Origin of the sequence: Acinetobacter sp. SH20PTE14, assembly GCF_021391555.1 — a bacterium.
GTDB classification, from domain to species: domain Bacteria; phylum Pseudomonadota; class Gammaproteobacteria; order Pseudomonadales; family Moraxellaceae; genus Acinetobacter; species Acinetobacter amyesii.
On the sequence record NZ_CP090067.1, the window covers coordinates 1,152,705 to 1,210,375 of the forward strand.

The window sequence follows — 57,671 nt, forward strand, 5'->3', positions numbered from 1 at the left end:
GACAGCTTCAAACCAACGTAGATTACCAGCTTTCAAATCTTCAAAAACTTTATGTTGTAAGGTTGCAATGCGATAGCTTAAAGCAGCTTGACTGGCAACAGGGTTGAGCATCGCTTGCGTATCAGAAAGTAATGCATCATCTGTTTCCATAGGACCAATTGCAGCAGCACGTTTAGCCAACGTTTGCGCATCAGGTTTTTTACGACCCACTTTTTCCATTTTTGCAATATTTCCTGCATTCATTTTTTGAACACCTTGCATTTGCTTTTGGAAAAGCGCGAAGTCTTCTTCCTGCTCTTGTTCAACAGTCTTTGGCGTTGGCTCAGGCTGTTTAGCAATCGTTGAGGAATGTGGATTCGTAATTTGCTTTTTAAAAGATTTCAGTAGGTTGTACTGATCTTTTGAAAGCGAAGAATCGTGTTTGCTCATAATGAAAAAACGGGAAATATACAAAAATTTAGTGCAATTATAGCCTTAAATGGCACTGATTTGAACTGGAAAGACTTTATATAAAGAAGATCTCTTAATTCATTACAAGTCCTATTTGGGCTTCAAAGTTGAATTAATTAATTTAATAACTTTTTTATTTTTATATTGTTCTGCAAGAGCTAATGCTGATTGTTCTTCATTAAATTTAGAAATACACACGATTTCGGTTGAAGCGCCTTTTTCAAGTAAATAAGAAATTATCTGATATTGATTTAGGCGGATAGCTTTACCTAATGGGGAGCATCTAGTGAAATAATATGTTTGTGGTTCAACTTCATCTACTACAAGTTCATTTATTTTTCTCAGCTTCATTTTTTTGATGAAAGAAATATCTGTGTGCTCGATAGCCGCCATAATTAAGGTGGTATCATAAAATTCATTGTTTTCACCAAAATTTAAATATTCAAGATACAAATTTTTGGCTTTTTCATAATTATCAATATCATTTTTCTGTGTCAGGTTCTTTATCGCATTTTGGAAAAAATCATTCATATCATCAAAATCATTTATTGCTGCATGGAACATGAATATATTTATTAAATATGGCTCATCAGCTAAATTCTTTTTCAATAAATGAGGGGTATCTTTATAAAAAATCTGTTCAAAATGATTTAATTTTTCCATGGAAATAGGGTGAGATGTAATATTGATTGGTTTTGATAAAGAATTTTTATGTCCTTTAGAAATAGAAAAATAGTTTGAATTTTCAATATTCTTGTTTTTAGTATTGATTGAGAAATTAATGACTATTGGTAAGCCTTGATAACTAATGATTTCAATTTGATTCTTATTGAAATCATAAATTTTACCCTTTAGCACGTGAGTATTTATATTTGGAAAAATTTGATTTAGGTCAATCTGCGCAGCAATGATGCCTTCGGGCATATTGGAAATATTAAAGTAGAGGATATGATTTTGGTCAATATGATACGGTGAGCCAGTATAAAGAGTTATATTTTTTGTCCAACTTATCTGGTGTAGTGAAACCAAGATTAATGAAATGAATAGAAGAGTAGAAGAAATAATCGACTTCATTATTTTTAATTCTCAAATGAATAAAAATTATAAAAAGGATGTGTAATTTTTTTAATATGGATGCAAAAGAGAAAAAGGGTGAGCGAACTCACCCTACATATTTCATTTATATTTTATCTGGCACACCAAACAGCTCCTTAAACGCCTGATCAGGGCGTGGCTGCTTCATAAAACTTTCACCGACCAAGAATGCATGAATGTCATGTTCTTGCATCATCGCGACATCAGCAGGTGTTGCAATACCGCTTTCTGTCACAAGTAGGCGAGAAGGCTCAAGTAACTTCTTCAAACGTAATGATGTATTGAGGTCAACATCAAAGGTTTTTAAATTACGATTATTAACGCCTAGTAGACAATTGTCAGAAAGACGCATTGCACGCTCAAGTTCTTCTTCGTCATGTACTTCAACCAATACGTCGAGATTGTGCTCAAAAGCAGTTTTCGACATTTCTTCGAGTTGTTGATCAGACAAACAAGCCACGATTAATAAAATACAGTCCGCATGTAAAGCGCGTGCTTCAATTACGCCATAAGGATCAATTAAAAAATCTTTACGCAGCGCAGGTAAGTCACAGTTCTTACGTGCAATCTGAATGTTTTCATCGGCACCTTGGAAAAAATCCACATCGGTGAGAACAGACAAACATGCCGCACCAGCATCTTGATACTGCTGCGCAATTTCAGCAGGGTTAAAGTTTTCACGAATGATGCCTTTCGATGGTGATGCCTTTTTAATTTCAGCAATCACCCCCGGACGTTTAGAGCCGAGGTTTTGTGCAAAACCTCGAACAGGTGTAGCTGCTTGAGCTAGCTCTTCGACATCTTTATAGCTACGTTGTTTAAGACGGGCTGCAAATTCTTCTTTTTTACGGTCAACAATTTTACCTAAAATTGTATTGGCGATATCTACCATGATTTGAGTCCTAATCTTAAGCTTCGTATTCTTTTAAAGTTTTCGTAAATTCTGACAAAATGCCCATTTTCTCTAGAGCTTGACCGCCATAGATAATGTCATGTGCTAATGCAACACCTTGTTTATAGCTATTGGTTAAGCCTGAAACATAGATACCGGCACCTGCATTTAGGGCAATCATATTCGCGGCTTTATCACCGAGAGCAGATTTATTTTTACCTAAAGCATCTTTAATTAATTTCAGACTTTCCGCAGCACTATCTACAGATAGACCTGTTAAGGTTTGCGACTCGATATCTACAGCTTCAGGTTGAATTTCCCATTCAGTGACTTCGCCATCTTTGAGTTCAGCAACATAAGTACTTGATGCAAGGCTAATTTCATCTAAACCGTCTTTTGAATGCACCACCAAGACATGTTCTGCACCAAGCTGTTTTAAAACTTCAGCCATAGGACGACATAATTCTGTAGAGAAAACACCAATCACAAAACGTTTTACGCCGGCTGGATTTGTAAGCGGGCCAAGTAGGTTGAAAATACTACGGAAGCCCAATTCTTTACGTGGACCAGCAGCATATTTCATGGCTTTATGATGATTAGGTGCAAAGAGGAAACCCACGCCCATTTCACGAATACAGCGTTCAGTTTGCTGCATGTTCAGGTCAAGGTTAATTCCTGCCTGTTCTAAAAGATCAGAAGATCCTGATTTTGATGAAACACCACGACCGCCATGTTTGGCAATGGTTGCGCCTGCTGCTGCAATGACAAAACTAGACGCAGTAGAGACGTTAAATAAGTTTTGACCATCACCACCTGTACCAACGATATCCACCAAATGTGGCAGATCACTGACATCGATTTTGATCGCAAATTCACGCATTACACGTGCTGCGGCAGTGATTTCATCAATACTTTCACCTTTTTGGCGTAAGCCCATCATAAGTGCGCCAATTTGCGCATCGGTCGCTTCACCTTGCATGATGGTACGCATCACTTCTTCCATTTGAGGTTGAGTGAGTTCAATATTTTTCGTGATGTTATTTAAAGCTTGTTGAATATTCATAATATTTTTTGCACTCGATTAAGCGTAAATTTCTAAGAAGTTTTTAAAGATTTGATGGCCATGTTCACTAAGAATCGATTCAGGGTGAAACTGCACGCCTTCGACAGGCAATGTCTTATGTTTGACTCCCATGATTTCTTCCATCGTGCCATCTTCTTCATTGGTCCAGCAGGTCACTTCTAAACATTCTGGCAAAGTCGCTTGATTAATCACCAAAGAGTGATAGCGAGTAGCGGCAAATGGAGAAGGGAGGTTGCTGAAAATGCCTTGATCGCTGTGATACATGTCAGATAAACGACCGTGCATCACTTTTTTAGCGCGAATAATATCGCCGCCAAAAGCTTGTCCTATGGCTTGGTGGCCTAAACACACACCCAGTAAAGGAATTTTTCCCGCAAAGTGTTGAATCGCAGGAATTGAAATGCCTGCTTCACTTGGCGAACAAGGGCCAGGACCAATGACTAAATACTTCGGTTGCCATCGCTCGATATCTTCCAATGTCACGGCATCGTTACGTACAACTTTTACTTCCTGATTTAACTCGCCAAAATATTGGACGATGTTGTAGGTAAAAGAGTCATAATTGTCGATCATCAAAAGCATGAGCGTATTAACCTTTGAAATTTATGCACTTAAATGTGCTTTGAATAGTCCGAAATGATTCTAAATAGTTGTATATTGACCCAAATATCGTGTGGATATTTTAAATAGAAAAATAGTGAAATATTTAGAATGCAGCCAATCATAGCAAATATTATTCAATTTCTGCTGAACAATTTCGCCAAAGTTCATCGCAACTGAAATCATTTCAATAAATTTTCGACTTATAAATTTGGGATTTAATTTGAACAAGACATTAGGCTGAATTTAAGTGGGTAAAATATGTTCAATTGATATTTTAAAAAGATCTGCTTGATGTCGTTAAAAATAGCAATTCAGGCTCTAGATGGAAAAATATGAACCGTTTTGAAGCAAAATCACCAAAATGGAGCACAATTAATGTTAAGGTAAATTGATTAAAATTAAAACAAAATGGTTAAATTAACGTCAAAAAATGGATACTTTACGGGCTCAAAAAACCTAGATATCGATCATTAATTCAGTTATTACGCAGTATTTTTCCATTTATAACTAGCTAAGCCATTAGTTTCTATCGTATTTAAATTCGACCTTAAAGCTTTGATAAAATCTCAATGATTTTATCGTTGAAAGCGATTAATCATTTTGGTGCAAAACCAAGTTGCACTATTTTGATACACCTGCGAGAAGTTTTTAAACAAAAGTGATGAAGAGTGGCTGAATATGGTGCATTTACTGTTACACACAGTATAATAGTCGAAAAGCTAGGAGCTAAAATCTTCTATTCTGATAAGGAATTCAATATTTTAGCTTGGCTTTTAAAAGTTGGTACGGTAATTGCTTAATAACTACCAACTACTAACACGCACTTCAGTGTGCACAAAAAAATCATCGGAGCAAAATGAGCATGGCGAACAAGGTCCTTCAACTCATCCAAGAAAGTGGCGCAAAATGGGTCGATTTTCGCTTTACTGATACTAAGGGTAAAGAACAACACGTAACTTACCCAGCAGATTCAATCGACGAAGATACGTTTGAAGATGGCAAAATGTTTGATGGTTCTTCAATTGCTGGTTGGAAAGGCATTGAAGCATCTGACATGATCTTACGTCCAGATGCAGAAACTTGTTTTATCGACCCGTTCTTTGCAGAAGCTACAGTTGTTGTGACTTGTGATGTTATCGAACCTTCAACTGGTCAAGGTTATGAACGTGACCCACGCTCTATTGCTCGCCGTGCGGAAGAATACCTAAAATCAACTGGTATCGGTGATACTGCTTATTTTGGTCCAGAACCAGAATTCTTCGTATTTGACGAAGTAAAATGGGACATCGATATGTCTGGCGCGCGCCACACATTAATCGCTGAAGAAGCTGCTTGGTCTACTGGTAAAGATTACGAAGCGGGTAACTCTGGTCACCGTCCACGTGTGAAAGGTGGTTACTTCCCAGTTCCTCCTGTTGATTCTTCACAAGATATGCGTGCAGATATGTGTGCAAAAATCGAAGACATCATGGGCCCAGGTCGTGTAGAAGTACATCACCACGAAGTTGCATCTTGCCAGCTTGAAATCGGTGTAAGCTTCAACACTATGGTTCGTAAAGCGGACGAAGTTCAACAGTTCAAATATGCGGTTTGGAACGTTGCTCACCAATATGCTAAAACTGCTACGTTTATGCCTAAACCAATGGTTGGCGATAACGGTTCTGGTATGCACGTTCACATGTCGATCTCTAAAGACGGCAAGAACTTGTTTGCTGGTGATGAATACGCTGGTCTTTCAGAAATGGCGTTGTACTTCATTGGTGGTGTGATCAAACACGCTCGTTCATTGAACGCAATCACAAACCCATCAACTAACTCGTACAAACGTTTAGTTCCACATTTCGAAGCACCGATTATGCTTGCTTACTCAGCACGTAACCGTTCAGCTTCTATTCGTATTCCTTATGTTTCTAGCCCTAAAGGCAAACGTATCGAAGCACGTTTCCCTGATCCAATGATGAACCCGTACTTAGGTTTCGCTGCACTTCTTATGGCTGGTCTTGACGGTATCCAAAACAAGATCCACCCAGGTGAAGCTGCTGACAAGAACTTGTACGACCTTCCTCCTGAAGAAGAAGCTAAAATCCCTACAGTGGCTCATAGCTTAGATATGGCGCTTGAGGCTCTTGCAGCTGACCATGATTACCTTCTTAAAGGTGGCGTGTTCACTAAAGAAATGCTTGATGCCTACATCGAACTTAAAACTGAAGAAGTTCGTCGTCTTAACACGACAACTCACCCAGTTGAATTCGACATGTACTACAGCTTGTAATTCTGTACAGAATTGCACTGTAAAAAGACCCGCCTTGTGCGGGTTTTTTTATAGGATGGGTTAAGATAAAGCAAAGAGTTGAATGAATATCTAAACATGGCAAAACCACGTAAAAAACATACCGGTTTTTTCCCTTGGATTGATCCAGCGGATCAGGCAAAGGGATTTAAACTCAACTTCTCAGAAGTGACTTATTTGGAAGCAGGGCGGACCGTTGAAGGTTATAAGCAGGCTGAATTTGTCGAACTGAAAAACCCAGAGCTAGCATTGGAGTTTGAATACCCTGAAAGTTTTTATATTACGACCGAAGGGCTGGTTCTGATTAAAACGCCGCAAGGGAAGTTCGAAGCCATTGCCAAGACAGATAACTTTTAATTTAACACGAAAATATTGAATTGAAAAAAATGACTTTCAACGTTGCAGGTCATTTTTTATTGAATATCTCGTAATTTGCCAAACGTTATTGCAAACCATGCTGTTTTAAATTGTCGATTTCATAAGGCGCATCTTCGGCGGGGTAGCGTAAGTTTTCTAATCCTTTGGTTTTTGCAATAGACCAAATTACACTTTCACCCGCAGGGATGTTTTGGCTGTGCTGCGTATATAAGGGATCTTGCAGGGCGTCTGCTGCTGAAATAAAAGTCCAGCCATGCTGCTGAAAAGCAGTAATGACATCCTTTAAAAATGCGGCATTAATAGCATTCACATGTAAAAGTAAAACATGCTGTGGCGAACGATTTATGGTGAGCTGGGCAAGTTGGTCATAATAATCTGCTCGGTGAAGCAGGTGAGCAATATATGCTTGTTTTAGTCGGTCTAATTTGTCCTGATCTTGCAGTTTGGCATAGTCGAGATATTTTCGGTTATAAAACCAGTCACTGGCATCGATACTCACACCGCCAATGCGGTATTGATGCTGCTCTAACCATTGATAGACAGCATCACGCTTTTTAGTGCTATTACCTTCTTTTAAAAAAGGATACCGGTAAATACGTGTGTAATTTGGCAGCGTTTTTAGCACTGTATCCGCCTGTTCAATGCTATGCAGATAATCTTTTAATGTGACATTTTCTTTATTTAGATTTTGGTGCAGTGCACTATGATTGCCAATTAGATGGCCTGATTGTCCCCAGTCTTGAATCAGTTGCTTGCCTTGATAATCACCAATTTTAATCAGGCTAGGGAAGACAATAGTTTTGATTTGTTGATCATGCAGATGTTTTAAAATTTGGGCATTGATTTGTTCCGCTTGTGCGTTAAACACTGGATTTAATCCATCATCAAAACTGAGTGCAATAGATTTTGCTTGAACCGTGATATTGGCGCAAAGTAAAACGAAAAAAATAAAAACATGTAGCGGGTAAAATGGAAACATTATGCTTGTGTAATTTAGTGGTTATCCACGACATCATACTGTGTATGTGAGGTTTGTGTTGATTGCATATGTAATGAAGTGCTTAAGCTGTTTTGGTTTTGCTCATTTTACTGAAAACAAGCTATTGGTCATGAAAAACGATGTTGAGTTGGTTACACTAATGATTCGCTATACTCAGCAAATGGTTAAAGGGAAATGGAATATGCAGCGTCAAGCATGCGAAATGCGGGATAAAAGAATGTCTCCTGAATTAAGAACATGGTTGTATGCTTCGGGTTCATTAACCCAACAATTAACAGATTTTGCCCAAGGTGTATTTAAAGTTGAGCCGAGTATTGAGCAATTTCAACGTATGACGCTTCAAGATGCACGGTGGCTACAAATGCCAATACAGCACATAGCTTGGGTACGTGAAAGTTATTTATATGGCTGTGAAGCTGAGCCGTGGGTCAAGGCAAAAAGTATATTTCCAATCCTTAGCATACAAGGGCGTGCGCGGATTTTTCAGCATATTGGTAAAAAACCCATCGGACATTTTTTATTTCAGCGTACCAATCCGAAGTGTGAGCGGCGTGTATTGTGGCTAGACGATGGTTGGACACGTCAGAGCTGTTATACTTGGCATGGTTGTAAATTTATAGTTCAGGAAACTTTTTTAGCGAGTTTTGAGCAATATTTGCAGAAATAACATTACCAGATGAAGGACAGTCATGGCCGTGGTGCAACAGATTACTTGGCAGCAGCGTTTAGAAGCTTATTACTATTTATGTCGCTTCGATAAGCCAATTGGCACGGAACTGGTTTTTTGGCCAACCATGTGGGCACTGTGGATTGCCAATCAAGGAACACCGCAATTCAGTATTTTGATTCCCATGATTTTGGGCACGATATTTATGCGTGCAGCAGGTTGTGCGATTAATGACTTTGCTGACCGTAAAGTCGATGGTGCTGTGGAAAGAACCAAGCATCGTCCTTTAGCCACTGGAGTGATTAGTGCTAAAGAAGCCATATATGTGTTCTTGATCTTGGTGTTTGCTAGCGCATGTATGTTGTTCTTTTTACCGATAGAAACTTTTTATTGGTCCTTTGGGGCATTGTTTTTAGCGTTCATTTATCCCTTTATGAAACGCTACACGCATCTGCCACAAGTATTTTTAGGTGCGGCATTTTCATGGTCGATTCCTATGGCTTATACCGCTGTGGGGCAAACACCTGATTTGACTTGCTGGTTATTGTACTTTGGTAATTTGGCGTGGACCGTTGCGTATGACACACAATATGCCATTACTGACCGTGAATATGATTTGAAAATTGGCGTGAAATCGACTGCGATTTTATTTGGTAAATACGATATTGAAATCATTTCTTTATTACAGGCGCTAAGCATTGTATTGATTGGTTCTGCGTTGTATTTAGAAGATCTCTTGATGCCATTTGGTTTAGTTGCAATGTTGGCTGTGGCTGCCGATTTTATTTACCAATGGACTAAAACTAAAGACCGTGATCCGCAGTTATGTTTTTGGGCGTTTCGCCATAACCGTTGGGTAGGGTTTATGATTTTTATTGGAATTTTTATGGCATTGGCTCTTTAATGTCATTGATCTGAAACTGTTTAAATTGAACTAAAGCATCCTATTCGGGTGCTTTTTTTTATGCATTAATAAAAAGGCATGTAGTTTCATGTTTAAAGAATAATGATGAAAAAGGATATTTTATGAAACGTTCAAAAATAGCATTAGCTTTGACAGTTGCAGTTTCTATGCTGTCTTTAACCGCGTGTAATGACGATGATAATGACTCATCATCTTCGAATCAAAAATCAACATTTGTGTCTGAAGCAAATTATGCTATAGATACTGTAGACAATACATCGTCCATTAAAGTCATGACGTATAACATGACCAATGTGCAGGGGAAAGCAGCAACAGCAACAGCCTTAGTATTATTTCCAAAAGCTACACAACCTAAAGATGGGTATCGTGTTGTGGTATGGGAGCATGGGACAGTCGGGGCAGGAGATGAGTGTGCTCCAAGTAAAAATGTAATTCATCCACGTTTTAAAATTCTAGCTAACACGCTTATGGCGGCAGGTTATGTAATTGTGGCGCCAGATTATGAGGGTTTAGGAACCAAGGGGGGTCATCCATACCTTAATTTATCAAGTGCGGCAAATTCGGCGCTTACTGCAGTTAAAGCGGCAAAAGAACATTATGGTAAGCAACTCAATGGTCAGTGGATGTCGATTGGTCAATCGCAAGGTGGTCATGCATCCTTAGGGACGGCGGAATTTGCGAATACCGATACTAATTATAAAGGTGCAGTAGCAGCCGCACCTGCGTCGAGTTTAGGCACGATTATTAAGATCTATTTAGATCCAAAACTAAATGTTGATGCAAATGGTCAACCTAAACCCCATGGATTGAATAGATTGGATGAACAGTTGGCACAAGTGCGTTATGCACTTAGTATGGGGCAGCTTTCGGAGGTTCAAGCACAAGCGTTAATTGATCAAATTGCAGATGGCTATGCTGAGCTTTTGGCATATGCTGCATTGACCAGTTCAGGTATTAAAGCCTATGAGCCAAATTATGATTTAAAAAATATTTTTACTGCTGATGCCGGTGTTATTGCAGAAAAAGCCTATGGACGTACAGGGGATGACGGTGCATGTTTAAGTTATGCCGATCCAAATGGCGCAAATGGTTTGCAAGAACAGTTTAAAGCAGCTGTGATTGAATTTTTAAAGGATCCAACGCATACGGTTTCACAGTATGGAATTGATTTGAATAAAATTGATACCGATCCTGTTGTTCAGAAATTTTTAAATGATAATCAGCCAGCGACAAATGCAACTGCTGCCAAAGTAATTAAAGCGCCTGTGTATATTATTCAAGGTGCAAATGATCAGGCAGTTATTCCTGTGGTTACGCAAGCGCTATTTGCAAATATGAAAACACAAGCGACGAAGTATTTCCCAGAAGCAAATTATGCTGAAGGTTATCAATTAGACGTTGTGCCAAAAGCAAGTCATACACAGGCGATTATCTGTAGAAATGCGCAAGCGGTCGAATTTATTCAAGCTAAAATGTCTGCAGGTACAGGTATTGTCTTAACCAATGAGCAAAAAGATGCAAGCCAAAGTCCACATTGTAAGGGTGTAGCTGCTTCAAGCTAAGTTTTTTCAATAATAAAAAAAGGAGCATGTCTCCTTTTTTTTGCATATTGGATTATTAATCATTCAATCCTTGAAAATGAGGTGCATAGTTAGTTCGAGCAAAGAATGTTATGAAGACTTGAGCGAATTTTGTTTTTTGCTATATTGGGCGTCGAATTATTTATGTATATGAAAGAATAGTTATGTCTGAAGTAAAGCCAAAACCCAATACCAAAAAGATGATCACTCTGATGGCACTTGGGCTATTGATTCCTATATTTTTGGTCAGTATGGCTTTTCTTGCAGTCAATAGTGATGCCAAAAACCAAGAAAAATATAAGCAACAACAAGCTGAGATGATTGAGCGTATTAAAGCAAAAGAAGCACAAGATGAGGCTTTGGCTGCTGAGGCTGACCAAGCAGTATCAGAAGTGCTGGCAGCTCAAGAGTCAAATGCTCAATAAAATTCTGCTTACGTTATGGATGTGAATGCAATGCGCATTCACTCAATGTTCGATTGTACTTTAGGTATTTAACAACTATTTATTTACATCATGCCTGAGCGTGTGAACTGTTGGAATACTGGTATAGCGGATTACACGGTAGCCAGCTTCTTCAAGCATTGCATCACGTTCAGCATCTTCTTGCTCTTTGCCTATATGACTGGGGTCATCCAGTTCGATAATTACAAGCACATCGTAAGTTTGGTCAAGTATGACAAAATCAGTGACTTTTCGATTAAATCTATTTCTGATTTTGTAATTTTGAGTGGTGATCAGTGTGCTAAACGCCACTTGTGCTAAAATGTGGTAGTCCGGAAATGCTTCATTTAAACGATGAAACATCTTACTTTCAAAGGCAGTGATTACACGACGTGGGAAAAACTTTTGTTTGCTTCTAAACAGTCTCGGAAAGACTAAGCAGACAAGGGCAAAAGTTGCCAAGCAACCAATAATAAAAAATGTAAACTGACTGAGATTTGGCACGAAATAAACTACATATATGAAAAAAGCCCACGTCATGATGCGTGGGCTTTTTAGAATTTGGCTCTCCAACCTGGGCTCGAACCAGGGACCTGCGGATTAACAGTCCGTCGCTCTACCGACTGAGCTATTGGAGAATCTGCACGCATTCTATGGGGCAAATGCAGTGAGGTCAAGTCAGAATTGCAAAAAATAAGGAAATTTAGGCTGAATGTATTAAATATAAACACCTTTAATATAAAGCGTTTTTAAAACTTAAGCTCTGACTATTCTTTCTAATGTGGTCGGAGAGCTAAGTGAATAGCTTAGGTCATAGAGCAAGTTATACTTATCTTAAAACAAAAGTCAGAGCATAAAAAAAGCCCACGACATAATGCGTGGGCTTTTAGAATTTGGCTCTCCAACCTGGGCTCGAACCAGGGACCTGCGGATTAACAGTCCGTCGCTCTACCGACTGAGCTATTGGAGAATCTGAAGTGGATTCTAAAGATGTATGGGAGGGTGGTCAAGCCTGATTTAAATAAAATACTTAAAAATCAAATTAAGTGTTTTAAAAATAGCCGAATCAGACAACTTGGTACATATACGGATACTTTTTAGGAAAGCAAAAACAAAAAAGTAGGTATGCTTTGTTAAATATCAGGCAATAAAAAACCCACTTCGCAATGAGTGGGCTTTTTAGAATCTGGCTCTTCCACCTGGGCTCGAACCAGGGACCTGCGGATTAACAGTCCGTCGCTCTACCGACTGAGCTATGGAAGAATAGATGGCTCTCCAACCTGGGCTCGAACCAGGGACCTGCGGATTAACAGTCCGTCGCTCTACCGACTGAGCTATTGGAGAATCTGATGCGCATTTTAGGGATGAATTTTAAAGTGGTCAAGCAGATTTGATGAAATGACTATTTGAATGTTTTTTTATTGTTCAAGTCTAGAAATTTTTTCTTAAATAGCGGTTATTTTTGAAGTTTTTTATATCATCTAGGTTGCTGATTTGCTTTATCGTCAAATTTTGTAGATTTAAATTTTTAAGCGTAGTTATACGTTTCTCTTGATCTAAAGGAATTATAATTTGGAATAATAAATATATTTCTAAAATTTGATGGTTTGCGAAGGTATCTAAATGAAATTTAGAAAAAGACATAACAGGTTTAATGGTGTTTTGGAGTAGATTAAAAAGATTTTGATTGTGTTTGAATACAATCCTTAATAAATATTCATTACCGACAGGTAATAGTTTGTAGTGACTTTTTGTGTTGTTAATGGGTATGCTTTCTATTTGATCATAGTTAAACTGAATTTTCATTATATAAAGTTGAATTATACAATGACTTTCGAAAAATCTAATTTGTGGCAGTCCATTTTTGATGATAAGTAAAATTAAGACGAATTCCATAATTGATAATCCAGTCAGTATTAGTGCTGAATTAAAGCTATATTTAATAGATTCTTGAACATAAGAGTAACTCACATACTGGATTATAGTGATAAAGATAAACATCACTAATATTTTGGTATATTTTGCTTTTATGATTAGTAATGGCTCTTGATTCATTCTTTTGTGTAATATTGTTTGTTGTGGCAGTATGATATTTAAAGCATAAAAAATCACCCTAAAAGGGTGATTTTTTTACTTTAAAATAAGTTTTAAAACTTATTTTTCAACGCCAGCAGCTTGACCTGCATATTTAGCGTTTGCATAGTCCCAGTTCACTAGGCTTTCTAAGAAAGTAGAGATGTATTTAGGACGAGCGTTACGGAAATCGATGTAGTAAGCATGTTCCCAAACGTCGATAGTCAACACTGCAACTTTACCGTGAGCAAGTGGAGTGTCAGCATTTGAAGTTTTAAGGATAGAAAGGTTACCGTTTACTTCGTCAGCAACTAACCAAGCCCAACCTGAACCGAACTGAGTTGCAGCAGCATTTGCAAATTCTTCAGCGAATTTTTCGTAAGAACCGAAAGCTTCGTCGATTTTAGCTGCTAAAGCGCCAGTAGCTTTACCGCCACCGTTTTTAGCCATACAGTTCCAGTAGAATGTGTGGTTCCATACTTGAGCTGCATTGTTGAAGATACCAGCTTTAGAAGCATCGCCTTTAACAGCAGTGATGATTTCTTCTAAAGTTTTGCCAGCAAGGTCAGTACCTTCAATTGCTTTGTTTAGGTTAACCACATAAGTATTGTGGTGTTTGTCGTGATGGTATTCTAAAGTTTCTTTGCTGATATGAGGAGCAAGATCTTCGTAACCGTAAGGTAACGCTGGTAAAGTAATCGTTGTCATGTTTTCAATTCCTTGCATTTTGCTGGGTTTTGACATTAAGTGCCGTTATTGTAATAGATTCTTGCAGTAAAATGCGCATTGCTTATAAATAACAATACAGAATAAAGCCTGAAAATATACGTATAAGGACTGAGCCAAAGACCAGAACGATTTAAATTAAATCGGGTTGTTTAATTCGAAATAACTATACTCAATATTGAACTGTTCTGAAATAGCTTTTGCGAGTCGTTGTACACCATATCTTTCAGTTGCATGATGTCCACATGCATAATAATGCACATTTAATTCTTCAGCTTCGTAAAAAGTACGTTCACTCACTTCACCTGAAATGTACGCATCACAATCTAATGCAGCGGCTTTGCCAATAAAGTCCTGTGCGCCACCCGTACACAAACCAATTTTTTGAATCGATGGTTTATCTGCCGGCAAGTGAATGACATCAAATCCTAATTTTTCAGAAACGAAGTCTTTAAACGCTGTTGGAGTCATTGCTTGTTTTAAATAACCAACATTGCCAATAGGATTGCGCTCAGTAGGATCTAAGGCTTCAATATTCTCTAATTCGAGCAAATCTGCTATCGCTACATTATTACCTAAAGTAGGGTGACTATCTAAAGGTAAGTGATAAGCTACGAGTGAAATATCTTTTCTGATCAGGCTTTTGATGCGTTTGCCGCGCATACCAGTGATTGGGTAAGCTTCACCTTTCCAAAAATAACCATGATGTACCAATAACAAATCAGCTTTTGCTGCTATCGCGGCTTCAATCGCTGTTTGTGACGCTGTAACTGCACATAAAATTTTATGCACTTCTGCTGAGCCTTCAATTTGCAAGCCGTTGGGAGCATAGTCCTTAAATTCATGTGCTTTGAGTGTGCTGTCACACCACTGAATAATTTCACTTAACTGAGCCATATACTGTCCAAAATCTCAAAGAGATGCATCAAAATTTACGATTGTTTAAATTGTAACTAAAGAATCACAAATCTCTGTGTTTATTTTTAAGTTTGTTGAAAATATTACATTACAATACGATATAAATTATTTAGCCATCAATGAATTATAAAATTTAGAGGATATAGACGTGCGTCGGACCTTTACATGGTTACCTTGGGTATTATTAATACTTGTGATCATCGGTTTCTTTACATGGCAACAGGTTCAAAAACCTAAAGCACCCATTGCCCCAGATGGGGTTAAAATGCCTGCAGAAAAGGTTGAGCCCCTCATTGATACGTCGCGTACAGGCGGTGTAGTTTCGTATAGTGCTGCGGTAAAAGTTGCTGCTCCAGCGGTTGTCAATATTTTCACTACGCAAAAAGTGAAACAATTGGATCATCCTTTATTAAATGATCCTGTTTACCGTGAGTTTTTTGGTAATCAACTTCCAGATCAAACCAATCAAAACGAAAATAGTTTAGGTTCAGGTGTGATTGTTCGTCCAGATGGCTATATTTTGACGAATAACCACGTGATCGCACAGGCCGATCAGATCGTTGTGGCTTTACATGATGGTCGTCGTGCTGAAGCGAAAGTTGTGGGCACAGACCCAGATACAGACTTAGCTGTGATTAAGATTGAAATGAGTCAATTACCGGTTTTGCCATTTAAGCTAAGTGGCAATGAAGTCGGTGATGTCGTCCTAGCGATTGGTAACCCTTTTGGCGTGGGTCAGACGGTTACGCAAGGGATTATCTCTGCTACAGGTCGTTCAGATTTGGGAATCAACACTTACGAAGACTTTATTCAAACAGATGCGGCGATCAACCCCGGCAACTCTGGTGGTGCTTTAATTGATGTTGCAGGAAACTTAATTGGTGTAAATACCGCGATCTTCTCGCAGTCAGGTGGCTCTTTGGGGATTGGTTTTGCCATTCCTGCAAAAGTATGTCAACAAGTATTGAACGCTATTTTAAAAGATGGGCGAGTGGTTCGTGGTTGGTTAGGTATTAGTTTACTTCCAATTAAACAAGAAAATATTTTAGATCCACGGGTGAATGGTGTGATTGTCGCAGATGTCATTCGTAATGGACCTGCAGCACAAGCAGGTTTAAAACGTGGTGATAAAATCATGAAAGTGAATAATGAGCTGATTACCTCGACTTCGCATTTAATCAACTACGTTGCACAACAAGCGCCATTGAGCACTATGCAAATTGACATTGAGCGAGACGGAAAGGCGATGACATTGCCGGTACAAGTAGGAGAGCGTAAACCGCAAACTCAAAACAGTGACTCGCAATATATTCCATTACCACGTTAGTATAGAAAATCCCTCTTCATGAGGGATTTTTTTTGAGTACCTTTTTTTGTATATCGCTTTGAAGAGCATCGTTTGCGCCAAACAATGCGCTTTGTAATTGAAATATCAATTACAAAAATGCATTGCACACTTTGCTGAATTTGGCTTAATTTATAAGCAATAATAATCAGATAAGCGTATAAGAATATGAGCTTTTTACCCGCTGAACATGCCAAAGTTTTATCCAGTCAAGCCAATTTAGATATCGCCTTATATAAGACACGTTTGGCTTTGCTGATTGAGGAAAATGCCAAACAGGGGAATACCGCCGTATTTACGGTTTTACCCAAGCATTTAGCTTTAGAAGAGATTCGAAGTTTATCTGCTGAGCTTACAGAATTGGGATATCAAGTTCGATTTGAAGTGAATGAATTCTTCTATAATTTTAATGTCTACTGGATTTGATTCGGGATTCACTGCATTTAAGGTCCTAAGTTAAAAACAAGATGAAACCCTTTAGAAAACCACGCTAAGCGTAGTTTTCTAAAACTGTTTTATAACGCAGTAACTTATTTAGATTTTTGATAGTCATTAATGACTTCAAGTGCCGCACGAAAGGCTTCTTGAGTCGCCGGTGCGCCACAATATGGCAAACTATGAAGTAACACTTCCTGAATTTCTTCTACAGTCGCCCCATTATTTAAAGCACCTCGGACATGACCCTTGAGTTCTGTTGGACTTTTTTGTGCAGTTAAAAATGCAATGGTAATCAGTGAGCGATATTTACGGGGTAAAACGCCTTCACGCTGCCAAGTTGAACCCCATGCATGCTCATTAATCCAATCTTGCAAAGGTTGAGTAAATGGCACGGTATTGTCTTGAGCACGTTTAACGAAACTTTCACCCATAACTTCAGTACGAACTTTTAAGCCATTTTCATAATCTTGTTGTGACATGTAGCAAACCCTCTGTGATGTAATTTTGCAGTACAGCCTATACCTTTGACTCTGCGATACCATTGGCTGATGGTCGTATAAAAAAGCCATCCCATTGTTTAAGAATGGAATGGCTTTTATTTTGAGAAAAATAAAGCTTAAAAGCGATGCAGAAGCTGATTAATAACGTAGAAATGCTTCTGGTTCATCATCGGTGTGTTGTTGCTTTTTCACTTCTGGTGCAATGGTTAAATGTGGATTGGATAGCTCAAGTTCGTGGATGAGTTGCATATCGAAAACATCTGTGAGCATACTGTCATAGCGTTGAATGTTGTAAGTGCTGAGCTGTTCAGCTTCGGAGGCAGTAATGACTTTTTGTGCAATTGCATCGGCTATATGTGCTTCAAAAGTTAAACCTTTAAATTGGCCTTTAGATTCAGCTTTTTTAAATTGGTTCCACAGCGGTTCAATTTTCAACAATTGTAAAAAGGCATTTTCCATACGACCAGAAACTTCATCTGCTGCAGTGCTGTAATACACGTGCTTTTTCAGTTCTTGGCGGAAAGTATTGTCTAGCATCATTTGAGTGGCAACTTCACGTTTTAAACGGTCTGTCGGTTTAGCAACAACTCGTCCAAACGGAAAGCAGATGATTTTTACTACGCTTGCTGCTAGTCGCATTGGGAAGTTATCAAATAAGCCATGGAAAGCTTCTTCAACATTGTACAAAGCTTTATCTAATGCAAGTTGCGCATGTAATTGTTCAGCTTCGCTTCTTTGACCTTGTTCATAATATTTAAGAATAGCCGTTGCTATAAATAAATAAGAGTGAATGTCCGCCAAACGTCCCGAAAGCATTTCTTTACGTTTAATATCGCCGGCTAAAAGGCCAAGACACATATCTGCAGTCAGCGCGAAATCGGCACTGAATCGATTAATTTTTTTATAGTAGGGGCGACTAAATTCATCTGCTGAAGCAGGTGAGTCTGATGGGCCACCAGTGAACGCATAAGCAAAGGCACGTGCAGTTCGGTTAAAAGTATAGCCCAAGTGCTTAAAGAGCATTTCGTTGAATGTATTGAGTGCAGTGTTTTTATCTTCGGCTTGAAGTAATTGTAGCTCTTCAAATAAATATGGATGACAACGCATGGAGCCTTGTCCAAAAATCATCAGAGAGCGACTTAAAATATTGGCGCCTTCGACGGTAATTGATACGGGAATGGCCTGATAATTCAAAGCTAAAAAATTACGAGGTCCCATTTGCACGGCACGTCCACCGACGATGTCCATGCCATGATTGACTACTTTACGCATGGTTTCAGTGGCATAGTATTTGGCCATTGCAGTCATTACAGCAGGTTTGCCGCCTTGGTTTAAACCACAAGTCACCAAATAGCGGAATGCTTCAAGCATATAAGCATCTGATGCGATATCACTCGAAGCTTCTTGTACACCTTCAAAATTACCCACGGAAATTTTAAACTGCTGACGAACTTTGGCAAATGCACCGACATTTAGATATGCCATTTCACCGGCTGCCGTTGACAATGCAGGGAGTGAAATACCACGACCAACCGCTAAGCATTCCATTAGCATACGCCAGCCTTTGCCGGCATTTTCAATCCCTCCAATGATCCAGTCTAAGGGAATAAAGACATCTTTACCTTCAACTGTCCCATTCATAAATGGTGAGCCTGGATTATGACGAGGGCCTGTAATGACACCGTCATGACTCGCCGGTAGCAGCGCGCAGGTGATACCATATTCCGTTTTATTTTTATCTCCCAATAAGCCATCTGGATCGTATAACTTAAATGCAAGACCAATGACGGTGGCAATTGGTGCAAGAGTAATCCAGCGTTTGGAGAAGTTCATGTTTAAGCCGAGCACTTGTTGTCCCTCAAAGGTGCCATAACAGACAACACCTGTATCTGGAATAGCACCTGCATCCGAACCGGCTTCAGGACTGGTAAGTCCAAAACATGGAATTTCTTCACCTTTTGCAAGGCCAGGGAGGTATCTGTCTTTTTGTGCTTCGGTACCATAGTGTAGAAGTAATTCCCCCGGTCCAAGCGAGTTGGGCACCATACAACTGACTGCGGCAGTGAGTGATCGGGATGCAATCTTGCTCATGACACGGCTTTGTGCAAATGAACTAAATTCACGTCCTCCATACGATTTTGGAATCACCAGTCCTAAGAAGCCATTATCTTTAATAAATTGCCAAGCTTCTGGTGGGAGGTCTTTATGTTTATGGTGAATATCCCATTCGTTGAGCATGGCACAAAGTTGTTCGACTTCATTATCAATGAAGGATTGTTCTTCAGCGCTGAGCTGAGGGTAGGGATAAGCCTCAAATTTTTTCCAATCAGGAGCGCCCATAAATAGCTCTTTTTCCCACCAACTTGTTCCTGCATCCAACGCTTCACGTTCCGTAGTACTCATACTCGGCATTGCATTTGCTAAGGTTTTATAGGCAGGTTTGGTGAGCAGATTGAGCCGCAGTGGGTCAATCAACACAACTAAACTCAAAGCAATAAGAGGGATGCCAAGTATTAATGACCATGGGGTTAAAAAGGCGAGTGCAATTGAAACAAATATCAGTGTTATTGCGCCTACAGCTCGTGAAAGTTCAAAGAAAAAAACGGCCCAAAGAGCAAAAATAAAGAGTACTGCACTGAGTATAAATAGCATTTGTTATGGCTCCAGTGACAAGGGCCAGAGCGTTATGCGTTTAAAACAGCCTACATGCGTTTAAAAATGATCTCATCTTTTGTCTTTCTGATTTTAAAGTGCATGAGACTGTCAAAATGGCATCACTCGGCTGGTGAGTATGATTGGACAATTGCGCGAATATAATGAAAGCGCAAATAAATTGTTATCAATAGGTTGATTAATAAATAATCACAACACAATCCCTATCGGGCAAAGAAATGTCACATTACGTAAACTTGGATGATTCGATATATTGGGTTGAACATTGCATACAGGTGTAAGGAACGCACTATTTTCGAAAAATCTTATATTGGTAAACGAATTGGGCTGAGTGTGAAAGTCACAAAAAAGCCCTCAATCAATGAGGGCTTTTAATTTGCGATGTTTTAAATCTTTGCGTGATTAGGCTTCAATCGTTTGAACTGCAATTTTCTTTGCAGGATCAGTTTTACGACGTACCGCAGGCACTGGCTCACCATAGTATTGACGGTCAGCAAAGTAGCTTGAACGGACCATTGGTGCAGCCCAAATGTTTTTGAAACCAAGCTTTTGACCATGTGCAGTGTAACGCTCAAATTCTTCTGGGCTTACAAAACGGTCAATAGGGGCATGTTCTTTAGAGGGCTGTAAGTACTGACCAATGGTGACATAGTCAACATCGTGTGCTTTTAAGTCGTCTAATAGCGCAATGACTTCTTCTTCAGTTTCACCAATACCGACCATCAAACCACATTTGGTAGGGACATCTGGGCAGTATTCTTTAAACATTTTTAATAAGTTTAGAGAGTGTTGGTAGTCAGAACCTGGACGCATTGCTTTATACAAACGTGGCACAGTTTCAATGTTGTGGTTAAACACATCAGGTGGGCACTCCGTCATGATACGAAGGGCAACATCCATACGACCACGGAAGTCAGGGACTAAAATTTCCAAAAGTGTTTTTGGACTCAAGTCACGAGCTTCTTTAATACAGTCAACAAAGTGCTGCGCACCGCCATCAACTAGGTCATCACGGTCGACAGAAGTAATTACGGCATATTTCAAACCAAGATTGGCAATGGTTTCTGCCATGTGACGTGGTTCATCTGGGTCAAGAGCATTGGGACGACCATGTGCAACGTCGCAGAATGGGCAACGACGAGTACAGATATCGCCCATAATCATAAAGGTTGCAGTACCGCCACCGAAACATTCAGGTAAGTTCGGGCAAGCCGCTTCTTCACACACGGTATGTAATTTTTGTGCGCGCAAAGTTGTTTTAATACGTTGAACTTCATCAGGGGCAGCCATTTTGACCCGAATCCAGTCAGGCTTACGAGGCGTTTCAACCGTTGGCACGACCTTCACAGGTATGCGAGCGACTTTTTCTGCGCCACGAAGTTTTACACCCTGTACAGGTTTACGGTTCTCAGACATATTCAACTTTTCCACTGTTTTTGACAAGGAGATATTCAAAAAATTAGCTCGATCATTATAGCGGACTTGAGCTTAAATAGGGGGAAAACGATATTCATATAATAAATGTGGTTATCACATAATATATGTGAGCTAAATATCCAAAAAAGTTAGGATATACGTCATAATACAGCCTAGATTAAAGAATATTTGTAAAGGAGCGTTGAATGCCACGTAAGAAAGAGGTCGTTAGTGGAACTTTCGTGAAATACGATGCGGTAGTTCTGGGTTCTGGCCCTGCGGGTGAAGGCGCTGCAATGAAACTTGCTAAATCAGGTAAGCGAGTTGCAATTGTAGATATGCGTGAACAGCTTGGTGGTAACTGTACCCATGTAGGAACAATTCCAAGTAAAGCATTGCGTCAGACCGTTTCAAGCATTTTACGTTACCAACGTGACCCTATGTTCCAAAAAGTCGGTGAATGGAAACAGTTCACGATGAAACAGGTGTTACGTAATGCGCATAAAGTGATTCAACAACAAGTTGAAACGCATTCACGTTTTTATGACCGTAATAAAATTGATATTTTCCACGGCCGTGCGTATATCCAAGATCAAAACACTGTTTTGATTTTTAGCAATGAAGGTATGACGGAAACTTTAGTATTCCAGCAATTAGTGATTGCGACAGGTTCACGTCCTTACCGTCCAGCTGCTTTAGACTTTAATCATCCTCGCGTATTTGATTCAGACAAAATTTTGGATCTGGATTATTCAATCCAAAAAATCATCATTTATGGTGCAGGTGTGATTGGTTGTGAATATGCGTCTATCTTTATTGGTCTAGATCACAAAGTAGACTTGATCAATACACAACACAAATTACTCAGCTACTTAGACGATGAAATTTCAGATGCATTGTCATATCGTTTACGTGAGCAGGGTGTACTGATTCGCCATAACGAACAGATTGATCATCTTGAAACACATGATGATCATGTCGTTCTTCACTTGCAAAGTGGTAAGAAAATTAAAGCCGACGCGATTTTGTGGTGTAACGGCCGTTCTGGTAATACAGATGGTTTAGGCCTAGAAAATGTAGGTATCAAACCAAACAGCCGTGGTCAATTAACCGTGAATGATCAATATCAAACTGAAGTAGAGAATATCTTTGCTGCGGGTGATGTAATCGGTTGGCCTTCACTTGCATCTGCTGCGTATGACCAAGGTCGTTGTGCCGGTTCTAACATGAGCGGTGAAGAAGGAATTGCACCTGTAACGGATATTCCTACAGGTATTTATACAATTCCTGAAATTTCTTCGATTGGTAAAACTGAACAACAGTTAACTGAAGAAAAAATTCCGTATGAAGTGGGTCAGGCATCGTTCCGTCATTTGGCACGTGCGCAAATTACGGGTGATACCGTAGGCGAGCTTAAAATCTTGTTCCATCGTGATACTTTAGAAATTTTAGGCGTTCATTGCTTCGGTAATAATGCTGCGGAAATTATTCACATTGGTCAGGCCGTGATGAACAGCCCGAACAATACGATTAAATATTTCGTAGAAACCACATTTAACTATCCGACTATGGCGGAAGCGTACCGTGTTGCAACATTGAATGGTATGAACCGTTTATTCTAAGGTTAAATTGAACTTAGAATGTACAATGAAAGACCCGTAAGTTTCGGCTTGCGGGTTTTTTTATAGTTAGGATAAAGTGTATGCAAAATATACATTCAATCCACTTATAATCATCAGCATTTCCAACTCATTTTAGGTAGCTTATGACGATCCGTTCAGTGACCATTCAAGGTTTTCGATCTATTCATCATATGAATCTGACCTTATCGCGTCTGAATATTGTCAGTGGTCCGAATGGTTGTGGTAAATCCAATCTATATCAAGCTGTACGTCTCCTGCATGAAGCTGCAAATGGCCAATTATCCCAAGCTATTGCAAATGAGGGCGGGATTCAAAAAATCATGTGGGCAGGTGGTCACCGTGCGGGTGATCGATCGAAAGACCCTAAGCGCATGAAGCTTGCAGTGGAGATGGAGCATTATGAATATCAACTTGAAATAGGTTTTCCTGAACCGCTCATCACCTTGTTTGCACTCGATCCTTTGGTCAAAGTAGAAGGAATTTGGTTAAGCGGCTATCAACGTCGAAAAATGAGTGAGTTGTTGGAAAGAACCAACCAAGCGGCATTTCTTAAAAATGTTGATGAAGAACGGATTGCTTATCCGATGGCATTAACACCAGAAGAGTCGGTGTTTGGACAATTGTCCGATCCACACTTATATCCCGAAGTTTCACAAGTGCGTGAGACCATGAAAAACTGGCGCTTTTATCATGAGTTTTCAGTCAGTGGAAATTCACCGATCCGTGTCCCACAGGTGGGCATTCGTTCGCCAGTTTTAGCGCATGATGGTACAAATTTAGCCGCAGCTTTTGAAACCTTGCGTGAGCGGGGCAACAGTGAAACCTTGTTTGAAGTACTAGAAAAAGCCTTTCCGCAGACCCAATTTTATGTGCAGGAAATGGGAGGGCGCTTTCAAATGATGATGCAAAAGCAAGGGATCTTAAGACCTTTAGAAAGTGCAGAATTTTCAGATGGGACGTTACGATTTTTGTGTTTAGCCGTAGCTTTACTGAGTCCTAGACCCCCAAATTTCATGGCACTGAATGAGCCTGAAAATAGCTTACATCCCGATTTATTACCTGCCTTGGCGATGCTGATTGCCGAAGCAAGCCGCTATACACAGCTTTGGTTGACCACACATTCCAATGAGCTGGTTGAAATGATCAAACAGTATAGTGATGTGCAGCATTATCAACTGGATCAGGTCGAGGGGAAAACTGTGGTCAAGGGCGCAAGCTTAATCGATGAGGATTAGATTATTCCTTTAGCTATAGTTTTTTTGCTTTCGTTTAAAAAGGCAGAAAAGTTAAAAAAGCATAATAGCCGATAAAACTGCTTATTAAGCTGAACCAGATTGGCAGCTTGCTGCGAAGTAAAGCAATAACGACGGCAACAAATATAAAGTCCGTCCATTGAATGATGTATTTCTGGCTCATTTGAAATAGTAGACACAGTAATAAACCGACGACAGCTGCATTGATTATTTTTAAGGTGCCAAAAAGCATCGGGTATTTCATCAACTTATTCCAAAACGGTAATAAGCCAAACAATAATAAAAATGATGGTAAAAATATCGCCACAGTCGCGAGTACAGCATTTAAGAGTAGCACATCAGTCATGGTTAAAAGTGTGCCGAGATAGGTGGCGAAACTAAACAAGGGCCCCGGCATGAGTTGTGCAAGGGCATAGCCTAAGTCAAAATTTTCATTACTGATCAGTCCTGTAGAGACAAAGTCCTGATGTAAAAATGGCAAAATAATATGTCCACCACCAAAGACGAGGGATGCTGTGCGGTAGAAGCTTTCTAAGCTGAAAGACAATATATTGCTATGTTGTATATCGAAGAATGGCAGAACGAAAAAAGGGCTGATAAAGGCGAGAAGCCATAGCCAAGAGGTGCGAGTATTTTCATGTGCATTTTGGCTAAAACTGTCATGTTTGGGTGGAACTGTTTCGGTGATATTTGGCTTTTGGCTGCGTAATTGATTTGACGATAAAACTAAACCGATAATTGCAGCGCATAAAATTACCAAAACTTGATTTAGAGAAAATTGAAAGAAATAAATAAAAAATGCAGCCAAGAGCATGATCAAATACTGCAGTTTTGTTTTACAAAAGCTTCGCGTCATTTGCCAAAATGCCCATGCAACAACGGCTAGTACAATCAACTGAATAACATGAAAGAACTGTGTTGAGAGTTGATTGCTCAGTTTTATACTTAAAGTCGCCGCGGCACACATCAGCAGGGCGGATGGTAAAGTAAAGCCTAACCACGCCAAACAAGCACCTTGATAGCGGTTGAGTTGAAATCCAATCGCCATGCCGAGCTGGCTACTGGTTGGGCCTGGAAGGACTTGAGTCAAGGCAAGCAAATGCGCATATTCATGCTCCGTTATCCATTTTTCTTGTTTCACAAAATATTGAAAAAACAACACTAAATGCGCAGCAGGTCCACCAAATGCAATACACCCTAATCTTAAAAAGGTGAGAAAGATGACAAGGTTTCGTTGTGGTATGGACTGGCTCATACGTTACCAATATTTAAAATCAAAAGTAAGGTTATGAATTTCTAAAGGATAAAATTATGAAAGTTAAAAGATCTTAAAGGCTGATTATTGCAGGAGTATGTAAATCCTGCTTCAAAAATATTTTGAAGTGCTTAGCAGGGAAAAAGATAATTGGACGAAGTGACATAGTGCTGTCCCACATGCACATGGCGTCGGTTTCCGCCGCTGATTAGCATCAGCATTTACACATAAAATATTTTGTCTAAAAATGACTTCTCCAAAATCAGACACCTTATCAGAAATTTTGAGTGCCTTATTTAAGTGGTTGATGAGTGGCATTGCATCGTTACTTTCAATCATGGCATTTGCAGATGATCAGCTACCTGCTACACAACCATTAGCAAGTTATGCAGATCAAAACAGTTGGCAGGACATTCAGCCCTATCTACCTAAAGAATACCATTTAACCGAAACGCAGCGCCCTAAAGAAGAGTGGTGGAATTGGCAGGGTCATACTATTCACTTAGATACCTATCGAAATCCACAGGCAAAAGTGAAGGTGATTCTGTTTCATGGTGTGGGAACAAATGGTCGACAAATGTCGATGATTTTGGGTCAGCCTTTGGCACAGAGTGGCTATGAAACTATCGCTATTGATATGCCCGGTTATGGCCTCACCCAAGTCAAAAAAGGCTCTAAAACTCTTTATGATGATTGGGTTCAAGCAGGCAATGACCTCATTGAAGCTGAGCTACAAAAAGATCATCGTCCTATCGTTTTGTATGGGCTCAGTGCTGGTGGTATGTTGACCTATCACGTGGCGGCAAAAAATAAACAGGTGAAAGGTATCGTCGGTATGACCTTTCTAGATACTTCAAATAAAACCGTGCGTGATCAAGTCTCTTTGAATAAATTTATGAGCCGCGTGGGCAGTCCAATGGCTCATGTGACGGCACATACACCATTATCAGCATTGCCAATGCCGATGCGTTGGGTAAGTAAAATGCATCGTTTGGTGAATAATGACGCAGCATTGCAGGTCTTTTTAAAAGATAAAACGTCAGCTGGGAATAGTGTATCGGTTAAATTTCTAGATTCGTATTTATATTATAAAAATGACACGCCACCGGAGCAGTTTGATGTCTGCCCAATTTTACTGACGCAGCCTGAACAAGACCGTTGGACGCCTTTGGCTTTAAGTCAGCCATTTTTAGCACGGATTCACCAAGTTCCAGTCGATGTCGTGCTGTTGAAAAACGCAGGACATTATCCTTTGGAACAGCCGGGACTCGATCAAATGGTCAATACAATCGATGAGTTTTATCAAAAAGTCACGCAATAATCTGTTGAAAGCGTGATGCGTAATTCATACCAAAATAGATATAAAAAAACCGCCAGAAGGCGGTTTTTTTATTGGGACTTTATCGTGGAAATATTTAAGCAAAATGACCATGTTGAAAATCATAAAATGCCTGACGTATTTCATCTTCAGTATTCATGACGAATGGTCCATGTGCCGCAATCGGTTCATTTAAAGCTTCGCCACTTAAAATAAGCAGTTTGGTTGCTTCAAAAGATTTAAGTTTCAAGGACGATACTTGGTCACTGACATATAAAGTCTGTTTCGCATCAAAGCGTTGACCTTCGATTTCGATCGCGCCACTTAATACAAAAATCATGTTATTCCACTGTGGGTTGAATGAAAATTCCTGTTCAACATTTGCATTCAAGCGCACATCCAAGACATTCATTGGGCTAAAGGTTTCAGCTGTACCCATTGTGTCTTCAAATTGGCCAGCAATGACGCGTACCACGCCTGCATTTTGTGCAAGTTTAACTTCAGCAATATTGGCTGTAGTCAGTTCTTGGTAGCGAGGTTCAGTAATTTTGGTATGACTAGGTAAATTGACCCAAAGTTGTACCATGTCTAAATTTCCGCCAGTTTTTGCAAAATCTTTAGAATGGTGTTCTTCATGCATAATGCCTCGACCCGCGGTCATCCATTGCACTTCGTCTTTGGCAATACTGCCGTGATTTCCTTTAGAGTCAAAATGCTCCAATTCACCTTCATAAACAATGGTCACTGTTTCAAAGCCACGGTGTGGATGTGACCCAACACCACGTTGATGATGACTTGGAGAGAAATGATATTGGCCGGTATAGCCCATAACGAGGAATGGACTGGTTTGATTGCCCATTTCTTGCATAGGGAGCATAGAGTTTGTTGGGAAGCCATCGCCCACCCAAGTGCTACGATCACTATGATAAACACGTTTGATTGAATTCATAATTCAGCCCTCAATATATTGCTTCTGAGATCTATTATTGAGGTATAGTGAGGGAATGACAGGGCGAAAAACTCAACAGATTATTCTAAAAATGAAACAATCATGCAAAATTTAAATGACTATTACTACTTCGTGCAATTGGTGAAATACCAAGGTTATACCAAAGCCAGTGAAGCATTGGGTATTACAAAATCTAAACTATCACGCCGTATTACAGAATTAGAGACCCGTTTGGGTGTACGTCTGATTCAGCGGAATACGCGAAAATTTACTGTGACTGAAATAGGACAACAGTTCTATTTACATTGCTTAAAAATTTTAGAGGAAGTCAGCGAAACGGAAAATTTTGTGCTCAGTACGTTGAACGATCAACTCTGTGGCCAGATTAAAATTTCTTGTCCTGTGGCTTTGGTGGAAATGCCTGTTGCAAAAATGGTCACCGATTTTATGCAGCAATATCCAGACATCAGTGTGCATCTGATGGCGACCAATCATCGGGTTGATGTCATTGAGGAAGGCGTAGATTTAGCCATTCGTGTGCGCAATATGCCTTTAATGGATAGTGATTTGATCGTTCGAGATTTAGATGCTTGTGATCATGTTTTAGTGGCATCGCCACAACTTTTCTTCGAGCGTGAAATGCCACAGCAATTGGCTGAGATTCAAAATTTTCCGTGTATTGGTTTTGATCGGCCTAAACATTTTTGGGATTTTCGACATCGTGAAAAAAGTGAAACCCAACAAATTGAATTTCATCCACGCTTAAGAACTGACAGTTTTGGTGCGATGATTTCTGCTGCTATTTCTGGCGTGGGAATCGCTTCTTTGCCCAAAGTGTTTGTACGTGATGCTTTAAAAAGTGGTGAGTTAATTGAGCTATTTCCTGAATGGCAATTGCCGCAAGGGGTCATCCATGTTGCATACGCGACACGACAAGGTATGCTGCCGGGTGTACGTGCGATGTTAGATCATTTGATTTCAGGTTTTAAGGCCTTAGATATAGATCATCCGTAATTTGAGCAGTGTTCTTATTGTTTTAAAATTTTAATTATTTGGAGTTATTGCTCAAACACGGATTTTACTGGGTTATTTATTTTTTATTGTTGGCATGAAGTTCAACATTAGTATGGTCGTCCTCCTGCTAGGCTAATTCGCTTTAATAAGCGGCGTTGGTCTGAAGGGAAAGGGCGGCGTGAGTGTAAAGTGGCTTGGTTATCCCAAAATACAATGTCACCTTCTTCCCATTGATGTTCATATCGAAACTCAGGTTTCAATAAATGTTCACGTAAGGATGCAATCAATTCACTGCCTGACTGATCATCATAATGAACCAATTCCACTTCAGATCGTTCATTTAACCACAGCCCTTTACGGCCACTTTCTGGATGGGTACGTACAAGCGGATGTGGATAAGCATGTCCAACAATCGGTTGGTCTTTGAAACGATATAGCGGTGTAGCGCCATATCCCGTTGTGCCTTTATTATTTTTGGCACGGACAAATGGGTTGTAGGTAATGAGTTGAAGTTGGTCTAAATGTTTTTGTGTCGCTTCATCTAAAGCTTCATAGGCTTTAATGGTGTTATACCATGAGGTTTGTCCACCGTCTTGTGGCAGTTCAATGGCATAGAGTAATGAACCAAAAGATGGCAGCGGAGTCCACTGATGGTCTGCATGCGCAGCCAATTCACCATGTCCAGTATAGTCAACTTTGCCGACTGCATTTGAAACAGGTACGACGTCTGGTGGTGTACCGGTATCATCTTGTGACGCCAGCACAGGAATATCTGCACCGGGACGGAAGATTGAACCGAAGTAACTTGCAAACGCGAGATACTGTAAATCATCTAGACTTTGATGTTTGAAAATTAAAATCAAGTGTTCTGCCAACGCTTGTTTTAAACGGTAGATGGTTTCCCCAGACTGTGCTTTACGCGCATCTAAACCATAAACCACAGCCCCCAAAGCTTGGTCATGTTGCGCTTCAATACGAATTTCATTGCCATCTTGAAATTGTTCTGCTTGATGCCAACGTGGAGCATCATGAATGGCTTGTGAAAGTTGAGTTAATGCGGTCATTTCATAAGTTCTCAAATTGTTCTTTATTGAGACTTAATCTATGAAAGAAAGTGCAGGTTGGAAAATTAAAAAATAAGCTAAGTTTATGAAAAAACTTATTATTAATACTAATATGCTGAAAATGCAGCTTTTATTGAATCGTGTAGAAAATAGCTAAAAAACTGCTGTTGTAGTGTTGATAAAACAGCAGTTTGAATTGGAATTAAGGCTTCTATGCGTCTTTAATGTGCACAAAACGCTTGGTTAAAGTATTCGAATAATTCAGGCGTTTGGCTCCATAAGCCGATGGACAATGCCAACAAGGCCAGAATACTGATGCCAATACTGAGTCGGAACCATAATGTTGAATTAGTCATGAATGACACTTTCCTCATTAACCATGAAATGTACCAATACTCCAAAAATACTCAGGACAATCGAAAAAATCCAAATGGCATTATAGTTACCGGTTATATCGTGGTTCACACCACCCAACCAACCACCAAAAAATGAACCGACTTGATGAGTAAAGAATACGATACCACTTAGCATACTGAGATATTTAACGCCAAACATATTGGCTACAATACCGTTGGTGAGCGGTACGGTAGAAAGCCATAGTAGACCCATAATGACGCCAAATGCATAGATTGTCCATGTGCTTAAAGGCAGCAAAAGAAAGGCAATAATGGCAATGCCACGTAAACCATACAGTCCCATTAACAGCTTTGGTTTGGAATATTTGCCACCGAGCCAACCTGCTGTGTAGGTGCCGACAATATTAAACAGTCCAACGAGCGCTAGGAAAATCGTGCCTGTAGTGGCATTAAAGCCATGATCGATTAAATATCCCGGAAGATGGATGCCAATAAACACCACTTGGAAGCCACAGACAAAGAAACCGAGTGCTAGAAACCAAAAGGGTTTATGCTCCCAAGCCAATTGCAAAATTTGTTTAAAAGTCAGAGAGGCTTCATGCGTATTGGTTGCATTTGGTGCAACATACATTGGTGCTTTTAGCATCCAAGCTAAAGGAATAATAAGTGCAATTAAAATGGCGCTGACCACCAAAGCTGAAGACCAACCAAATTTTTGCAGTAACAGTAACGTAGAGGGCAGCATAATGAACTGACCAAAAGAACCTGCGGCACTGGCAATACCCATGGCTAAACTACGTTTGTCTGGATGCGCTGCACGACCTACGGCAGAAAGTAATACTGGAAATGAAGTGGCTGAGAGAGCCAAACCCAGGATTAAACCTGCGCTTAAATTAAGCAGTAAACCGGTAGAGCTGACGGCCATGAGTAATAGTCCGAGGGCATATAATGCACCACCGACGGCGACCACGATCTTACTGCCATATTTATCTGCAAAAGCCCCAGTAATCGGCTGCACAGCACCCCAAATTAAGTTTTGCATGGCAATGGCAAGGCTAAATACGTTATGTCCCCAACCAAATTCATCACTCATCGGCACGAGATAGAGGCCAAATGCATGACGAACCCCTAAAGACAATGCCAAAATAATAGCACTGCCAATGAGCATGTAAATCAGGGGCTTTGAGAAACGAGTATCAGACATACAGCAGGCTACATTCTTTAAATTTAATCCAATGGTATTCGAATAAACGCAGAGTTGCGATTAAATTTAATTCACCAAACAATAAATTTTTTTTATAGGTAACTATGGATGAATAAAGGAAATTGACACAGCGGAAATTCAAAAGTGTCTAAAAGAGTTAGAAAAGGTATCTCAGAATAAAAGACCATATAAAAGCCAATAAAAAAGACGACCGTAGTCGTCTTTTATATATGTTATTTATTAGAAACGCATACCGATACCTGCATACGCAAGAATTGGATTTACTTCAATATCAGCTTTAGATTTGATCAGTTCACCATGTGTGGCATCTGTAACGGTAATGGTGGTTTCATTTTGTAGGTGTGCATAGCTAACAGAACCTACAGCAAACCATTTGTCATTGAAGTCATAAGTAAAACCAGCTGTCACAACAGGAGCAAAAGCATCAGAAGCTTCTAACTCAACTTTTGGCTTAGCTTTACTTGGTTTTCCTTCTAAAGAAGCGCCTGCATTACCTTCTTTAATGTTGGCAATCATGTGACCTGCGGCAATTAAATCTTTCTCAATTTGTGGATTCATTTCCAACTCATTGAAGTAAGCATACATCACGCCTAGACCCACATAGGGACGGAATTTATTGACGCCAGTTTTACCGAAGTGATATTGGATTTCAGCAGCCGGAGTCCATGCACGTGCAGAAGCTGCTGCACCATGTGCGCCTAAGTCGGTAATGAAAATATCATTTTCAAGTTCAAGATTTCCCAGTGCACCGCCGAGTGGTTTTGCAATGGCAGAAAATGGTGCATAAATTTTCCCTGAGCCTTGTAAATCAACTTTTGGCGGAATACCCGCTTTCATTTCTAGTGATACATTGTCAGTGAAGAAATAGTTGGTCATGATCCCAAGCGTGGTGACGTCGTCTGCTTCAAGACCTGTCCCTGGATTGTCCCATTGTTCAAGTCCTGAAATAGTGGCTTTACCACTCATTTCAGCAGGAACAGTGTCCAAAGTATTTAGCGCAACTTCTAGTAGGGGCGGAACTTTGTACCCTTCTCGAATATTGTCTTTTACTGTTTGTGATTTAACTTCGCCAACATCTGCCTCATAGCCTTCATTGATGGCAGTATTTACACGGAATGGCTGTGCTTTACCTTGTGGCATAACATGTAGAGCACCAACAGAGACAGAAAAACGTTTGAAGCCATCGCCATCTTTTAAACTAAAATATGGTGAGTCTGCATGACTGAGCATAGGTAGGGCAGCCATAGAAGCAGCAATGCACAATACACTTTTTTTCATTTTAAAGGACTCCATGTCCGTAAATTGATAATAATTTTTCTAAGTGCCCATTATTCAAAATTAGTGCGTAAAAAATGTTATAGAAAACAAGAATAAACGTAATAGTCCTGTAACATTCTTGATGATTTGTATTATTTGAAGACTTTAATTAGGTATTTGTGTAAAAAAATCGAACATTTTTGAAATTTAGAAATGGTTCTATCTATTTGTATATATTCAATATTTATTGACATAAGTGACAGTGTATTGGTTGATTTGGGTCAATAAAATAGTTTAAAACGACCATATTCAAAGCACTTTTTTGTGCTGTTGTCCTCTATAGATATAAAAATTCATATCTAATCATTGGGTCTTTATATGTCAATCGTGGCTAATCTCTCAAAGCCTTTTACACCAAAACCATTTTTTTTGTACAATAGCGCCAGATTCAATTGAGTTATTCGTATGAGTACGCAAAACCCTCCCAAGAAAAAGGCTTTAGTCAATTTGCCTTTTCCGATTAAAAAAGCTGAAGATAATGCTTCGGATGAAATCTTTGAAGATATGCGTCCAAAACCTCAGCGTTATGCTGACCGTACTTGGATGCCACCACGCGGTACACGTCGTTCGATGGGTAAGCGTTAAAAGATTTAAATAAAAAAGCCATGGTACAAACCATGGCTTTTTTATTGCAAATTATTGATGTTAATTGCGTATTTCAGACTGAATTCTTCGGTCTTTATTGAGATAATACTTTTTCTTCTGACGATACATGTCCAAATCGGCACGTTTAAGCATATCGTCCATCCGCTCATTCAGCTCATTGGTGGCACAGCCAATCGAGATACTCATCGGTTGATTAGAATAAAATTGGTTATCGACCAATAACAACTCATTCAAACTTTGTAAGCAGTTTTGCAGCGCCGCATCATCTGCACCAGGTAATAGAATGACAAATTCATCACCGCCAATGCGCGAAGCAGAATAGGGCGTATGCTGAATAAGTTGGTTTAAAATGTTGCCCAGACGTCTGAGGATACTGTCACCAGCATCGTGCCCAATACTGTCATTGAGTTCTTTTAGTCCATTTAAATCAATAAAAATACAAGAAACAGGACGTAATTGATTGCGTTCGAGACGATTGAGTTCTGCGATATAAAATGAACGGTTATAGAGTTTGGTCAGGACGTCATGTTTACCTAAATATTCAAGATAATTTTCAGCCTTTTTACGTGCGGTAATATCAGTCAGAGCAACCTGCACGGTGCTCCAGTCGTCGAGATAATCAGGAAATACGGTAAATTGCAGCAAGACATGGCGAATACTGCCATCAAGTGCATAATTTACGGCTTCACGTTGATGATGTAGATTGCCATTCCAAAGTTCAATCAACTGTTCTTTAAAGGTTTGCAGCATTTCTTTGGCAAACACTTTATGTACATTTTTGAGCAATATTTCTTTGTTCTGAGCGCCAAATAAATCAAGCGTGGCTTGATTGACGTCAACGATCAGTATTTCCTTAATACACTCTTGTACAAAATCGGGGTGAACATCCAAAAATGTCACAAAATCTTCTATACCTAAAGCGCGAAGTTGATCTAATTTTATTTTAATCCGGCTGAAATCTTCGACCCAAAGAGAGGTCAGAGAATAATGAAAACGCGCTTCTGCCAAATGACGACTTTGTTCTTGTAAACGACAAGCTTCGGTATAAGAAGTGATATCTTCAGTCGTAATTAAGACGGCAGATAAATCCTGCTCATGACTCGGTAGCACGATGCCCTTCAGTTGAATGTCTAGGCGTTGTCCACGGAGCGTATAGTTCACGGCAGAATGGGAAAAATGCGTTTCACCATTCCACAATGCAACCAACTCTCTAATGTGTGTTTGACACATCTCCGCCTGAAAAACGAGATCAAGGTTTTGACATAAATGTTCAAAGTCACGTGCTTGATACAGTTCTAACGTTTTTGTATTGACCTGTAAGATTTTTATTTTTCTTGCACATTGCAGAATACGTGATTCATCTTGTTGAAGAAAAGTGGAGAGATCCTGCACACCTTGCTGACGCCAGAGATCAAATTGTTTTTTGACTTCACTGTAATCTTCAAGCCACATGGCAATGGGGGATAGCTCAAAAAAAGGAGAATCTAGCATGTCTATTTTATGTGCTCATCATTCTTTATGATAATTACAATATGTAGTATAAGACGAAAAAAATGATATTAAAATAATGTGATATGTAAAATAAACTTTATTTTTAATGTGACTTAAGTCGCTAAAAGTCATTAATCCACATTAGATTAAAAGCCAATGTAGACTTTGGCTTTTTTGGGGGGAAATGTGGTGAAAATAGTCTTTAGCGGCTGGCTTTACGAGCTTTATTTTCAGGCTTTGGTGCAGCGATTTCACGTTCAGCTTTCCAAACATCAATAAAATCTTTTTCATTAATATTGTACAGTTCAAGTAGGGCTAAAATGACACCGCCAAACATCATTGGGCCTTCTGAGTTGCTTTGAAACTCAAATATTTTCCCATTCAGGGCATGCAAAATATCTTCAATTTCAAAAATACGGTCACGACCATTGCTATCTGTCGGGTACATTTGGGTATTCAGCACAATTTTCGCAAGACTTTTTTCATTATCTGTTAAGGCCAGAACATCAACCAATTCATCTGCCGAAGGTGCAAAAATTACTGAGTCTTGAAAAATTGTATGTAGAAGTTTCGAAGTAAGTTTAGGTAAAGCTTTTTCAACGAAAGGACGGAATGAAATTGGAAAAATAACATTTCTGGAAATCCCCTTAAACATGGGAGCAATTTCTTCAACTTTATAGCCAGCGACACCACAGCCAATCGACGTAATGAAATATTTGGTCTTGGGATGATTCTTGGTATAGATTTTAAAATCATCAACATAATGTTGAATCTGAGACAATGGCATTTGTTGTAAATGCTCATTCATTGTTGGAATCGCAAAACTTTGACCTGCCCATCCACGACCAATACCATTCATTGCACCAAAATGCTCTAGTGCGGTACGCGCTGCACCGCCAGCATGTCGACCTGCCATATTGCTGCCAAAAACAAAAATGGTATCTTCAGCTAAGTTTTTAACAATACTTTCGTCATGATATTGATAAGTCATAAAGTTTGATCTGTGGCGTCCTTTTATTCATGTTGCAGGTGAAATTTAGCTAGGTCAAGTATCTATCTTGGTTAAATGAACGCTTTATCTATAAGTTTTTTAGCCTAAAGAGTTTCTTTAAAAAAAATTGGCTCAATCAGGTGCTTTATATTTATGAAGATGACGAAAAAATCTAGAAACACATACTAAATAACCCGAATCGCGGATAAGAAATAAACTTGAAAATAAGAAGACTAGAGCCATCAGTTGAGTTACCACACAAAACTCACAACTCTAGTCCTAATGTTCAATAGTACCGAATTATTCTGCGTAATTGATGATTTCTTTCTTAAATTTGAAGCAACTTATTGGAACTTTCTCAAACAAAATAGCCATTCTTTAAGAATCAGACGTGCTCATCTGACGATCTCAGAAATCTGCTTTATTGCCATTTGGTATAAATGTTCTTATTTCAGCAATTTCAAAGCCTTTTTCACATGGTTAAAAGAAGATAAAAGACATTTGTTTAAAAGCTTACCATGTTACCAACGGATGATTCATCTGATCAATATGCACCAATTAGCAATACATGCTTTACATGTGGCTCTGATGAAAGGTCAAAATACCCAATATTTGTGGATTGATTCAACGACTTTGCCAGTCTGTAAAAATCAACGTATTCAACGCCATAAATCATTAGCTCAAATAGCATCTCGTGGTAAAAGCTCGATGGGCTGGTTTTATGGCTGTAAGCTACATATTGCGATGAACCCATTTGGTGAAATCGCTTGTTCTGCTTTATCAAATGGGCATATAGCTGACATAAAAATGGTTGAGCAATTGGCTGACGGCTTAGAAGCAAAGCTATATGGAGATCGTGGTTATATCAGCCAGGAACTAAAAAGCAGGTTAAAAGATCAAGGTATTGATTTAATTACTTACCATCGAAAAAACATGCAATCCATCCAACTATCTGCATCAGATGAATATCACTTAAGACAACGAAATAAGATAGAAACGTTATTCAGCTTATTGAAAGGACAATACAATTTAGTGACGAGTAAAGCTCGTAGTATTCATGGATTTCTGAGTGGGATTTACGCATCGTTATGTGCATATCAACTTAATCATCAAAATAAACCAACAATTCAAATTATGGAATCATTGGCTTAAGCGGGATTCGGGTTAAATAAAGATTAATTCTGTCTGTAAGAGACTTTGGCTTTTTACATAAATTTAGCGTTGTTTTGTGCAACTTTGCCCTCATAATAAAGCCATATAAAACTGTTGAAGAAGAGTGTGATGCAGGAACAGCCTTTTGAACTGGTAACACAATATCAGCCGGCAGGTGATCAGCCTCAAGCGATTGAGAAATTGGTGAAGGGGATTGAAAAAGGAATGCATGATCAGTTGCTCTTAGGGGTAACAGGTTCAGGTAAAACCTATACCATGGCAAATGTGATAGCACGCACGCAACGTCCAACGATTATTATGGCGCATAATAAAACTTTGGCTGCGCAGCTTTATGGCGAGTTTAAAGCCTTCTTTCCGCATAATGCCGTGGAATACTTCGTCAGTTATTATGACTATTATCAACCCGAAGCCTATGTTCCATCTTCAGATACTTTTATTGAAAAAGATTCATCGATTAATGATCATATCGACCAGATGCGTCTTTCGGCAACACGGGCATTATTAGAGCGACGTGATGCAATTATCGTAGCGTCAGTTTCAGCTATTTATGGTCTGGGTGATCCCAATGCTTATATGAGTATGCTTCTGCATATCGTGGAAGGAGACCGTATTAGCCGTGATGATATCATCCGTCGTTTGGTGGAAATGCAATACACCCGAAATGAACTCGAATTTTTACGGGGTACATACCGTATTCGTGGTGAAATTATTGATATTTTTCCTGCTGAATCTGATCAAAATGCCATTCGAATAGAGTTATTTGATGATGAAGTTGATTCAGTTCGATGGTTTGATCCATTGACAGGCAGAATGGTCCGTAAAGTGCCACGGATTACGATTTACCCAAAAAGCCATTATGTAACACCTAAAGATAATTTACAGCGTGCAATTGGAACGATTCGTGAAGAACTCGCAGAACGACTAGGATTCTTTCGTGCAAATGATAAATTACTCGAAGCACAGCGTATCGAACAACGTACACGTTATGATTTAGAGATGATGCAGCAGCTTGGCTATACCAACGGTATTGAAAACTATTCACGCCACTTGTCTGGCCGTCCTTCTGGTGAAGCACCTCCGACTTTGTTTGATTATGTACCTGATGATGCCTTATTAATCATTGATGAATCGCACGTTACCGTTCCGCAAATTGGGGCTATGTATAAAGGTGACCGTTCACGTAAAGAAAATTTGGTCAATTACGGTTTTCGTTTACCAAGTGCGCTTGATAACCGCCCAATGAAATTTGAAGAATGGGAGCGGATTATTCCTTCGACCATTTATGTCAGTGCAACGCCTGCACATTATGAAATGGAAAAGTCTGAACAAGTCGTTGAGCAAGTGGTTCGACCCACAGGTTTGGTTGATCCTGAAATTGAAATTCGTCCAGTGTTAACGCAAGTGGATGATGTATTGTCAGAAATTAATAATCGTAAAAACTTAAATGAGCGTGTATTGGTTACGACATTAACCAAACGTATGGCAGAAGATTTAACTTCATATTTGAAAGAATATGGTATTAAGGTCGCTTATTTACATTCTGATATTGACACTGTTGAACGAACTAAAATTATTCATGAATTGCGTTCAGGTGTATACGATGCAATTGTTGGGATTAACTTGCTGCGTGAAGGCTTAGATATGCCAGAGGTGTCTTTAGTCGCCATCTTAGATGCTGACAAAGAGGGGTTCTTACGTTCTGAGCGTTCTTTGATTCAAACCATCGGTCGTGCAGCGCGTAACTTAAACGGTAAAGCGATTTTATATGCAGATCGTATGACCGACTCCATGCAAAAAGCCATTGATGAAACAGAACGGCGTCGTAATTTACAAATCGCCTTTAATCTTGAACATGGCATTACACCACGTAGTGCTGTACGCCAAAATGTCAATGATATTGATACTGGTGAAGTGCTGACAGATGATGAAATCGATGCAAAAATTTCAGATCAGGCCAAGGCATTAACTGCAGATGAACGTCATTTGATGTCGGATCCAAAACTTCTGGCAAAACATATGAACAAGCTGGAAAAAGAAATGCTGAAGGCATCGAAAGATTTACAGTTTGAACAAGCCGCTCGATTACGCGATGAAATCTTGCGTTTAAAAGCACAGATGATTTCATAATTTTGTTAGACAAGATGCGGAATATTGTTTGAATGACATACATAATTCAGACAAGAAAATGATTTTTAGAGCAATTTTTCCGCTAGAGTAAAAACACGAGAGAAAGAATTACTTAATTTTCATCGAATGTTTTGCATCGAAATGAGGCATAAAAATGACAACAACGAATCTTCCGAAAGCTGGTTTTAAACTCGCAAAAATTGCACTTGGTGCAGTAGTGTTAATTGGTTTGGGTGCAGCCACAATGGCCTATGCACAGACGAAACCATTACAGACTGTGGAAAAAGTTGAGCTCGATCGTTATCTAGGTATGTGGTATGAAGTAGCTCGTAAGCCTATGGTTTTTCAAAAAAGCTGTGACCGTGATGTGATTGCGGTTTACACGCTAAATGAAAATGGCAACATTAATGTCAATAATCGCTGTGTATCTAAAGATGGTACCAAGAAGCAATCAATAGGCGAGGCATTTGTACAAAATGCACCGTTTAACTCGAAATTAAAAGTTAGTTTCTTACCAGAAGCCATTCGTTGGTTGCCTGTGGGGCGTGGTGATTATTGGGTACTCAAAGCCGATGAAGACTATCAAACAGTTTTAGTGGGTGAGCCACGTCGTAAATATATGTGGGTTCTTTCTCGTTCGGCTCATCCAGATCAGGAAGTGATTCAGGAATATTTAAATTATGCGCAATCTGTTGGTTATGATTTATCAGATATTATTCATACCAAGCAGACAGTGAAACCTAAAAACCTAAATATTTGAACAAATGCTAAAAAACCATGCCTGTGCATGGTTTTTTATTTGCTAGAATGTCCATGCGAAAAGCTTGATTGATCAAGCAAAATATCAAGATTATGTAGTCATTTGGACTGGAGTGAAAGATGTATAAAGGCGTTGCATTGTCTGTATTGGCATCGGTCACTTTCGGTATTTTGTATTTCTTTACCATCTTTTTAAAACCTCTAGATAGCGAGCAAACTTTTGCATGGCGCATGTTGGCGACCTTACCATTTTTAACCTTATTTATGTGGTGGATGAAAGATTTAAACAAAGTCAGTGAAATTTTTTGGCGTGTGGTCAAGCAACCGATCTTTCTCATTTGGTTAATCATTAGTTCATTTTTATGTACTACACAGCTTTGGTTGTTTTTGTGGGGACCAATTAATGGCCGAGGGCTAGAAGTATCTTTAGGGTATTTTCTATTGCCCTTAGTGATGGTTCTGGTTGGATGTGTACTGTATAAAGAAAAGCTGTCTAAATGGCAGATGGCTGCCGTGGCATTGGCAATTTTAGGGGTCGGCCACGAAATTTGGCGTATTGGCAGTATCGCGTGGGAAACTGTCTATGTCGCTGTGGCTTATCCGATTTATTTCTTTTTACGTCGTACCTTTAAAACCGATCATTTGGGTGGTTTTTGGTGGGATCTTTGCTTAATTTTGCCTGTAGCCTTTTATTTAGGATTTATTCATAGCGATAGTTTAGCGCTGATGTCGTTATTCCCGTATCTGATTTTGGCGGTTTTAGGACTGGGTTTTCTGAGTGCGCTTGGCTTAGGTAGCTATATGTTGGCGAGTCGTTATTTGCCATTTGTGATTTTTGGTTTGTTGAGTTATTTAGAACCCGTGTTGTTAGCTTTTGCATCCATCGCATTGGGGGAGCGAGTAGAAGCCGAAGAATGGCTGACCTATATTCCAATTTGGGGTGCGGTATTGTTATTGGTGATAGAAGGTGTTTTGCATCTGTTTAAACAAAAGCAAAATGAACGTGCGCTAGCAAAAAATGTAAAAGCGTTAAATGATCGAATCGATTCTTAGACTGAAAATGCTGGTACGATAAATTGATCAGTTTACAATTAATGCTTGCTGTTTTTTAGTAAAATCTTAAACTTAGAAAACTACAACAAGACATGATTCAATTTATTGTTTAGGAAGAACAGCATTGAATGATGGTGTACAAAAATATTTATTTTAGATAAAAATAAACTGAAATCGATAAAAGATTGATTAAAGAACCAAGATACAGGAAGCAGTCAGTGGTTGTCCCATTTCATCTAAGCGCAAAACTTTTACAGCTAGAGCCTGTGTTGGATCAGCATTGGCGGAGTATCGTGTCTGAAGTGTGCACTGATCTTGATCAATCCAATTTAGCACAGATACAGCAGGTGTTATCGCAAAAAGGTATTCGTTGGGAGTCTTCATCACAGTCGTATCAAAGAGATGTACCGATGAATTTGGGCATGCTGATGAAAGTACTAAAATATGATGTCATGCGTGAGCATGCACAGTATTTGGCAATACAGCTCGAAGAACTTAGGATATTGACCCAGAGTATTCAAATTGCGCGAAAATTAGAAGAAAACCTACTCTATATCAATAAAATAGATGCAGAAGAAGATTTTGAATTACAGTATGAAAAAAATGTATTACATCAGCATTTCATTTTAAATGCCGCACAAATCATTCGTGAAATGGATTTGATTGCGCCGAGTGATGCACGTCAACTCACTGCTCTGCAAGTTAAAATTTTCTTGATCGAAATTTTCTTAAAGTCACATATGTTAGGGCAAGTTTTTGATGCTTCTATACCAAAATCATCTGAGGTTTGGCAACATCCGATTTTTAAATATTATTTAAAGCGTGAACAAAAAACGCGATATTTACAAATTGTACAAACATCTGAGTTTATTTATATTTTGTCGCCTGATTTAGATTGGACGACGCAGTATTCAGCAACTCGATTTTTATCTACAAAGCATAATGATGCCCTAGCAGACGAAATTTTTGATGGGGTGGCCATAGATTTAAATACTGCTCTAGAAAATCAGCAGATCGAACAATTAAAATTTCGAGTCTCTAAGCTGGCATCCATTGCAGGTTTTATACATTTAGATCTACAAAATTTAATGCAGCAACTACATACACGGGTAGATAAGCATCTACTTTTAATGCTGCATGTAGAGGATGCTACTCAATTAGCGACGGTTTTACCTGCTTTTGAGCAGCAGTTCAATACATTGATCTTGAAGCCCTTACATCAGACTGTTCAATATCAACTGAGTGAGCAGATACAGTATGATTTTGTCTTTTTCCATAGCATGCAAATATCTCAGAAGCTCATCACGAGTCTAAAAGTTTTGAGTAGTAGCCCGGAGTTTGAGGCAAATTTGGAGTTGAAACGACTGCGACTTCAACTACAGGCTTGGCAGGTGCTTTTGTTGAAACGGCGGACGCACATTTTTTATATTCAAAACGAAGATGAGTGGGAGTTTCATCATCAGCAGTCACGGCAAATTTATATGGCGCTGAAGGCGCTCCTGCAGCCGATTGATGATCAACAGAAGGTCTTTGCTACAGCAGCGATTGTAGAAAATACGGGTACCAATGGTTCACATATTGGATTTTCCAAACGCATGACGAAAACAGGGGATTATGAAAGCTTTGAAGCTGATGCTTTAAAAGCGCTGCAGCAAAAAAAGCGCCAAACTTATATGCAGGTTTTAATGTTGCTAAAGGAACATGCGTCACAGCTCGTCAATCTTGATTTTGAGCCATGTGAAAATGCCTTAAAGGTGCAGTCTTTTAGTGATCGGAGATATTTTGCGATTAGTACTGGAGAGAATGGTTTAAATGCACTACCGAAAATATTAGAGCTGAGTGTAAATTTCTTTGATTTTAATTTGGAAAAGTTTGCTGAGAATCTGAAAAATTAACAGAATTTTAAATATTGATCTGACTTTAAAACTAATGTTAGGCAGTAACATTAGAGGCGTAATTTGATCCAAATAAAAGAACGATACGCGGTAATGTTATCCGCAATTGTCTAAGACAAGGTTACTTCTAATAAAAAATGTTTTTGCGATACTTTGAATAAATTGACGGTAGTGAACGAGTTTTGCGGTGAGGAGCATTGCTCCGCAAGATGGTTTCCTTATGAAGCACGCTTCTCATTTTGCCAAATGAGAAACAACGTTTCGTAAGAGTACCTCTAGCTGAGGCTAAACCCTTTATTCAAACCTCAAATGTAAGACTCCGTCGAATAGTCTCAAAAATCATTTAAAAATGTGAAATTATTATTACGAGCTTAACATCAGTAAAAATACTATAAATTGAGCAAAATAAAAAACACCACAATTTGAAAAATATAAATATTCGTTTATCTTTGAGCTAAATATGCAGAGATCTGGTTGATAAAACTACATTTGAAATTTTGTGACAAAAATCTGCGGAAAAGCCGGTTTTTCAACTTTCGGCTATAAAATCATAATACTAATCATGATTATTTTGAAAATTGATAGTGAATATATAACAAAATAACCTTGTCGAAATCTGCTTTTAGATTCATTAATTTTCAGTTTTCCATTACAATTGTGGGGTTTTGAAATTTATGCTTAGATTTACAATTAATTAGAGGACGTATCTGTGAGCAAAGACACTATCGTTGCCCTACATGCAGAGCACCAAGGTCGCTGGAAAAACCGTGAAGAAATCGCGGAACGTATGATTGCCCTAGTGGGTCAGTTATATCGTGAAAAAAACATCGTAGCTACAGTATACGGTCGTTCTTTAATTAACCGTTCGGTTATCCAAATTCTTAAAGCGCATCGTCGTACTCGCGTACTTGACGTTGAACTTTCAGTTGTGAACACTTTCCCAATTCTTGAAGCTTTGGCAAAAATCGAAAACATCGGTACTGCTGAAATTGATCTTGGCAAACTTGCTGTTGAGTTCAAAGAAAAAGGCGGTGATGTTGACGCATTCGTTGCTGACGCTGTGAAATCACTTGAAGGCAATGCAACTAACGTTGAAAACCGTGATGTTGTACTTTACGGTTTCGGTCGTATCGGTCGTATCCTTGCACGTTTGATGATCAGCCAATCTGGTCTAGGTCGTGGTCTTAACCTTAAAGCAATCGTTGTTCGTAAATCATCTGACGGTGATTTAGAAAAACGTGCGTCTTTGTTACGTCGTGACTCTATTCATGGTCCATTCGCAGGTACGATTTCTGTTGATGAAGAAAACGAAGCAATCATTGCTAACGGTAACTTCATCAAAGTGATCTATGCGTCTAACCCATCTGAAGTTGATTACACTGCTTACGGTATTAACAATGCACTTGTAATCGATAACACAGGTAAATGGCGTGATTCTGAAGGTCTTGCACAGCACCTTAAATGCGCTGGCGCTGCACGTGTAATTCTAACTGCACCTGGTAAAGGTGACATGAAGAACGTTGTATACGGTGTGAACCAAGCTGACATCCTTGATGAAGATACAATCATCTCTGCTGCAAGCTGTACAACAAACGCGATCACACCAACACTTAAAGTGTTAAACGACAAGTACACAGTGATCAATGGTCACGTTGAAACAGTTCACTCGTTCACAAACGACCAAAACTTGATCGACAACTACCATAAAGCTGACCGTCGTGGTCGTGCTGCTACTTTAAACATGGTAATCACTGAAACAGGTGCTGCTAAAGCTGTTGCTAAAGCACTTCCTGCTCTTCAAGGTAAATTGACTGGTAACTCAGTACGTGTACCTACTCCAAACGTATCTCTTGCAATTTTGAACCTTACTTTGGGTCAAGATGTTGACCGTGAAGAAGTGAATGAATACATTCGCCAAATTTCAATCAACTCTAACCTTCAAGGTCAAATCGGTTATACAAACTCAACTGAAGTTGTATCGTCTGACTTTATCGGTTCACGTACTGCAGGTGTGTTTGACGCTCAAGCGACAATCGCTTCTGGTAACCGTTTAACTGCTTATGTTTGGTACGATAACGAAGTGGGTTATAGCTGCCAAGTATTGCGTATTGCTGAGCAAATGGGCGGCGTAAGCTATCCAAAAGTTCCTGCTGAAACTAATGCTTAATTAGTTCACGCTGTAAAAAAGGGCCTCATTTGAGGCTCTTTTTTTATCTAAAGAGCAGGGGTAAAACTTAAGGCATAGACGACGAATGGATTGATCAAAAGCATCAAAAGTTCTTGTTTTTTCTGCCACTGTTAGATGAGTGTGAGTCATTTATAATGAAAAGCTGACTAAAATGTTCAAGTTTTAAGTTAATGAAATTATTAAAGAATTAAATACAAAAAATTGCAAACTGGTTTGTATAATGTGTTCAAAATGAGACTGTAAAAAATAAAAAGCAAAAGGAATTTAGTTTGCAAGCAAAGCACATGCTCAGTGGATTGGCATTTATTGTGTTTGCTGCGCTCTGTGGTGTACTTATCGCCATTTGGGTGTTTAAGCACTTTAATATTTATATCCCGCTAGAAAATCAGAACGTCAATATTGACCTGCAAGAGCCGTTACAAGCCGAAGTCAAAATTCATGATGCCTTGGATGTGGACGTGACAGGGAGGGTGAATGCTGAAATTCCGATACATGAAAATTTAAATATTCCCTTAACTCAAACGCTGACGCCACGGGTGTATTTTGATAATCAAGTCCCGATTAAGACCACGATTCCAGTGCGTGAAATTTTGAAAGTGAATCAAAACCTTCCTGTGAATACCAAAGTGAAAGTTAAAGTCATGGGGCAGGATGTGACTTTGCCACTCAAAGGTGATATCCCGATACAATTGGATATTCCAGTAAATATGAATGTGCCTTTGGAGCAAAAAGTACATTTAAAATTTGATGCGCCAGTCAAAACCGTGCTGAAAGAAAACCTACATATTCCACTGAATGCAAATTTAAAAACCAATATTCCTATTGAAGGTAATTTAAATGTTCCAATTAAAACAGCATTAAAAGCGACAGTGGATGTGCAAAATACGTTGCCGGTTCAAATTAAAAAGGGTGAATTGGTAATTCCATTAAAAACAATGCGACTCAACAGAGAGCATGCCAAAACTGAAGCGAAAGCTCAGGAGTAAGCCATGTGGATATTTCAATCGGCGAAGCGCATCATTTTGAGTTTTATCGCAGTTGCGTTATTGGTTGCGGTACTATTTTGGTTGTATTTAAATATTTATGCGTCGATGCAAGTACGTGCAAAAAATGCTGATATTCAATTGTCGCATTCACTACCCACCAAAATTTCCGTTGGTAATTATTTGCAAACGCAGTCTATTGGGACTCTGGATACGCAGATTGCTTTAGATCGGAAGCTGCAACTACCCTTAAAGGGGAAATATCTGGCAGATTTGCAGTTTAGTGTAGAGGTTCCGATCTCAGTGGATATTGATTATTCCACCAATATTCAAATTAACCAGACGATGCCGCTTGAGGCGACCACAGATTTGGTGATTAAAAATAAACTCGTGCCGAAATTTCCCTTAAAAATGGACATTCCTGTCAAGTTAGATGTTCCTTTTCATTTGAAAAGAACCTATAACATTCCTATTCGAATTAATTTTAATGGTCCTGTGTATTTTGAGTTTAATGAAAAAGTTGATTTGCACGTGGTACATCACTTTGCACCACAACTAAAACTCAATGACCCGATGACCATGCGAAAAATCGCAACCTTTAATGCCACGATGTACAACGCAGAGCGTAATACCAAGGCAAATTTAGATATGAATATGGATTTGCCGATAAAAAATGTACATCCATAAGTTAGATTTAACTCAAAAAAAAGCCCGAATCAATTCGGGCTTTTTTGTTGGTTTGATCTTATTTTAAAGCAGCTTCAACAGCACTGTGTAGAGTAGTGGTTGGGTGACCGAGTAGCTGTTCCAAGTCCTTGCGATCACTTTGCATCGCACCGTCAATGCTATTGATATCGGCATCGACGATCACATCTACAAGACCAGCAGGTAAGCCAGCTTGTAATAAACCTTGTGTGTAGTCTTCTGCAGTTAAATTTTGATAGTGAACATTTTGACCTGAAACTTGCTGTAGGGTTTCAGCAAGCTGTGCCAATGTGAAACTGTCTGAGCTTGCAAGTTCATAGGTTTTATTTTCATGACCAGAGCTTGTAAGTACTTTTGCAGCAGCTTCAGCATAGTCAGCACGTGTCGCTGCATTAATTTTTCCATCCTTTGCTGCACCAAATAAGGTACCTGTTTCCACCACATGCCCTACAGCGGCAAGATAGTTTTCGACATACCAGTTATTTCGTAAGAAGGTATAGGTTAAACCACTAGCTTGAATCAGACTTTCTGTTTCACGATGTTCTTGAGATAAACCCAAGGGTGACGTATCTGCACGTAACAGGCTGGTATAAGCAAGATATGGAACTTTCGCTTCTACTGCAGCATCAATTACGGCTTTGTGTTGTGGAGTACGCCGACCAATTTCATTGGCAGAAATGAGTAATAATTTATCGACACCTTGTAGTGCAGGAACCAGTGTATCTGGTTGATCATAGTCAAAATGACGAAGTTCGATGCCTTGAGCTTGTAGAGATGCTGCTTTTTCTGGTGAGCGAACTAAAGTGATGATGTTTTCGGCCGCGGTTTCTTTCAATAAAAATTGAAGGACCAATTGGCCTAGTTGACCTGTTGCACCTGTAATTGCGATTTTCATATTTAAACCCTCTGATTGTTGAATAAATAATCTTGATGGTTAAATCTTAATCTGTTAACTTACTAAATGTAAGTACGTACCAAAAAGTAAGTTAGTGACTTTGAGGAAAGATTTAATGAACACATACGCTACAAGTAAATTATTAGGTCAAGTTTTATCCACAGATTGTCCATCTCGAGAAATATTGGAACATCTCACCAATAAATGGTCAGTATTAGTTTTACGTTGTTTGACTGAAGGGGTACACCGTTTTAGTGAACTTAAGCAGCGGATCGAAGGGGTAAGCGAAAAGATGCTGGCTCAAACGCTGAAAATGCTCGAGCAAGATGGTTTTATCTTAAGGACAGTCTATCCAGTCGTGCCACCCAAAGTTGAATATCAACTGACTTTAATGGGCTCGCAGGCTGCAGAAAAGTTAATGCATCTGATTGGTTGGGTTGAACGAACCTTGCCTGAAATTATTGAAGCCAAGGAAAATGCACGTAAATAGCTTTCAGAAATGGGGAGTGAAATTCGTTTGCCATTTATTAAAGGTATTTTGATGATGAGCTAAAGATTTTCAAGCGAGGTGCGGATTTTCCTAAAAATTTGCATCAGCACCAAGATGAATGAAATTTATAGTATTGCTGAATAATATTGTTCGAGAAATTCTTTAAAATATGGCAGAATAAGCGGTTTTAAAGTTTTTAGAGGATTGGCAAACATGCGCTTTGTTGATGAAGCAGTCATTACCGTAGAGGCTGGCGACGGTGGCAATGGCGTAGCCAGTTTTCGCCGTGAAAAATTCGTACCATTTGGTGGTCCAGATGGTGGTGATGGTGGTCGTGGCGGTAACGTATACGTTCAAGCCGACAACGACACAAGTACCCTAGTAGATTATCGTTATACACGTAAATTCCGTGCAGAACGTGCTAAAAATGGTCGTGGAGCGAACTGCTCAGGCCGTGGCGGTGAAGATACCGTATTGCTCGTTCCAGTGGGCACAACAATTGTAGATACAGAATCTGGCGATATCATCGGCGACTTAGTGGCTGACGGTCAGCGTGTGTTAGTGGCAGCAGGTGGTGAAGGTGGTTTGGGTAATACTCACTTCAAATCTTCAACCAACCGTTCTCCACGTAAATGTACACACGGCTCAAAAGGCGAATATCGTGAAATTCGTCTTGAATTAAAAGTACTCGCAGACGTTGGTTTGTTGGGTATGCCAAATGCGGGTAAATCAACCTTTATCCGTGCAGTTTCAGCAGCAAAACCAAAAGTTGCAGATTATCCATTTACCACTATGGTGCCAAACCTAGGTGTGGTTGATGCCGATAGTCACCGTTCATTTGTAATGGCGGATATTCCGGGTCTAATCGAAGGGGCTGCAGAAGGTGCAGGTCTAGGTATTCGATTCCTGAAACACTTGGCGCGTACACGTATTTTATTGCACATCGTAGATGTTCAACCGATTGATGGTTCTGACCCTGCGTATAATGCAAAAGCAATTTTGGAAGAGTTGAAAAAATTCTCCCCAACACTTTCAAAATTACCTGTTGTATTGGTACTCAATAAAGTAGACCAATTGGCGACTGAAACGCGTGATGAATGGTGTGATCACATTCTCGAAGAGTTGCAGTGGAAAGGCCCTGTATTCAAAACTTCAGGTTTAACGTTTGAAGGTACTAAAGATGTTGTGTACTACCTGATGGATCAAATTGAAGAACAGCGCGAACGCGAAACTGAAGATCCTGAATATGCAGCAGAAGTTAAAGCGTTCCGTGATCAGCTTGAAGCTGAAACACGTGAGCAAACGCTTGCTGCGAAAGAAGCATATCGTGAAATGCGTCGTCAACAACGTCTGGCAGGTCAAGGTGAAGACTTTGATGATGAATTTGAAGACGGTGATGATGAGGCAGAATCGTACTACGTACGTTAATTGCTGAATAAGTGTCAAAGCAAACAAGTCTGAGGACAAGATGATAGAAGTGGTAGATGGGCAACGTCAGCTCAAGGGTTGTAAACGTATCGTTGTTAAAATCGGATCATCACTACTCACAGCAAACGGAAAAGGGTTAGATCTGGATGCAATCTCGCATTGGGCGGGACAAATTGCAGAACTACACAATGCAGGGCACGAGATCATTCTTGTGTCTTCCGGTGCTGTGGCTGAAGGGATGGTTCGAATGAATCTGGACAGCCGACCCACAGATCTACCCAGTCTACAGGCTTGTGCTGCCATTGGTCAGATGGGCTTAATTCATACTTGGTCTAGCGTATTAGAACAACGTTCGATTCGCACAGCACAAGTTTTGTTAACGCATGATGACTTGGCAGACCGTCGTCGCTATTTGAACTCTTGTGATGCCTTGCAGCATTTGATTGATTGGCGTGTGATTCCAGTCATCAATGAGAATGACACTGTTTCCACAGATGAAATTCGCTTTGGTGATAACGATACTTTAGCTGCGATGGTGGCTGGACAGGTTCATGCAGACCTCTTGGTGATTCTAACTGACCAAGAAGGTATGTTCGACTCTGACCCTCGTTCGAATCCAGATGCAAAACTGTTCCATACAGTACGTGCAATGGATGAATCATTATTCGATATGGCTGGCGGCGGCGGTAAATTCGGTCGTGGCGGTATGTTGACCAAAGTTCGTGCGGCACGTTTGGCAGCCAAGTCAGGTTGTCCAACAGTCATTGCGAGCGGCGATAGCGACAATGTACTTTCACGTGTGATGGCCGGTGAATTACTCGGTACCTTATTCATTACGGATAATGACCGTGTCACAGCCCATCAACAATGGTTAGCTGCACATTTACAAACAGCTGGTCGTTTAGTGATTGATGATGGCGCAGTCAAAGCCATTCGTGATAATCACCGCAGTTTATTACCTGTAGGCGTGAAAGCGGTTGAAGGGCATTTTGAACGTGGTGATGTGGTGGAATGTGTCGATACACAAGGTCATCGTGTTGCCGTAGGTCGTGTAAACTTCAGTTCACGTTCGGCAGAAATCGTTAAAGGTTTGGCCTCAGATAAAGTTCATCAAGTTTTAGGGGAAGCCCGATCACTTGAAATGATCCATCGCAATCATATGTCAATTTACTAAATTGAAAGATCAAAATCCCGCTTCCGAGCGGGATTTTTTATGGCATGTCATTTGAATATAACGATAAAAATAGTAATAAGACGAGAAGAATATGAGCGAAATTCAATATTTAAACCTTCAAGATCTAAAAGATGAGCAGGCTCAACTGTGCGAATTATTGGCACAATGTGTGCAAGATGGTGCATCACTGGGTTTTTTGGCAGAAGAATCTAAGTCGCACTATGATGAATATTTGTCTGCTGTGACAAAGGATATTCAAAAGCATAAAACCTTTTTGTGGGCAGCGCTACAAAGCGGTGAAATTGTGGGCACAGTACAATTGGTTCGTGCCACCAAAGCCAATGCACTGCATCGTGCTGAGATTGAAAAACTTATGGTGCATCCAAAGGTACGTTAGCAAGGCATTGCTCACCAACTATTCACACTTGCAGAAGATAAAGCAAAACACTTGAACTTGAAATTACTTGTACTTGATACGCGTACAGGCGATGTCTCTGAAAAGCTATATGAAAAATTTAACTTTATAAAAGCTGGGATCATTCCGCAATTTGCATTGAGCCATACAGGTACAATAGATTCAACGACATTATTTTTAAATTATTAGTTTAAGTTGAAACGGATGGATATTTTAGACCAAAACTCCTGCACAGATGCAGGAGTTTTTCATTAAAGGTTCTTTTGATTAACTCGTTTAGAGAGTTCTTCCGCACTTTCAACTCGTTCAGAATAGCGATCTGTGAGGTAGGCAGATTGACCACGTGTGAGTAGGGTAAATTTGTATAATTCCTCCATCACATCGACAATGCGAATGTAATAGGAGGAAGGTTTCATGCGATCATTTTCATCAAACTCTAAAAATGCTTTTGCAACGGAAGATTGATTTGGAATCGTGATCATCCGCATCCAACGCCCAAGGATGCGCATTTGGTTAACAGCATTAAAAGATTGCGAACCACCACTGACTTGCATTAACGCCAGCGTTTTACCTTGAGTAGCACGAATGGCACCTGCAGCTAAAGGAATCCAATCAATTTGTGCTTTCAATATAGAGCTCATCGCACCATGTCGTTCTGGCGAACACCAAACCATGCCTTCTGACCATGTAAGCAATTCATGTAATTCCTGAACTTTGGGATGTGATGTTTCAGCATCTTCAGGCAGAGGAAGACCTTTAGGATGAAAGATTTTGACTTCTGCACCAAAATGTTCAAGGATTCGACCCGCCTCCAATACCGTTAAACGGCTAAATGAGCGTTCACGGTTAGAGCCATATAGCAGCAGAATGCGTGGCGGATGTTCAAGTGCTTTGGCTTGAACTTGCTCAAAACACGGTGTTTCAAGTAGATCTAGTTGAATATTGGGGAGCTTCATTTTAGTTCTCTTTATACCATTTGCGTTTTAACCATAGCGATACACTCACTAATGCAATAAGCACAGGCACTTCAACCAATGGGCCAATAATCGTGGTAAATGCAATCGGAGATGCAATGCCAAAGGTGGCGATGGCAACAGCGAGGGCAAGTTCAAAATTATTACCTGCTGCTGTAAAGGATATCGCAGTGGTTTTGGCGTAGTTATTGCCCATCCATTTGCTCATCAAAAAGCTAATGAAAAACATCACCACAAAGTAGATTGTGAGGGGAATGGCAATACGCAGTACATCCATTGGAAGGCTCAAGACATCTGCACCTTTGAGGCTAAACATCACCACAATGGTAAAGAGTAAAGCGATTAAACTGATGGGGCTGATTTTGGGTATAAATTGATTTTTATACCAATCCAGACCTTTGTGTTTTACCAATATGGCACGCGTTAGGAAACCGAGCAGGAAGGGAATACCTAGATACACTAATACTGCATGTGTGATGGTCCAAAAGCTGACTTGGATCACTTGTGCTTCTATACCAAAATAAGGCGGTAAAAAACTCAAAAAGAACCATGCGTAGGTACTAAAAAATGCAATTTGGAAAATACTGTTAAATGCCACTAAAGCGGCAACGTATTGGTTATCCCCACAAGCGAGATCATTCCAAACCAGAACCATTGCAATGCAACGTGCTAAACCAATCAGAATCAAACCGGTCATGTATTCAGGGTAGTGTTGTAAAAACACGATCGCCAAAATAAACATCAGGCAAGGCGCGATTAACCAATTTTGAAGCAGTGAAAGGTATAGGGTGCGTTTGTCTTTAAACACTTCAGGCAGCGCTTTGTAATCCACTTTCGCCAAAGGTGGATACATCATCAGGATTAAACCAATGGCAATCGCAATATTGACATCACCAATATTGAGTTGATTTAAAGCCCTTGAAGCACTTGGAACATACACGCCAATCGCAATGCCTAGCCCCATTGCTATAAAAATCCATAGCGTTAGATTGCGGTCTAGAAATGACAGTTTTGCAGCAGCCATTATTGGATCTCTGAAATTTTTTGGATTTCTTGGTTAAGCTCTTCACGACTTAATTGCTTAAAATCGAGTGCAAATAAAGCATCTAAACGGCGGTTAATATGCGCCACGGTATCAAGAAAAGCTGCAAGTTTTACGTCATCTGCAAGCTCTAAATGGGAAGGATCTTCTAAGCCCCAGTGGGCTTTGATGGCAGAGCCTAAGTAAATTGGGCAAGCTTCTTGAGCGGCAGAACCACAGACGGTAATTACCACATCGGGTTGGTATTGTTCACATGCTGCGATGGATTTACTCGACAAACCCTCAGTCGGTAGATTGAGGTTTTGTAGGGTTTTCAAGGTAAACGGGTGGACTTGTCCTGAAGGTTTACTGCCTGCGCTATAGGCACGGAAACCTTCAGGGGCACGCTGGTTAAAAAGAACTTCGGATAAAATGCTGCGGCAGCTATTGCCAGTACATAGAAATAAAAAATTCATAGGGTGTCACACAATGTTGTCGTGTTTTTTGGGGAATTCAAATCGAGGTCTTTAAATCGTTCTTGGTGACGCATGACATCAAGTATTTGTGTACACCAAGTAGGCAGTACAGGGTGAATGGAGTAATAAACCCATTGACCTTTACGCTGATCACTCAGCACACCTGATGAACGCAGTAAAGCCAAATGACGTGAAATTTTGGGTTGGCTTAATTCAAGATACTCAGTGAGTTCGCAGACGCAGAGTTCACCTTTACATGCCAACAGCATGATGATGTTCAGACGAGTCTCATCTGCAAGTAATTTGAAAAATTCAGTCTGTTCCATGTTTATCTGTATATATGGATTTGCATATATCTTCACATATGAATATGTGGATGTCCATATGTGTTGTTCAATAAAAATCCCACACGCGGTGGGATTTTGATATTTAGACCAGTTTAAAAGTCGAATGAAGTTTGTAAGAAGAAGCTACGTGGTTGACCTATATATTTACCACCTGTTGCATCTGATGAACGGGTGAAATACTGTTTATCAAAGACATTCTTAATACCAGCAGCAACTTTAACCCCTTGTAGCGAACCGCCAAAGTCATAGCCGGTACGCACAGCAAAAGTTGAATAGCCTGGAATATCGCCCAGTTTACCATTTGCCGTTTCTTCAGTTTGGTAGATCCCTGAATCTTGGTTACCTGGGGCACGTTGTTTAGATTGAGCATACATGTCGGCATTGATTGACCAAGCATCGTATTTATAGCCTAAGCCAAAGTTTGCGACATTTTGTGAATAGAAGGGCAAATCTTTACCTTTAAAGTTACCTGCTTCAGCAACTGCTTTGGTATAGGTGTAATTACCATAGGCTTTTAAGCCTTCGAGATTGTTAGCTAAATGTCCAAAGTCATAGCTAAAACCGGTTTCGATCCCTTTATGACTTGTAGCACCGAGGTCAGTCCAAATGCCATTGTTTGCAGCATCACGTTCTAAAATCAGTTCTTTGTCAAAATCTAGATAAAACGCAGTCAATTCAGCGCTCAAACCATTGCCTAAATATTTGGTACCAATTTCATAGTTATTAGACTTTTCAGGATGTAAGCCATCTAAGGTGGTGACCGCTGTAGTACCTTGCGTTGTTGCTAACTGGTTATATTGCTGTGGACCAAAAGAGACACCGGCATTGGCAAAGAAATTCCAATGGTCTGTTGCTTTATACAGGATAGCTAAACTTGACAAAAATTCATCTGATTGGATCGATGGATGAACAGTATTTTGTAATACGCCATTTTTATAGGCACTAAAACTGTTTTGGGTGTCAATCGATTCAAAACGAACGCCGGGTGTAATATTCCATTTACCCAATTCTATACGGTTATCGATATAAGCAGCGTGTGCTTTGGTGCCACCCGCACTGCGGGTACGTGCTATAAACTGACCGGGTTCTGCATCTGCTGCGTATTCAGTACGGCCTGCGAACTCGGTGCTCTCTTCGTCCATATAACGGTAACCGACGGTCACTTCATTCAGCGTACTTCCTAAGCTATAGTTACGTGAATAACGTGGCTCAATGGCAAAGACTTTATAATCACGTGGTGAAGTATCTAAGCGATGATTGCCATTGGCTAAAGTAGATTCAAGGTTGCTGGTACGGAATGAATCGATGTAATAACTTAAAAGTTCAAAGTTATTCGTGTCATCTTTATGTGTATAACGTAAAGATACATCTGAACGACGGCCAGTGAAAAAGTCACGATAATGCGACGTTTGATATGGATTTGCTTCGAATTCAGCAGCACTTAAACCTTCAGGCATTTCACCTGTACCATCGTAGTGATGGAAATTTAATGCGATTTTATCCTGATCAGTGATGTCATAAGCGGTTTTTAACATGACATCATCAATGTCATTTTTATTGTTCGCTTCACGATAACCGTTGCCTTTAGTGCCTGAATAAAGCAAGGCAAGACCTAAACCATTATCTAATGTTCCACCAACAAACAGACTAGGACTTAATTTTACCTGATCTGTACCTGTTGCATATTCAGAGTTTAATGCCACTGTACCTTTAAAGTCTTCAGGAATGCTACGTGTGGCAAAGTTGATAATACCGCCGACATTTTGTGGTCCAAAACGGACAGAACCTGCACCACGGACTACATCAACAGATTCTATATTTCCTAAAGAGACAGGCGCCATCGAAAGCTGTGGTTGGCCATACGGTGCAAATGACATTGGGATGCCATCGATCAACACGGTTGAACGTGGAGAGAGGCGAGAGGTTAATCCTCGAACGCCAATATTTAATGAAACATCGCTACCGCCAGTACCATTATTTTCTTGAACCTGAACGCCGGGAACTTGGCGTAACGCATCTTTAAGAGATGTTGCTGCGCTTTCGTTTAAGCGTTTACGGTCAATGATGGTCCGCGCACCGGCATGCTTTTGCACCTTTTTTTCATTGGCGTTTTCCAGCCAGTTCCCTTGAGTTTCAATGGTGATGGTTGGCAAAACATTTGCTTGCGCTATCTCTGTATTTTCAGCAGCTGAAGCCAAAGTGGCAACCATGCTTATACCTACCGCAATACTCAGCGGTAATAACGGGAAATTTTGAAGCTTTGGAGATTTTTTGCTTGAACTATACATAAAAGTGTGAGCAATGGAGAGAGTGCGCGTATCATAATCTTGAGTGTAATAAATTTAAATAAGGATGATTATCATTTAAATCTATGAATATGATTAAGCTAATAGACTTTTTAATTTAAATAAAGAATAGGTGTAATTTATAGTCAAAAAACCGCGCTAAAGCACGGTTTCTTAAAATGAATTTAATTATTTGAACTGGATAGAGCCATTTGCACTGACCGTGATTTTAGATTCACCACCTGCCATTTCTTGTTCAGGAATAACATCGGCACTTGCAGCTTTCATCATCGCCATACGCGGAACTGGCTGACCACCATAATTGCTGGTATTTAAATTGATATTAACTAAGTTATAGCCTGATTTATTCCATGCCTGAGCGAGCGCTTGGGCACGTTGTTGAAAGTTTTTGGATACTTCAACCATCAGTTCATTTTCAACTTTTTTACGCTGTGCATCTGACACACTAAAGCTGATGGATTGAGTTTGGAAATTTTGTTGTAACTCGCTCACCAATTGGCTAGCTGCTTTAAAGTCTGTACTTTCTAAACGCACTTCGGCACGACCACGCCATTCTTTCAATTTACGACTGTCATTGTCATAAATCGGGTAGGTGCTTTGAGATCCCGTTTCGATTTTTACCGCAGGGTATTTACGGGCTGTGTTCACCGCTTGGGTCATCAATTGGTTGATTTGGGTAGCAAGTTCAGCCGGTTGTTTATTTGACTTTTCAATATATAAAACGGCATGCATTTGGTCGTTCGACACTTGGCGAGTGGCATCCGCCTGAATGTTCACGATGTTGTAATTGAGTGGGTCGGCTGCTTGAGTTGCTGCTGCCAAACCTAGACCGGATGCTAATAAAACAGTAGATAAGATAATTTTACGCATTGTTATGACCTATTCTTCTTTCAGAATGACTAATTTAGCTTATGCTCTTATCTTAAAAGGGGATTGTGATGGATTAAAGGAAAATCTGTGGTGGGATTGTAAATCTTTCAAGAAAAATAAATGCAGTGCTTGATGAATATTGCTTCAAATAATCAATACTTAATTGCGTAAATGTTTGAAGATTACAATAATCATTCATAAATTGTAAAAAAGCATAAAATAAAAAGGTTTTCTTTGTTTTGTCACACTGTAAGATGATAATTCAGGTTATCCATGGCATAGATCTGTTTTTTCTCTAAATTATCTTTTTATTTGATCATAAAAGTGATTTATTTTATTGAAAAAGTCTGTATCATCCGCCGTCTAGTTAGCCATTACACAAAGAGCTCTTAAAACTAACTAGAAACTCATAAA

Annotated in this window: 54 protein-coding genes and 4 tRNA genes (1 of these 58 only partly in view); 26 read left to right on the forward strand and 32 right to left on the reverse strand. The window is 39.6% G+C overall.

What is annotated here, in order from left to right; all coding sequences use genetic code 11:
• The 5 genes from LXF01_RS05670 to LXF01_RS05690 form a co-directional block, all read right to left on the reverse strand.
• Positions 1 to 429: the 5' portion of a Smr/MutS family protein gene (locus LXF01_RS05670; protein WP_078191970.1), read on the reverse strand. It extends 261 nt beyond the left edge of the window; only the first 429 of its 690 coding nucleotides appear in the window; it begins with the start codon at positions 427 to 429; its stop codon lies off the left edge, out of view.
• Between the two features lie 111 nt (positions 430 to 540).
• Positions 541 to 1,524, reverse strand: a complete 984-nt coding sequence (locus LXF01_RS05675; RefSeq protein WP_233945164.1) for a hypothetical protein — start codon at positions 1,522 to 1,524, stop codon at positions 541 to 543.
• A gap of 106 nt (positions 1,525 to 1,630) precedes the next feature.
• On the reverse strand, positions 1,631 to 2,437 hold the full coding sequence (gene trpC / locus LXF01_RS05680) for an indole-3-glycerol phosphate synthase TrpC (RefSeq protein ID WP_180026398.1): 807 nt from the start codon (positions 2,435 to 2,437) through the stop codon (positions 1,631 to 1,633).
• Between the two features lie 16 nt (positions 2,438 to 2,453).
• Positions 2,454 to 3,500: an anthranilate phosphoribosyltransferase gene (trpD, locus tag LXF01_RS05685; protein ID WP_078191968.1), complete on the reverse strand. Its 1,047-nt coding sequence runs from the start codon at positions 3,498 to 3,500 to the stop codon at positions 2,454 to 2,456.
• Between the two features lie 18 nt (positions 3,501 to 3,518).
• Positions 3,519 to 4,103, reverse strand: coding sequence for an anthranilate synthase component II (locus tag LXF01_RS05690; RefSeq protein ID WP_078191967.1), 585 nt, complete (start codon positions 4,101 to 4,103; stop codon positions 3,519 to 3,521).
• Between the two features lie 877 nt (positions 4,104 to 4,980).
• Between LXF01_RS05690 and glnA the strand changes: the two genes are divergently transcribed.
• Positions 4,981 to 6,396 carry a type I glutamate--ammonia ligase gene (glnA, locus tag LXF01_RS05695; RefSeq protein ID WP_171263711.1) on the forward strand — a complete coding sequence of 472 codons (1,416 nt, stop codon included), beginning with the start codon at positions 4,981 to 4,983 and terminating at the stop codon, positions 6,394 to 6,396.
• A gap of 96 nt (positions 6,397 to 6,492) precedes the next feature.
• Positions 6,493 to 6,771 (forward strand): hypothetical protein, encoded by a 279-nt coding sequence (locus tag LXF01_RS05700; RefSeq protein ID WP_233945165.1) that lies wholly within the window; start codon positions 6,493 to 6,495, stop codon positions 6,769 to 6,771.
• An 85-nt stretch (positions 6,772 to 6,856) separates the two neighbouring features.
• Here LXF01_RS05700 and LXF01_RS05705 read toward each other — a convergent pair whose 3' ends face one another.
• Positions 6,857 to 7,771 (reverse strand): polysaccharide deacetylase family protein, encoded by a 915-nt coding sequence (locus LXF01_RS05705; RefSeq protein WP_233945166.1) that lies wholly within the window; start codon positions 7,769 to 7,771, stop codon positions 6,857 to 6,859.
• 202 nt (positions 7,772 to 7,973) lie between these two features.
• On the opposite strand from LXF01_RS05705, the gene LXF01_RS05710 reads away from it, so the two are divergent.
• The 4 genes from LXF01_RS05710 to LXF01_RS05725 all read left to right on the forward strand — a co-directional run bounded on the left by LXF01_RS05710 (position 7,974) and on the right by LXF01_RS05725 (position 11,389).
• Positions 7,974 to 8,459, forward strand: coding sequence for a chorismate--pyruvate lyase family protein (locus tag LXF01_RS05710; RefSeq protein ID WP_233945429.1), 486 nt, complete (start codon positions 7,974 to 7,976; stop codon positions 8,457 to 8,459).
• A 22-nt stretch (positions 8,460 to 8,481) separates the two neighbouring features.
• Entirely contained in the window at positions 8,482 to 9,363 is an 882-nt protein-coding gene (gene ubiA / locus LXF01_RS05715) for a 4-hydroxybenzoate octaprenyltransferase (RefSeq protein WP_233945167.1), read from the forward strand.
• A 122-nt stretch (positions 9,364 to 9,485) separates the two neighbouring features.
• Entirely contained in the window at positions 9,486 to 10,946 is a 1,461-nt protein-coding gene (locus LXF01_RS05720) for an alpha/beta hydrolase family protein (RefSeq protein WP_233945168.1), read from the forward strand.
• A gap of 182 nt (positions 10,947 to 11,128) precedes the next feature.
• Positions 11,129 to 11,389 carry a hypothetical protein gene (locus LXF01_RS05725; RefSeq protein WP_180101918.1) on the forward strand — a complete coding sequence of 87 codons (261 nt, stop codon included), beginning with the start codon at positions 11,129 to 11,131 and terminating at the stop codon, positions 11,387 to 11,389.
• A gap of 75 nt (positions 11,390 to 11,464) precedes the next feature.
• On the opposite strand, the gene LXF01_RS05730 is transcribed toward LXF01_RS05725, so the two are convergent.
• The 8 genes from LXF01_RS05730 to LXF01_RS05765 form a co-directional block, all read right to left on the reverse strand.
• On the reverse strand, positions 11,465 to 11,947 hold the full coding sequence (locus tag LXF01_RS05730) for a DUF2726 domain-containing protein (protein ID WP_442781352.1): 483 nt from the start codon (positions 11,945 to 11,947) through the stop codon (positions 11,465 to 11,467).
• A 22-nt stretch (positions 11,948 to 11,969) separates the two neighbouring features.
• Positions 11,970 to 12,045 (reverse strand) — tRNA-Asn (locus LXF01_RS05735).
• Between the two features lie 256 nt (positions 12,046 to 12,301).
• Positions 12,302 to 12,377, reverse strand: a tRNA-Asn gene (locus LXF01_RS05740).
• Between the two features lie 217 nt (positions 12,378 to 12,594).
• Positions 12,595 to 12,670, reverse strand: a tRNA-Asn gene (locus tag LXF01_RS05745).
• 5 nt (positions 12,671 to 12,675) lie between these two features.
• Positions 12,676 to 12,751: transfer RNA gene (locus LXF01_RS05750), tRNA-Asn, on the reverse strand.
• A gap of 87 nt (positions 12,752 to 12,838) precedes the next feature.
• A complete protein-coding gene (locus LXF01_RS05755; protein WP_233945170.1) occupies positions 12,839 to 13,303 on the reverse strand; it encodes a hypothetical protein in 465 nt (154 codons plus the stop codon).
• A 258-nt stretch (positions 13,304 to 13,561) separates the two neighbouring features.
• The gene (locus LXF01_RS05760) at positions 13,562 to 14,188 is read right to left on the reverse strand and encodes a superoxide dismutase (RefSeq protein WP_078192384.1); all 627 of its coding nucleotides are present in this window, start codon (positions 14,186 to 14,188) and stop codon (positions 13,562 to 13,564) included.
• Between the two features lie 156 nt (positions 14,189 to 14,344).
• Positions 14,345 to 15,103: a Nif3-like dinuclear metal center hexameric protein gene (locus LXF01_RS05765; protein WP_233945171.1), complete on the reverse strand. Its 759-nt coding sequence runs from the start codon at positions 15,101 to 15,103 to the stop codon at positions 14,345 to 14,347.
• Between the two features lie 169 nt (positions 15,104 to 15,272).
• On the opposite strand from LXF01_RS05765, the gene LXF01_RS05770 reads away from it, so the two are divergent.
• A complete protein-coding gene (locus tag LXF01_RS05770) occupies positions 15,273 to 16,451 on the forward strand; it encodes a S1C family serine protease (RefSeq protein WP_078191894.1) in 1,179 nt (392 codons plus the stop codon).
• Between the two features lie 186 nt (positions 16,452 to 16,637).
• Positions 16,638 to 16,895, forward strand: coding sequence for a hypothetical protein (locus LXF01_RS05775; protein WP_078191893.1), 258 nt, complete (start codon positions 16,638 to 16,640; stop codon positions 16,893 to 16,895).
• A 104-nt stretch (positions 16,896 to 16,999) separates the two neighbouring features.
• Here the strand turns inward: LXF01_RS05775 and LXF01_RS05780 are convergent, their stop codons facing one another.
• From LXF01_RS05780 to lipA, 3 genes are all read right to left on the reverse strand, one after another.
• On the reverse strand, positions 17,000 to 17,386 hold the full coding sequence (locus LXF01_RS05780; protein WP_168379173.1) for a carboxymuconolactone decarboxylase family protein: 387 nt from the start codon (positions 17,384 to 17,386) through the stop codon (positions 17,000 to 17,002).
• A 159-nt stretch (positions 17,387 to 17,545) separates the two neighbouring features.
• A complete protein-coding gene (locus LXF01_RS05785; RefSeq protein WP_180059916.1) occupies positions 17,546 to 20,059 on the reverse strand; it encodes an acyl-CoA dehydrogenase in 2,514 nt (837 codons plus the stop codon).
• 423 nt (positions 20,060 to 20,482) lie between these two features.
• Complete coding sequence (lipA, locus tag LXF01_RS05790) at positions 20,483 to 21,496, reverse strand: lipoyl synthase (RefSeq protein ID WP_078190238.1); 1,014 nt, start codon at positions 21,494 to 21,496, stop codon at positions 20,483 to 20,485.
• A 206-nt stretch (positions 21,497 to 21,702) separates the two neighbouring features.
• On the opposite strand from lipA, the gene sthA reads away from it, so the two are divergent.
• Together sthA and LXF01_RS05800 are read left to right on the forward strand one after the other, a co-directional pair.
• On the forward strand, positions 21,703 to 23,118 hold the full coding sequence (gene sthA / locus LXF01_RS05795) for a Si-specific NAD(P)(+) transhydrogenase (protein ID WP_078190237.1): 1,416 nt from the start codon (positions 21,703 to 21,705) through the stop codon (positions 23,116 to 23,118).
• A 143-nt stretch (positions 23,119 to 23,261) separates the two neighbouring features.
• On the forward strand, positions 23,262 to 24,374 hold the full coding sequence (locus LXF01_RS05800) for an AAA family ATPase (RefSeq protein WP_180059918.1): 1,113 nt from the start codon (positions 23,262 to 23,264) through the stop codon (positions 24,372 to 24,374).
• Between the two features lie 34 nt (positions 24,375 to 24,408).
• On the opposite strand, the gene chrA is transcribed toward LXF01_RS05800, so the two are convergent.
• A complete protein-coding gene (chrA, locus tag LXF01_RS05805; RefSeq protein WP_233945172.1) occupies positions 24,409 to 25,647 on the reverse strand; it encodes a chromate efflux transporter in 1,239 nt (412 codons plus the stop codon).
• A gap of 337 nt (positions 25,648 to 25,984) precedes the next feature.
• On the opposite strand from chrA, the gene LXF01_RS05810 reads away from it, so the two are divergent.
• Positions 25,985 to 26,968 carry an alpha/beta hydrolase gene (locus LXF01_RS05810; RefSeq protein ID WP_233945430.1) on the forward strand — a complete coding sequence of 328 codons (984 nt, stop codon included), beginning with the start codon at positions 25,985 to 25,987 and terminating at the stop codon, positions 26,966 to 26,968.
• 94 nt (positions 26,969 to 27,062) lie between these two features.
• Here the strand turns inward: LXF01_RS05810 and LXF01_RS05815 are convergent, their stop codons facing one another.
• Positions 27,063 to 27,914, reverse strand: coding sequence for a pirin family protein (locus LXF01_RS05815; protein ID WP_233945173.1), 852 nt, complete (start codon positions 27,912 to 27,914; stop codon positions 27,063 to 27,065).
• 102 nt (positions 27,915 to 28,016) lie between these two features.
• On the opposite strand from LXF01_RS05815, the gene LXF01_RS05820 reads away from it, so the two are divergent.
• Positions 28,017 to 28,928 carry a LysR substrate-binding domain-containing protein gene (locus tag LXF01_RS05820; protein WP_180004936.1) on the forward strand — a complete coding sequence of 304 codons (912 nt, stop codon included), beginning with the start codon at positions 28,017 to 28,019 and terminating at the stop codon, positions 28,926 to 28,928.
• A 107-nt stretch (positions 28,929 to 29,035) separates the two neighbouring features.
• On the opposite strand, the gene LXF01_RS05825 is transcribed toward LXF01_RS05820, so the two are convergent.
• The 4 genes from LXF01_RS05825 to LXF01_RS05835 all read right to left on the reverse strand — a co-directional run bounded on the left by LXF01_RS05825 (position 29,036) and on the right by LXF01_RS05835 (position 32,851).
• On the reverse strand, positions 29,036 to 29,992 hold the full coding sequence (locus tag LXF01_RS05825) for a TauD/TfdA dioxygenase family protein (protein ID WP_233945174.1): 957 nt from the start codon (positions 29,990 to 29,992) through the stop codon (positions 29,036 to 29,038).
• Between the two features lie 221 nt (positions 29,993 to 30,213).
• Complete coding sequence (locus tag LXF01_RS17520) at positions 30,214 to 30,348, reverse strand: hypothetical protein (protein WP_257220694.1); 135 nt, start codon at positions 30,346 to 30,348, stop codon at positions 30,214 to 30,216.
• Positions 30,341 to 31,552 (reverse strand): MFS transporter, encoded by a 1,212-nt coding sequence (locus LXF01_RS05830; RefSeq protein WP_180004934.1) that lies wholly within the window; start codon positions 31,550 to 31,552, stop codon positions 30,341 to 30,343. The genes LXF01_RS17520 and LXF01_RS05830 overlap by 8 nt, the downstream gene beginning before the upstream one ends.
• Before the next feature lie 240 nt (positions 31,553 to 31,792).
• Complete coding sequence (locus LXF01_RS05835; RefSeq protein ID WP_180059929.1) at positions 31,793 to 32,851, reverse strand: OmpW/AlkL family protein; 1,059 nt, start codon at positions 32,849 to 32,851, stop codon at positions 31,793 to 31,795.
• A 444-nt stretch (positions 32,852 to 33,295) separates the two neighbouring features.
• On the opposite strand from LXF01_RS05835, the gene LXF01_RS05840 reads away from it, so the two are divergent.
• The gene (locus LXF01_RS05840; protein WP_078190224.1) at positions 33,296 to 33,475 is read left to right on the forward strand and encodes a hypothetical protein; all 180 of its coding nucleotides are present in this window, start codon (positions 33,296 to 33,298) and stop codon (positions 33,473 to 33,475) included.
• Positions 33,476 to 33,535: 60 nt separating this feature from the next.
• On the opposite strand, the gene LXF01_RS05845 is transcribed toward LXF01_RS05840, so the two are convergent.
• Entirely contained in the window at positions 33,536 to 34,993 is a 1,458-nt protein-coding gene (locus LXF01_RS05845) for a sensor domain-containing diguanylate cyclase (protein WP_233945431.1), read from the reverse strand.
• A 196-nt stretch (positions 34,994 to 35,189) separates the two neighbouring features.
• Entirely contained in the window at positions 35,190 to 35,978 is a 789-nt protein-coding gene (locus tag LXF01_RS05850) for an A1S_2505 family phage non-structural protein (protein ID WP_180055052.1), read from the reverse strand.
• Positions 35,979 to 36,260: 282 nt separating this feature from the next.
• Here LXF01_RS05850 and LXF01_RS05855 point away from each other — a divergent pair, with 282 nt between their 5' ends.
• The 8 genes from LXF01_RS05855 to LXF01_RS05890 all read left to right on the forward strand — a co-directional run bounded on the left by LXF01_RS05855 (position 36,261) and on the right by LXF01_RS05890 (position 46,843).
• Complete coding sequence (locus tag LXF01_RS05855) at positions 36,261 to 37,130, forward strand: IS982 family transposase (RefSeq protein ID WP_180011947.1); 870 nt, start codon at positions 36,261 to 36,263, stop codon at positions 37,128 to 37,130.
• Positions 37,131 to 37,256: 126 nt separating this feature from the next.
• Positions 37,257 to 39,278: an excinuclease ABC subunit UvrB gene (gene uvrB, locus LXF01_RS05860; protein WP_233945175.1), complete on the forward strand. Its 2,022-nt coding sequence runs from the start codon at positions 37,257 to 37,259 to the stop codon at positions 39,276 to 39,278.
• Positions 39,279 to 39,432: 154 nt separating this feature from the next.
• Positions 39,433 to 40,038, forward strand: coding sequence for a lipocalin family protein (locus tag LXF01_RS05865; protein ID WP_233945176.1), 606 nt, complete (start codon positions 39,433 to 39,435; stop codon positions 40,036 to 40,038).
• Between the two features lie 119 nt (positions 40,039 to 40,157).
• On the forward strand, positions 40,158 to 41,090 hold the full coding sequence (gene rarD, locus LXF01_RS05870) for an EamA family transporter RarD (protein ID WP_078191878.1): 933 nt from the start codon (positions 40,158 to 40,160) through the stop codon (positions 41,088 to 41,090).
• A gap of 218 nt (positions 41,091 to 41,308) precedes the next feature.
• Entirely contained in the window at positions 41,309 to 42,985 is a 1,677-nt protein-coding gene (locus LXF01_RS05875; protein ID WP_233945177.1) for a hypothetical protein, read from the forward strand.
• A gap of 709 nt (positions 42,986 to 43,694) precedes the next feature.
• Entirely contained in the window at positions 43,695 to 45,152 is a 1,458-nt protein-coding gene (locus LXF01_RS05880; RefSeq protein ID WP_111885541.1) for a glyceraldehyde-3-phosphate dehydrogenase, read from the forward strand.
• Positions 45,153 to 45,457: 305 nt separating this feature from the next.
• A complete protein-coding gene (locus tag LXF01_RS05885) occupies positions 45,458 to 46,159 on the forward strand; it encodes an MFS transporter (RefSeq protein ID WP_233945432.1) in 702 nt (233 codons plus the stop codon).
• Positions 46,160 to 46,162: 3 nt separating this feature from the next.
• Positions 46,163 to 46,843: a hypothetical protein gene (locus LXF01_RS05890; RefSeq protein WP_233945178.1), complete on the forward strand. Its 681-nt coding sequence runs from the start codon at positions 46,163 to 46,165 to the stop codon at positions 46,841 to 46,843.
• 58 nt (positions 46,844 to 46,901) lie between these two features.
• On the opposite strand, the gene LXF01_RS05895 is transcribed toward LXF01_RS05890, so the two are convergent.
• A complete protein-coding gene (locus LXF01_RS05895) occupies positions 46,902 to 47,756 on the reverse strand; it encodes an SDR family oxidoreductase (RefSeq protein WP_233945179.1) in 855 nt (284 codons plus the stop codon).
• 115 nt (positions 47,757 to 47,871) lie between these two features.
• On the opposite strand from LXF01_RS05895, the gene LXF01_RS05900 reads away from it, so the two are divergent.
• The 5 genes from LXF01_RS05900 to LXF01_RS05920 all read left to right on the forward strand — a co-directional run bounded on the left by LXF01_RS05900 (position 47,872) and on the right by LXF01_RS05920 (position 51,452).
• Positions 47,872 to 48,246 (forward strand): winged helix-turn-helix transcriptional regulator, encoded by a 375-nt coding sequence (locus tag LXF01_RS05900; RefSeq protein WP_078191873.1) that lies wholly within the window; start codon positions 47,872 to 47,874, stop codon positions 48,244 to 48,246.
• 213 nt (positions 48,247 to 48,459) lie between these two features.
• Positions 48,460 to 49,674 (forward strand): Obg family GTPase CgtA, encoded by a 1,215-nt coding sequence (gene cgtA / locus LXF01_RS05905; protein ID WP_233945180.1) that lies wholly within the window; start codon positions 48,460 to 48,462, stop codon positions 49,672 to 49,674.
• Between the two features lie 40 nt (positions 49,675 to 49,714).
• A complete protein-coding gene (gene proB, locus LXF01_RS05910; RefSeq protein ID WP_180004924.1) occupies positions 49,715 to 50,848 on the forward strand; it encodes a glutamate 5-kinase in 1,134 nt (377 codons plus the stop codon).
• A gap of 91 nt (positions 50,849 to 50,939) precedes the next feature.
• Positions 50,940 to 51,245: a GNAT family N-acetyltransferase gene (locus LXF01_RS05915; RefSeq protein WP_233945181.1), complete on the forward strand. Its 306-nt coding sequence runs from the start codon at positions 50,940 to 50,942 to the stop codon at positions 51,243 to 51,245.
• A gap of 51 nt (positions 51,246 to 51,296) precedes the next feature.
• Complete coding sequence (locus LXF01_RS05920; protein ID WP_233945182.1) at positions 51,297 to 51,452, forward strand: hypothetical protein; 156 nt, start codon at positions 51,297 to 51,299, stop codon at positions 51,450 to 51,452.
• A gap of 62 nt (positions 51,453 to 51,514) precedes the next feature.
• Here the strand turns inward: LXF01_RS05920 and arsH are convergent, their stop codons facing one another.
• From arsH to LXF01_RS05950, 6 genes are all read right to left on the reverse strand, one after another.
• Positions 51,515 to 52,219: an arsenical resistance protein ArsH gene (arsH, locus tag LXF01_RS05925; protein WP_180147301.1), complete on the reverse strand. Its 705-nt coding sequence runs from the start codon at positions 52,217 to 52,219 to the stop codon at positions 51,515 to 51,517.
• Between the two features lies 1 nt (position 52,220).
• Positions 52,221 to 53,261 (reverse strand): ACR3 family arsenite efflux transporter, encoded by a 1,041-nt coding sequence (gene arsB / locus LXF01_RS05930; protein ID WP_180147298.1) that lies wholly within the window; start codon positions 53,259 to 53,261, stop codon positions 52,221 to 52,223.
• On the reverse strand, positions 53,261 to 53,734 hold the full coding sequence (locus LXF01_RS05935) for an arsenate reductase ArsC (RefSeq protein WP_180147295.1): 474 nt from the start codon (positions 53,732 to 53,734) through the stop codon (positions 53,261 to 53,263). The genes arsB and LXF01_RS05935 overlap by 1 nt, the downstream gene beginning before the upstream one ends.
• On the reverse strand, positions 53,731 to 54,060 hold the full coding sequence (locus LXF01_RS05940) for a metalloregulator ArsR/SmtB family transcription factor (RefSeq protein ID WP_180147292.1): 330 nt from the start codon (positions 54,058 to 54,060) through the stop codon (positions 53,731 to 53,733). The genes LXF01_RS05935 and LXF01_RS05940 overlap by 4 nt, the downstream gene beginning before the upstream one ends.
• 113 nt (positions 54,061 to 54,173) lie before the next feature.
• On the reverse strand, positions 54,174 to 56,291 hold the full coding sequence (locus LXF01_RS05945) for a TonB-dependent receptor family protein (protein ID WP_442781353.1): 2,118 nt from the start codon (positions 56,289 to 56,291) through the stop codon (positions 54,174 to 54,176).
• 264 nt (positions 56,292 to 56,555) lie between these two features.
• Positions 56,556 to 57,257, reverse strand: coding sequence for an SIMPL domain-containing protein (locus tag LXF01_RS05950; RefSeq protein ID WP_233945184.1), 702 nt, complete (start codon positions 57,255 to 57,257; stop codon positions 56,556 to 56,558).
• Positions 57,258 to 57,671: the final 414 nt, after the last annotated feature.

Excerpts from the sequence above, each read along its gene's own strand:
- LXF01_RS05675 (WP_233945164.1), bottom strand. The coding sequence starts at position 1,524 with ATGAAGTCGATTATTTCTTCTACTCTTCTATTCATTTCATTAATCTTG.
- trpC (WP_180026398.1), bottom strand. The coding sequence starts at position 2,437 with ATGGTAGATATCGCCAATACAATTTTAGGTAAAATTGTTGACCGTAAA.
- trpD (WP_078191968.1), bottom strand. The coding sequence starts at position 3,500 with ATGAATATTCAACAAGCTTTAAATAACATCACGAAAAATATTGAACTC.
- LXF01_RS05690 (WP_078191967.1), bottom strand. The coding sequence starts at position 4,103 with ATGCTTTTGATGATCGACAATTATGACTCTTTTACCTACAACATCGTC.
- glnA (WP_171263711.1), top strand. The coding sequence starts at position 4,981 with ATGAGCATGGCGAACAAGGTCCTTCAACTCATCCAAGAAAGTGGCGCA.
- LXF01_RS05700 (WP_233945165.1), top strand. The coding sequence starts at position 6,493 with ATGGCAAAACCACGTAAAAAACATACCGGTTTTTTCCCTTGGATTGAT.
- LXF01_RS05705 (WP_233945166.1), bottom strand. The coding sequence starts at position 7,771 with ATGTTTCCATTTTACCCGCTACATGTTTTTATTTTTTTCGTTTTACTT.
- LXF01_RS05710 (WP_233945429.1), top strand. The coding sequence starts at position 7,974 with ATGCAGCGTCAAGCATGCGAAATGCGGGATAAAAGAATGTCTCCTGAA.
- ubiA (WP_233945167.1), top strand. The coding sequence starts at position 8,482 with ATGGCCGTGGTGCAACAGATTACTTGGCAGCAGCGTTTAGAAGCTTAT.
- LXF01_RS05720 (WP_233945168.1), top strand. The coding sequence starts at position 9,486 with ATGAAACGTTCAAAAATAGCATTAGCTTTGACAGTTGCAGTTTCTATG.
- LXF01_RS05725 (WP_180101918.1), top strand. The coding sequence starts at position 11,129 with ATGTCTGAAGTAAAGCCAAAACCCAATACCAAAAAGATGATCACTCTG.
- LXF01_RS05730 (WP_442781352.1), bottom strand. The coding sequence starts at position 11,947 with ATGACGTGGGCTTTTTTCATATATGTAGTTTATTTCGTGCCAAATCTC.
- LXF01_RS05755 (WP_233945170.1), bottom strand. The coding sequence starts at position 13,303 with ATGGAATTCGTCTTAATTTTACTTATCATCAAAAATGGACTGCCACAA.
- LXF01_RS05760 (WP_078192384.1), bottom strand. The coding sequence starts at position 14,188 with ATGACAACGATTACTTTACCAGCGTTACCTTACGGTTACGAAGATCTT.
- LXF01_RS05765 (WP_233945171.1), bottom strand. The coding sequence starts at position 15,103 with ATGGCTCAGTTAAGTGAAATTATTCAGTGGTGTGACAGCACACTCAAA.
- LXF01_RS05775 (WP_078191893.1), top strand. The coding sequence starts at position 16,638 with ATGAGCTTTTTACCCGCTGAACATGCCAAAGTTTTATCCAGTCAAGCC.
- LXF01_RS05780 (WP_168379173.1), bottom strand. The coding sequence starts at position 17,386 with ATGTCACAACAAGATTATGAAAATGGCTTAAAAGTTCGTACTGAAGTT.
- LXF01_RS05785 (WP_180059916.1), bottom strand. The coding sequence starts at position 20,059 with ATGCTATTTATACTCAGTGCAGTACTCTTTATTTTTGCTCTTTGGGCC.
- lipA (WP_078190238.1), bottom strand. The coding sequence starts at position 21,496 with ATGTCTGAGAACCGTAAACCTGTACAGGGTGTAAAACTTCGTGGCGCA.
- sthA (WP_078190237.1), top strand. The coding sequence starts at position 21,703 with ATGCCACGTAAGAAAGAGGTCGTTAGTGGAACTTTCGTGAAATACGAT.
- LXF01_RS05800 (WP_180059918.1), top strand. The coding sequence starts at position 23,262 with ATGACGATCCGTTCAGTGACCATTCAAGGTTTTCGATCTATTCATCAT.
- chrA (WP_233945172.1), bottom strand. The coding sequence starts at position 25,647 with ATGAGCCAGTCCATACCACAACGAAACCTTGTCATCTTTCTCACCTTT.
- LXF01_RS05810 (WP_233945430.1), top strand. The coding sequence starts at position 25,985 with ATGGCATTTGCAGATGATCAGCTACCTGCTACACAACCATTAGCAAGT.
- LXF01_RS05815 (WP_233945173.1), bottom strand. The coding sequence starts at position 27,914 with ATGAATTCAATCAAACGTGTTTATCATAGTGATCGTAGCACTTGGGTG.
- LXF01_RS05820 (WP_180004936.1), top strand. The coding sequence starts at position 28,017 with ATGCAAAATTTAAATGACTATTACTACTTCGTGCAATTGGTGAAATAC.
- LXF01_RS05825 (WP_233945174.1), bottom strand. The coding sequence starts at position 29,992 with ATGACCGCATTAACTCAACTTTCACAAGCCATTCATGATGCTCCACGT.
- LXF01_RS17520 (WP_257220694.1), bottom strand. The coding sequence starts at position 30,348 with ATGACTAATTCAACATTATGGTTCCGACTCAGTATTGGCATCAGTATT.
- LXF01_RS05830 (WP_180004934.1), bottom strand. The coding sequence starts at position 31,552 with ATGTCTGATACTCGTTTCTCAAAGCCCCTGATTTACATGCTCATTGGC.
- LXF01_RS05835 (WP_180059929.1), bottom strand. The coding sequence starts at position 32,851 with ATGAAAAAAAGTGTATTGTGCATTGCTGCTTCTATGGCTGCCCTACCT.
- LXF01_RS05840 (WP_078190224.1), top strand. The coding sequence starts at position 33,296 with ATGAGTACGCAAAACCCTCCCAAGAAAAAGGCTTTAGTCAATTTGCCT.
- LXF01_RS05850 (WP_180055052.1), bottom strand. The coding sequence starts at position 35,978 with ATGACTTATCAATATCATGACGAAAGTATTGTTAAAAACTTAGCTGAA.
- LXF01_RS05855 (WP_180011947.1), top strand. The coding sequence starts at position 36,261 with ATGTTCAATAGTACCGAATTATTCTGCGTAATTGATGATTTCTTTCTT.
- LXF01_RS05865 (WP_233945176.1), top strand. The coding sequence starts at position 39,433 with ATGACAACAACGAATCTTCCGAAAGCTGGTTTTAAACTCGCAAAAATT.
- rarD (WP_078191878.1), top strand. The coding sequence starts at position 40,158 with ATGTATAAAGGCGTTGCATTGTCTGTATTGGCATCGGTCACTTTCGGT.
- LXF01_RS05885 (WP_233945432.1), top strand. The coding sequence starts at position 45,458 with ATGCTCAGTGGATTGGCATTTATTGTGTTTGCTGCGCTCTGTGGTGTA.
- LXF01_RS05890 (WP_233945178.1), top strand. The coding sequence starts at position 46,163 with ATGTGGATATTTCAATCGGCGAAGCGCATCATTTTGAGTTTTATCGCA.
- LXF01_RS05895 (WP_233945179.1), bottom strand. The coding sequence starts at position 47,756 with ATGAAAATCGCAATTACAGGTGCAACAGGTCAACTAGGCCAATTGGTC.
- LXF01_RS05900 (WP_078191873.1), top strand. The coding sequence starts at position 47,872 with ATGAACACATACGCTACAAGTAAATTATTAGGTCAAGTTTTATCCACA.
- cgtA (WP_233945180.1), top strand. The coding sequence starts at position 48,460 with ATGCGCTTTGTTGATGAAGCAGTCATTACCGTAGAGGCTGGCGACGGT.
- proB (WP_180004924.1), top strand. The coding sequence starts at position 49,715 with ATGATAGAAGTGGTAGATGGGCAACGTCAGCTCAAGGGTTGTAAACGT.
- LXF01_RS05915 (WP_233945181.1), top strand. The coding sequence starts at position 50,940 with ATGAGCGAAATTCAATATTTAAACCTTCAAGATCTAAAAGATGAGCAG.
- arsH (WP_180147301.1), bottom strand. The coding sequence starts at position 52,219 with ATGAAGCTCCCCAATATTCAACTAGATCTACTTGAAACACCGTGTTTT.
- arsB (WP_180147298.1), bottom strand. The coding sequence starts at position 53,261 with ATGGCTGCTGCAAAACTGTCATTTCTAGACCGCAATCTAACGCTATGG.
- LXF01_RS05935 (WP_180147295.1), bottom strand. The coding sequence starts at position 53,734 with ATGAATTTTTTATTTCTATGTACTGGCAATAGCTGCCGCAGCATTTTA.
- LXF01_RS05940 (WP_180147292.1), bottom strand. The coding sequence starts at position 54,060 with ATGGAACAGACTGAATTTTTCAAATTACTTGCAGATGAGACTCGTCTG.
- LXF01_RS05945 (WP_442781353.1), bottom strand. The coding sequence starts at position 56,291 with ATGGTTGCCACTTTGGCTTCAGCTGCTGAAAATACAGAGATAGCGCAA.
- LXF01_RS05950 (WP_233945184.1), bottom strand. The coding sequence starts at position 57,257 with ATGCGTAAAATTATCTTATCTACTGTTTTATTAGCATCCGGTCTAGGT.